Source organism: Kosakonia oryziphila (assembly GCF_900094795.1).
Taxonomy (GTDB): domain Bacteria; phylum Pseudomonadota; class Gammaproteobacteria; order Enterobacterales; family Enterobacteriaceae; genus Kosakonia; species Kosakonia oryziphila.
The window spans coordinates 1-57,671 of sequence record NZ_FMBC01000002.1 but is presented as its reverse complement, the minus strand read 5'-3'; the positions used below and the strand labels follow the sequence as shown (position 1 = coordinate 57,671).

Here is a 57,671-nt window from a genome sequence, read left to right as displayed (position 1 = left end):
TGGGCGGTCACCGGAATGGCGCTGTTCCGTTCTCACTCCATGAGTCAGCTCGTTTCCCATATGAATATCCTGTTGCCCGGTAACCGGCCTTTTGTCGCACCTGGTGCCGTTGTTCAGGCCCGCCAGCGGCTCGGGGAGGATGTTATCCGGCTGATGTTTGAAAAAACACGCCAGCTCTGGTTCGAAAAAACGCCCCTGTCTCGCTGGAACGGCCTCACGCTGATGGCTGTGGATGGCACCCGGTGGCGAACGCCTGACACACCAGAAAATGATGCTGCTTTCGGCCGCACAGCGAATGCGAATAAGCCATCCGACTGGCCGCAGTTACGTATGGTCTGCCAGATGGAAGTGACCAGCCACTTGTTGTCAGCCGTTGCCTTCGACAGCGTCTCAGAGACCGGTGAAACAGACCTTGCCGCAAAGCTTATCGACCAGACACCGGACCACTCACTGACGCTCATGGATAAAGGCTTCTATGCACTGGGCCTGCTGCATCGCTGGCAATCGACGGGGACAGAAAAGCACTGGATGATACCGCTGCGTAAAGGTGCCCGGTATGAGGTGAGCAGACACCAGGGAAGCGGGGATGAGCTGGTGAAACTACATCTGTCCCCCTCAGGCGAAAAAGAAATGGGCAGAGGCACCGGATACACTGACGGCAAGGCTGGTAAGTAAAGAAATAGACGGTAAAAAAGTGCAGATACTGACGTCGATGTGCGACCCGCTGAGATACCCAAAAGCGGATGTCGTCGATTTGTACAGTCACAGGTGGGAGACAGAGCATGGGTTCCGGGAGATGAAGCAGCACCTGTTGAATAATGAACTGACGCTTCGCAGTAAGAAACCGACGCTGGTACGGCAGGAACTGTGGGGTGTGGTACTGGCTTACAATCTTCTGCGGTTCATGATGGCGCAAATGGCGTACAGCCTGAAGGGAGTGGAGCCTTATCAGACAGGATTTAAACAGTCGGCGCTTTATCTGCGCAGCCATCTGCAGACACTGCCGGGTGTGGCGCCGGGGGAAATACCGAAAGTGATGGATGAGATAATGGCGATGGCATCAAGCTTCGTGCTGCCAGGACGACGACCACGGCACTACCCAAGAGCAGTAAAAAAAAGCCGCAACGCTATGCGTTACGGCTACCTTCAAAAGCTTAACTGACAAGCATTAAACCGCAAGGTCGGGCTTTATGCTTTCTTTCTGCATCCAGGAAGAAGCCTGGCGGTCGCTTCGCCTTACCGGCCTGGCGCGACCCTGTAGACCGGATAAGCGTAGCGACATCCGGCGAAATTATCGAAAATCTTCGTTATCCCCATTTCTCGCTGCCAGTCCACAATTTTGTACGATATTCCATTGTATTTTTTTATATATGGTTGGATCTTTTTTCGCGTTGCTTATGGATAATGCCAGCATTTTTCGCTGTGCGCTTTAGCGTTCACGGCATTAATCGCTCAGATAATCATCATTCTGCAAGAAATTTTTTATAATCTGCATGAAAGTTAATCACTGGATTTGAATGCTTAATAAGCGAATTATTCTACAATGGCAGTGGTAGCACAAATTTCCCTGCTGAAAATAGAGACTTGAACTTTTTTTAAACTTTGTTTACCGATTCTCACCGTCGTTGTAAATCCCGGTTACCTGTATTGACGTTTTGACATTCTGTTGACAGATTGTAGGGCATGAGGGGCATTTCAAGGAGAATCTGCACTGCAACTCAGTCAACCTTGTGAAAGGAATCCCCATCTCTCATAACGCCTCCGGGCACAACCGACCAGACCGGGTAAAAAACTAATAAAGGTCTGTCGGACATACCCATTGCATGGGTAACAACACATATCACATTGGAGCAGAATCAATGAGTATTTCCTTGAAGAAGTCAGGGATGCTGAAGCTCGGTCTTAGCCTGGTGGCCATGACCGTGGCGGCAAGCGTGCAGGCTAAAACCCTGGTTTATTGTTCTGAAGGCTCGCCTGAAGGCTTTAACCCACAGCTTTTCACCTCTGGCACCACCTATGATGCCAGCTCCGTACCGATTTATAACCGTCTGGTGGAATTCAAAACCGGTACCACGGAAGTGATCCCAGGCCTGGCTGAGAAGTGGGATATCAGCCCCGATGGTAAAACCTACACTTTCCACCTGCGTAAAGGCGTGAAGTGGCAGGACAACAAAGATTTCAAACCGACACGCGATTTCAACGCGGATGACGTGGTGTTCTCCTTCGACCGTCAGAAAAACGCTCAAAACCCGTACCATAAAGTTTCTGGCGGCAGCTACGAATACTTCGAAGGTATGGGTCTGCCTGACCTGATTAGCGAAGTGAAGAAAGTCGACGACAATACGGTTCAGTTCGTGCTGACCCGTCCGGAATCGCCGTTCCTGGCCGACCTGGCAATGGACTTCGCTTCTATTCTCTCCAAAGAGTACGCAGACAACATGCTGAAAGCCGGTACGCCGGAGAAAGTGGACCTCGACCCGATCGGTACCGGTCCGTTCCAGTTGCTGCAATACCAGAAAGATTCCCGCATCCTGTACAAAGCGTTTGACGGTTACTGGGGTACTAAGCCGAAAATCGATCGTCTGGTCTTCTCCATCACCCCGGATGCTTCCGTACGTTATGCCAAACTGCAGAAAAACGAGTGCCAGGTTATGCCATACCCGAACCCGGCAGATATCGCTCGTATGAAGCAGGACAAAAACATCACGCTGATGGAACAGGCTGGCCTGAACGTTGGCTACATGTCCTTCAACACCGAGAAGAAACCGTTTGATGACGTGAGAGTGCGTCAGGCGTTAACCTACGCGGTGAACAAAGAAGCGATCATCAAAGCGGTATACCAGGGCGCTGGCGTGGCGGCGAAAAACCTGATCCCGCCAACCATGTGGGGCTATAACGACGACGTTAAAGACTACACCTACGATCCGGAGAAGGCGAAACAGCTGCTGAAAGAAGCCGGTCAGGATAAAGGCTTTACCGTTGAGTTGTGGGCAATGCCGGTACAGCGTCCGTACAACCCGAATGCTCGCCGCATGGCTGAGATGATTCAGGCTGACTGGGCGAAAGTCGGTGTACAAGCCAAAATCGTGACCTACGAGTGGGGTGAATACCTGAAGCGCGCGAAAGCGGGCGAACACCAGGCGGTCATGATGGGCTGGACCGGCGATAACGGGGATCCGGATAACTTCTTCGCCACCCTGTTCAGTTGCGCAGCGGCGAAAGACGGTTCCAACTATTCTCGCTGGTGCTACAAACCGTTTGAAGATCTGATTCAACCGGCTCGCGCAACCGACGACCACAACAAGCGTGTTGAACTCTACAAGCAGGCTCAGGTAGTGATGCATGACCAGGCTCCGGCGCTGATTGTCGCTCACTCCACCGTGTATGAGCCGGTGCGTAAAGAAGTCAAAGGCTATGTTGTTGATCCGTTAGGCAAACACCACTTCGAAAACGTGTCTGTCGAATAATTAAGCACGATAGCTACCCTCTCTCCTCTCCGGGAGAGGGGGTAAAGCGTTTTCCCTCTGCGGAGGGAATTCCTGTTTGTGAGCAATACAGACGCGCCGCCGCCAGGCGCTGCGTCACTACTGAGAATCCGGGTTATGTTGCAGTTCATTCTCCGACGTCTGGGGCTGGTTATCCCAACGTTTATCGGTATCACCCTTCTCACCTTTGCCTTTGTCCATATGATCCCCGGAGACCCGGTAATGATCATGGCGGGTGAGCGTGGTATCTCTCCTGAGCGTCACGCTCAATTGCTGGCTGAGCTTGGTCTTGATAAGCCGCTTTGGGAACAATATGTCCACTATGTCTGGGGCGTATTACACGGTGACTTAGGCATCTCTCTGAAGAGCCGACTTCCGGTGTGGGACGAGTTTGTGCCGCGTTTTAAAGCGACGCTGGAACTCGGTATCTGCGCAATGATTTTTGCAGTCGCTGTGGGTATTCCAGTGGGTGTGCTGGCCGCCGTCAAACGTGGCTCTATTTTCGATCATACTGCGGTGAGCCTGGCACTGACTGGCTACTCCATGCCTATCTTCTGGTGGGGCATGATGTTGATCATGCTGGTTTCGGTGCAACTCAATTTGACGCCGGTTTCCGGACGCGTCAGCGATATGGTGTTCCTTGACGACAGCAATCCGTTAACCGGATTTATGCTGATAGATACCGCCATCTGGGGCGAGCAGGGCAATTTTATTGATGCCCTTGCGCATATGATCCTGCCTGCCATCGTGCTCGGTACCATTCCGCTGGCGGTGATCGTGCGTATGACCCGCTCCTCTATGCTGGAAGTGCTGGGTGAAGATTACATCCGTACCGCGCGCGCAAAAGGGCTGACCCGCATGCGCGTGATCATCGTGCATGCGCTGCGCAACGCCATGCTGCCGGTGGTGACGGTTATCGGCTTGCAGGTCGGCACGCTGTTGGCGGGCGCGATCCTGACGGAAACCATCTTCTCCTGGCCGGGTCTGGGGCGTTGGCTGATTGATGCGCTGCAACGCCGTGACTATCCGGTGGTACAGGGCGGGGTATTGCTGGTCGCGACGATGATTATCCTCGTCAACCTGCTGGTCGACCTGCTCTACGGCGTGGTGAACCCGCGTATTCGGCATAAGAAGTAAGGGGCCATCATGTCACAATTTACTGAAAATAAAGTTATTACTGCACCGGTGCCGATGACGCCGTTGCAGGAGTTTTGGCACTATTTCAAACGCAACAAAGGTGCGGTTGTTGGCCTGGCCTACGTGTTGATCATGCTGATTATCGCCGTGTTTGCTAACTTCCTTGCGCCGCACAACCCGGCCGATCAGTTCCGCGATGCGCTGTTGGCACCGCCAGTCTGGCAGGACGGCGGCACCTGGGCGCACATTCTGGGTACCGATGATGTGGGCCGCGACACACTGTCGCGCCTGATGTTTGGCGCCCGTCTGTCGCTGCTGGTGGGCTGTCTGGTGGTCGTACTGTCGCTAATTGCGGGTATCGTGCTCGGCCTGGTTGCCGGTTACTTTGGCGGCGTTATTGACAACATCATTATGCGTGTCGTCGACATTATGCTGGCGTTGCCGAGCTTGCTGTTGGCGCTGGTGTTGGTGGCTATCTTTGGCCCGTCGATCATCAACGCCTCGCTGGCGCTGACGTTCGTCGCTCTGCCGCACTATGTGCGACTCACGCGCGCCGCCGTGCTGGTGGAGGTGAATCGCGACTACGTGACCGCTTCCCGTGTTGCCGGTGCGGGCGCGATGCGCCAGATGTTTGTCAATATTTTCCCCAACTGCCTCGCGCCGCTGATCGTTCAGGCGTCGCTGGGCTTCTCGAACGCCATTCTCGACATGGCCGCCCTTGGCTTCCTTGGCATGGGTGCGCAGCCGCCAACACCGGAGTGGGGCACTATGCTCTCCGACGTGTTGCAGTTCGCGCAGAGTGCCTGGTGGGTCGTGACCTTCCCGGGCCTCGCGATCTTGCTGACGGTGCTGGCATTTAACCTGATGGGTGACGGTCTGCGTGACGCGCTCGATCCCAAACTGAAGCAGTAAGAGGTTCGAGATGGCGTTATTAAATGTAGATAAATTATCGGTGCACTTCGGCGACGTTGGCTCCGAGTTCCGCGCCGTAGACCGCGTAAGTTACAGCGTGAACCAGGGCGAAGTGGTTGGTATCGTTGGTGAGTCCGGCTCCGGTAAATCCGTCAGTTCACTGGCGATTATGGGATTGATTGATTTCCCCGGCCGCGTAATGGCCGACAACCTGAAGTTCAACGGCCAGGATCTGAAACGTATTTCGGAAAAAGAGCGCCGTAGTCTGGTGGGCTCCGAAGTGGCGATGATTTTCCAGGATCCGATGACCAGCCTGAACCCGTGCTACACGGTCGGTTTCCAGATAATGGAAGCGATTAAGGTGCATCAGGGCGGGAATAAAAAAACCCGTCGTCAGCGCGCAATTGACCTGCTGACGCAGGTCGGTATTCCCGATCCGGCCTCGCGTCTGGATGTATACCCGCACCAGCTCTCCGGCGGTATGAGCCAGCGCGTGATGATTGCCATGGCGATTGCCTGCCAGCCAAAACTGCTGATTGCCGATGAACCCACCACCGCGCTGGATGTGACCATCCAGGCGCAGATCATTGAGCTTTTGCTGGAGTTGCAGCAAAAAGAGAATATGGCGCTGATCCTGATCACTCACGATCTGGCGCTGGTGGCGGAAGCGGCGCACAAAATCATTGTGATGTACGCCGGCCAGGTGGTAGAAAGCGGCGAAGCGAAAGATATCTTCCGCGCGCCGCGCCATCCTTACACCCAGGCGCTACTGCGCGCACTGCCGGAGTTTGCGCAGGACAAAGCGCGTCTGGCTTCGCTGCCTGGTGTTGTTCCGGGCAAATATGATCGCCCCAATGGCTGCCTGCTGAATCCGCGCTGCCCGTATGCAACGGATAAATGCCGCGAGCAGGAACCGGCCCTGAACACCGTTGATGGCGGCCGTCAGTCCAAATGTCACTACCCACTCGATGACGCCGGGAGGCCAACACTATGAGTATGCACGAGGCCACCCCGCAACAGCCGCTGTTGCAGGCTATCGACCTGAAAAAATACTACCCGGTGAAGAAGGGGATGTTTGCCCCGGAACGCCTGGTGAAGGCGCTGGATGGCGTGTCGTTCACCCTGGAGCGTGGTAAAACGCTGGCAGTGGTGGGTGAATCTGGCTGTGGTAAATCCACGCTCGGTCGTCTGCTGACGATGATTGAAACCCCGACTGGCGGCGAGCTGTATTACCAGGGTCAGGATCTGCTGAAACACGATCCCCATGCGCAGAAGCTGCGTCGGCAGAAGATTCAGATCGTCTTCCAGAACCCGTATGGCTCGCTGAACCCACGTAAAAAAGTGGGGCAGATCCTCGAAGAACCTCTGCTGATTAACACTTCCCTCAGCAAAGAGGCGCGTCGGGAAAAAGCGCTGGCGATGATGGCGAAAGTCGGTCTGAAAACCGAGCATTACGATCGCTATCCGCATATGTTCTCCGGCGGTCAGCGTCAGCGTATTGCTATCGCCCGCGGCCTGATGCTCGATCCGGACGTCGTGATTGCCGACGAACCGGTTTCCGCGCTGGACGTCTCCGTGCGTGCGCAGGTGCTCAACCTGATGATGGATTTGCAGCAGGACTTGGGGCTTTCGTACGTCTTTATCTCCCACGATCTGTCTGTGGTTGAGCATATTGCCGATGAAGTGATGGTGATGTATCTCGGCCGCTGTGTGGAGAAAGGCACGAAAGACCAGATCTTCTCTAATCCGCGTCACCCGTACACTCAGGCGCTGCTCTCTGCAACGCCGCGCCTGAATCCGGATGAGCGCCGCGAGCGCATTAAACTGATCGGCGAGCTGCCAAGCCCGCTGAATCCACCGCCGGGCTGCGCCTTTAACGCCCGCTGCTCCCGTCGTTTCGGCCCCTGCACGCAGTTGCAGCCGCAACTGAAAGATTACGGTGGTCAATTGGTCGCCTGCTTTGCCGTCGACCAGGAAGAAAACGGCGAGAAACCACACGCGTAATCCACTGTGCCCGGCAGCATTCAGGTTGCCGGGCCTGCCATCTTAGAACCTATCTCATTAGGCTATTTTATTTGCTGGTTTGGCCCTGGGCAGTGCTCAAAATCCTCACGTACTACGTGTACGCTCCGGTTTTTCCGCGCTGTCCGTGTCCAAACCACCGGCAACAATTACGCCTACTGGGATAGGCTCTTACTCTGAACCCGCTTAGCCGATATTTTCCGTTGCTGACAATTCTTATAAACATTCCGGATTCATTTTGGAACTTCCAATAAATTTCCCTTAAAAAAACGGACGCAGAGATAATTCCAGCAGGAATAATGGGTTAGCGGAATAAAACAGTTTTGTGACTCCTGCTGATTATTTCTAAATATTTCAATATGTAATTGAAAATTAAAAATATTATTTCTTTGTCTGGATTAATACTCTTTTAATAAATTATTAAGCGTTATTAATTAATAATAATTTGGTTTAAATTGGTTTTTATACCTATGATGTCGCTGAATTTTTGGACGTTAATACTTTAATGGATACCGCGACAAAAAAAGATGGCACATGTATGGGGATTGTTTATATATTTACCGGAAATAAACATCGTGTTAGCAATCCTGAAATGCAACACGTAAAAACAGGCGGAAGGTCATCGCCGAAACATTATCTCGTACCCACGCAACACAGCACAGCCAAAATAAAAAGCCACAACTCGACCAATATCCGGGCGCTGAGATCTTTAGCGGTGGTGGGGACAATATTATTTTGTAAATCATGAGATTAACAATGAATCATTATGATGATTTGCAGAGGTTTAAGGATAAAACCCGCAACCAGAAACACAATTTTAAGGATCTCTCCGCGCAAAACCCTGGCAGCGACCAGGGAAACTGGACGCTGATCCAGCAACTCTCTCCGGCAACGGATGAATCGATGCTGACCATGGGCGGCCATGTTTCTGTCCCCGTCCCGCAATCCGTTGAACCGGATCTTTTTGCCAGCACAGAGAACACATCCGCTGCCGACGTCAACGAGCCTGCGTCAACACCGGCTCCTTCCATTTTTCAAGCGGTTGCCAGCCAGCTTGCGACGGTCATCCCGCCCTCGGTGCCTGAGCCCGCTTCGGTGCCCGAGCCCGCTTCGGTTCCCGAGTCCGCCCCGGTGAGAGCGCTGACTGCCGGAGGGGTAAAATCTGCCGCCGTCAATTACGCGCAACTCTTCGCCGCCAAAACGCCGGAAGCAAAGCCGAAAACGGAAAAAAACCAGCCATTGCACTCGTTGTTAGAAAGGATCGCGTCATGCCGTTGATTTGTGTTTGTTCGCCGAAAGGCGGTGTCGGAAAAACGACCCTGACGGCGAATCTGGCGTATGCGCTGGCCCGTTCAGGCAGTAAAGTGCTGGCGCTCGATTTTGACGTGCAGAATGCGCTGCGCCTGCATTTCGGTGTACCGCTCACCGACGGGCGCGGCTACGTTACCAAAGCGGCGGAATCATCGGACTGGAGCCAGTTTGTCCTGACCGCAGGCGGCAATATCTTCGTTCTGCCTTATGGCGATGCCACGGAAAAGCAGCGCCTCACATTTGAAGAGCGGCTGGCGAATGACGAGCACTTTTTAACGCGTGGGCTGAATGCGCTGTTGAACTATCCTGGGCTGATTATCGTCGCGGATTTTCCTCCAGGGCCGTCGGCTGCGTTAAAGGCCATGTCGCGGCTGGCTGATGTGCATCTGGTGACGTTGCTGGCGGATACCGCATCGCTCTCCCTGCTGCCACAAATCGAAAACAACCGCCTGACGGGAGAGGTGCTCAACCGTAAAGCTGGCCACTATTTTGTGGTCAACCAGAGCGACAATCGCCGCCAGATCAGCCGTGATGTCACCACGTTTCTTGAGCAGCGCCTGGGTAACCAGCTTCTGGGTGTGCTGCACCGCGATGAAAGTGTTGCTGAAGCGAATGCCTCACAGCAGTCGGTGTTCGATTTTAGCCCGGCTTCCGCAGCCGCTTTCGATATTGAACTTATTGCAAAACGCGTCGCCGGCATCTTAGGCGTCCAAATCGGTGACGGGACGGTTCACAACTCGCCGCGCATGTCTGGTTTCTAACGCTCACGGGCAACCTATGAAAAAGCTTATTTCTGTTTTGCTGGTGCTGGCAATGGTTCCTGTCGCCCTGCTGGTGGTCATTACGCCGATGGACAGCCAAAAGCAGTATATTTTTGGCCTGATCAGCATAGGCATTTTATTCCTGCTTGGCTTTTGCAAAAAGCGCAGCGTTTCAGTGATTATGGTCGTGATGTCGGCGCTGTTGTCGACACGCTATATCTATTTCCGCCTGACGCAAACCCTGCATTTTAACTCAGAGATTGAAACTCTGCTTGGCATGGGGCTATTCCTGGCGGAAGTCTATGTATGGGTGATGCTGCTGCTGAGCTACCTGCAAACTGTGTGGCCGCTGAAGCGTGAACTCGTACAACTGCCGGATGATATGAGCCTGTGGCCGACGGTGGATGTCTACATTCCGACCTACAACGAACCGCTGGATGTAGTGCGTGATACGGTGCTCGCCGCGCAGTGTATTGACTACCCGCGCGATAAGATGAACATCTACCTGCTTGATGACGGCAAACGCCGGGAGTTTGCGGTGTTCGCCGCCGATGTCGGCGTCGGGTATATCACCCGTAATGACAACGCGCACGCCAAAGCGGGCAACCTGAACCACGCGATGAAGCTTACCCACGGTGAGCTGATCTGTGTCTTCGACTGCGACCATGTCGCCACGCGAATTTTCCTGCAAGCCACGGTCGGCGGTTTCCTGAAAGATCCGAAACTGGCGCTGGTGCAGACGCCACACTACTTCTATTCACCGGATCCATTTGAACGCAACCTGTCGGTAGGCCGTAACATTCCCAATGAAGGCTCGCTGTTCTACGGCCCGATCCAGCAAGGCAACGACAACTGGAATGCCACCTTTTTCTGTGGCTCGTGCGCAGTGATCCGTCGCAGCGCGCTGGAGGAGATTGGTGGTTTTGCCGTGGAAACGGTGACTGAAGATGCGCATACCGCGCTGAAATTGCAGCGTCTGGGCTGGGGCACGGCGTTTGTCGATATCCCGTTGGCGGCAGGTCTGGCGACCGAACGTCTGGTACTGCATGTGATCCAGCGTACCCGCTGGGCGCGTGGCATGACCCAGATTTTCCGCCTCGACAATCCGCTGCTGGGACGCGGGCTGACCCTTCCGCAGCGTCTGTGCTACCTGAGCGCGATGCTTTATTACCAGTTCGCGCTGCCGCGAATCGCCTTTTTGACCGCGCCGCTGGCTTATTTGCTATTTAACCTGAACATTATTCACTCCTCGGCCAGTCTGGTCTTTGCCTATGCGCTGCCGCATTTGTTCCTTGCGGTGTACGTTAATTCGCGTCTGAACGGACGCTTCCGTTACAGCTTCTGGGGCGAGATTTATGACATCGTGCTGGCGTTCCATATTGTCCTGCCGACAATGGTCACTATGTTGTTCCCGAAACGCGGGAAATTTAACGTCACCGATAAAGGCGGCCTGCTGAACGTTGGCTATTTTGATTTCAGTGTGGTGCGCCCGCATTTGATTATTGCGGTTTTGCTGGCAGCCGGCGTGGTTGCCGGGATTGTCCGCGCTTGCGCCCATGATTACTTTGGCGTCGATCCGCGCGTTATCGCCCTCAATGTTGGCTGGGGTCTGTACAGCCTGATCTTCTTGCTGGCGGCGATTGCCGTGGCGCGGGAAACCCGCCAGACCCGCAAAACAATCCGTATTGATGTCGATATTCCGGTGTTGATCCACTATGCCAGCGGTATTACCTCACGCAGCAAGACCGCCGATTTATCGATGGGCGGCTGCCGTATCGTGGTGCCGGACGATCGCCATCAGAGCGATGAAATCGAAGAGATTGAACTGCTGCTGCAATCGGGTGCGATTGCCATTCCGGTTCGCATCATCGCCAGCGATGCAGAGTATATCCGCCTGATGTTCGACGATATTCCGCCATCGCGCCGCCGTGAACTGGTGCGCGTGGTGCTTTCCCGCGCGGACGCCTGGATCCATCCGCCGAAACCGCAGGACAACCCATTCCGCTCGATGGTGACCATTGTGCGCAGCGTTTTTGATCTCTTCTGGCTGACCTGGAAATCGCGTCGGGAAAACCGCCGCCTGCGGGCAGAACTGGCGGCGAAAGCGGAGGAGGGCAGCGTATGAAACATCTGACAACGCTGGCTATGCTGATCGGTACACTGTTTATGGCGCCGCTGCACAGTGAGGAAACAACGGTTTCGTCGCTGCTGCCGGTCAATTTACCCCCGCCGACAACGGCGCAAAGCGCATCGGCCTTTGTGCCGTCTGTGATCAATAGCGTTAGTCTGGCGCAGATGGGGCAACCGCAGGGGTTAACCCTGAGCGGCGGCCAGTTCCAGGGCGGCGTCGATTTTACCCTGCCGATGGATCAGGTGATTACCAACGCCCGGCTGGCGCTGAATCTGAAGGTCTCCCCGGCAATGGCGGCGCGTAATGCGACCTTGCAATTGATGCTTAACGGCCAGCCGCTGGGCACCGTACCGCTGACCGCGACCGATAGCGATTTGTCGCGCTACCAGCTAGATATTCCGGCAGCGCTGATGGTTTCCAGTAACAACCTGAGCTTCAAAATCAATGATGGCGATGCGATGCAGTGCCAGCGCGATCTGAACGATAAGTATCGTGTCACTGTCCTGCCGGATTCGCGTTTTGAGCTGGAAGGTCAGCAACTGGATGTCGGCGCCGATCTGAGCCACTTCCCGCGCCCGTTCTTTGACAGCATGCAGATGTCGCCAACGACCATTGCGATGGCGTTCGGCGCGACGCTGAGCGCCGATGCCATTAGCGCGGGTGCATTGATCTCCTCGTGGATGGGGATTGAGGCCGATTATCGCGGCATCTCGTTTGCGGCGTATCACGATCGCCTGCCGGAACAGAACGGTATCCTGATCGGCCATCCTGGCGAGCAGATCGGCGGCCTGACGTTGCCGCAAACCACGCAGCCGTTGCTGAAAATTATCGATAACCCGGCGAACCCGGTGTACAAACTGCTGCTGGTTGTCGGCAAAGATGAACATGAACTGCGTGCGGCGGCATGGCGGCTGACGCGGGGCAATTTCAAGCCGCAAACACCTGCAATCGATGTTACGGCGCAGACCATTCCATCGAGCAAACCCTATGATGCGCCGCGCTGGATCCCAACCGATCGTCCCATCAAGCTTCATGAGTTGATCCGCAAAGATCAAAACCTGACCTCCACCGGGATCTGGCACTCGCCGTTGCAGGTGGCATTTCGCGCTGCGCCGGATCTGTTTTTGTGGGATGGCGAAACCATCCCACTGCATATTGGTTACCGCTTCCCGTCGGAAAACTGGATCGACGAGCAGCGCTCCTGGCTGAGCATGACCATGAACGACACTTTCCTGCACAACCTGCCGGTCAATAAACAGGGTGCGCTGGAAACGCTGTGGCACAAACTGGGCGGCGATGCACGCCAGGAGTCGTTCGATATGCCGCTAGAACCGTACATGATCTACGGTGATAACCAGCTCTCGCTCTACTTCAACATCGTGCCGAAAGAGAATGCGCCGTGCAGCACCTTGCTCAACAACAACATTAAGAGCCGTATTGACGATGATTCATGGATTGATTTAAGCCACACGCGTCACTTTGCGTTGCTGCCGAACCTCTCCTATTTCGTTGGCGCGTCGTTCCCGTTTACTCGCATGGCGGACTATGCGGAAACAGTGCTGATGCTGCCGCAGAACCCGTCAGAAACGCAGCTCGCTACGCTGCTGGATATGGCTGCGCGCTCCGGTAATGCCACCGGAACGGCGCTGGGACATAACCGCGTGGTGCTCGGCGTTCCCACTGGCGGCGGCCTGCAAGAACTGGTGCGCGATCGCGACGTGCTTGCGGTCACGGGCATGGATCAACACGACTTCAACCACGCGCTGCTGGCGGACTCACCGTTTATCACCCGTGACAACACGTTGGGCGTGCGTGCGCCTTCCCTGTGGCAGAAAGTGCAGCGCTGGATAGCGGGGGACTGGGCGGCCGAAGGCCTGGAAGCCGACCGCTACTTCTCCTCTAACGAAGCGTGGCGCGGCTTTATCAGTTTCCGCTCGCCGTGGAACGATGAGCGCCTGGTGGTACTGGCGCTGGGCAGCAGCGATGAACAGCTTTCGCATCTGCATAACGATCTGGCCTCGTCGCGCATTAACGCCGGTATTCGCGGCGATGTCGCCATCATCACCAATGAAAACGGTGTGCGCAGCTTCCGCGTCGGCGAACAGTTCCCGAGCGGTCAAATGCCACCGCAGATGATGGTGGTCTGGTATGCCAACCAACACTCAGCTCTGCTGGCCATTTTGGGACTGCTGGTTGGTTCACTGGCGGGCTGGTTGCTCTATCTGGCGCTGAAACAGCGCGAGCGTAAACGTCTGGATCCGGAGAACAGCAAGTGAAAAGGGTGACCACAATGCGAAACAAAACCGCCCGACGGTGGACGACCGTTTGCCTCTCCGGCGCACTTGCGCTTAGCGTTGCCGGGCAGGCACAGGCTGCGCCGAATGAAGCGGCCTTAAAAGCCCTGTTCGATCAGGCCAACTACTGGCATGAAAAATCCCATGACGACCTGGCGATAGAGTCACTGAAAAAGGTGTTAATGGTTGATGCTAATAACACCCAGGCGATGTACCTGATGGCACTGTGGGCACAGCAAAATGGTGATTTGCAGACCGCCGCGCAGTGGCGTGCGCGGCTGGCACAAACCGCGCCCGGCGATAGCGAATTACAGGCGCTGGATAACGCCAGACAGATGGCGCAGGTGCCGCAAGGCCAGCTCACGCTGGCGCGTCAGCAGGCGCGGAGCGGCAATATTCCGGCTGCGCTGGAGACCTGGCGTAGCCTGTTTAACGGCAATACGCCGCCGCCGGGTCTGGCGCCGGAATACTACCTGACGATGGCGAGTGACAAAGCGCTCTATCCGCAAGCGCTGGCGCAGATGCAGCACATTGTGGCGCAGAATCCGCAGGACAATGCTGCGCGCGTGGCGCTGGGCAAGATGCTCACCTGGCGTGAAGAGACGCGTCGCGACGGAATTTTACTGCTCGAACCGATGGCCAGTGGCAGCAAAGATGCCGATGCCGGTTTACGTCAGGCACTGCTGTGGCTTGGGCCGCAGTCCGGCGATGAGCGCTTCTACGACACCTGGCTACAGCGCCATCCGCAGGACAGCGAAGTTCAGGATTATTACCGTAAAAACATCGGCGGTGCGGCTAAAGGCGCGGGCTTTAGCGCACTGAACAGCGGCGACAGCAGTACAGCGAAGCGGCAGTTTGAACAGGTATTGCAAACCAACCCGCAGGATGCTGATGCACTGGCGGGCATGGGGTATATCGCCCAGCGCAATGGTGACTATCAGGCGGCGGCGCAATACCTGAACCGGGCAGCGAGCCAGGGCGGCGATGCCTCCGCCGAGCGCAAAACACAGGCGGAAGATGCGGCATTTTACGGCCAACTGGCGCAGGCGCAACAGGCGCTGAAAGAGGGCAATGTTAGCCAGGCGTTGGCCTTATCTGCACCGCTGGCGCAGCAGAGCGGCGAGCAGGGAACGGCGGCAAAACTGTTTCGCGCTGATGTGTTACGCCAGAACAAAGATTACGCACAGGCGGAACAGGCGCTGCGCGCTATTCTGACCGACCAGCCACAGAATGCCCCGGCGCGCGAAAACCTCTATTACGTTCTGCGCGATCAAAATAAGACGGCAGAAGCCCAGAGCATACTGCGAACCTTACCGGCCAGCTTGCAGGCGAAGCTACAACCGCGCGTGGTAACTGGTGCGCCGGGCGATCCGCTACGTCGCCAGGCGCAACAACTTGCCGCCAGCGGCAATACACCGCAGGCGATTGTCCTGTTGCGTCAGGGCGTTGAGCGCTTGCCGGACGATCCGTGGTTGCGTCTCGATCTGGCGCGGTTATTACAGCAATCCGGCCAGCAGAGTGAAGCGGCTAATGTCATGCTTCCGGCGCAAAGCAGCGGCGCGGGTGCCAGCTCCCTGTATGCCGCTGCGTTGTTCGCCAGTGAAAATGGCGGCTGGCAGCAGGCCAGCTCGTTGTTGTCGCGGATCTCGCCTGCGGGGCAAAACAGCCAGACGCGCGATCTCGCCCGCCGGGTGAACTACAACCTGCAAATGGCGGCCGCCGATCGTTACCTGGCGCAGGGCAATACTGTTGCCGCGTCGAATACCCTGAAAGCGCTTGCCAGCACGCCGCCGGAAAGCCCGGCTGATGCCGGAAAACTGGCGCGAATGCTGGCGCAAACCGGCGATCTGACAACAGCGGTTTCGCTGGTGCGGGCGAATATGCAGCAGGGTGTGCAGGGCAATGCCGGGGATTACGCCGATCAAATTGCCGTGCTGAATCAGGCCGGGCTGAACCAGGAAGCGCAGACGTTTGTTTCCAGCCCGGAGATGCAGGCGCGCAGCACCCCGGCGCAGCTGGCGGGCGTGCGTAACGGTTATGTGATTAATGAAGCCGATCGTCTGCGCGAGCAGGGCAACTATGCCGCCGCCTATGACAAGCTGATTCGCGCGTTGCAAAGCGATCCGCAGAATACCGATTTGATGTTCGCCATGGGCCGTCTCTACCAGAGCGGCAAAATGAACAAAGAAGCGGGCGTGCTGTATGACTACCTGATGACGCGTGACAGCGACGATCAGGCCGCGCGTGTCGGCGCGATTGATGTGGCGCTGGCGGAAAATAACGTTGATAAAGCACAGACGCTGGCGAATGGCCTGCACAGTAACAGTTCCCCGGAACGCCTGCTGTTGCTGGCGCGGCTGGAAGAGGCGAAGGGCAACCATCAGCAGGCGATGACTTTGTTGCGTAGCGCACGCGGCAAGCTGGTTGGGCTGGAGTCAACCAACAGCGAGGCCACGCCGACAATTGGTGGTGTTTTGTTGGCTGATAATCCGTTTATGACCACCAGTAAAACCACGGCTGACACGGCTGCGCCACAGTCGCTGTATGGGCAGACGTTACCGTGGCAAGTGGCGCAGGTCGCCCGAGAGCCGGGCAGTAATCTGCCGGGCACCATGCGTACCGATCTGCCAGTGGAAACGGCGCAAAGCCGTACGCTGCGCCAGGTGGATGACATGATGCAGCAGATGAACGAAAAAACCGGAATGTGGCTGCAAGGTGAAGTGGATATTCGCGGTCGCGATGGGGAAAGCGGCACCAGCAAGTTAACGGAAGCGAAAGCGCCGCTGACCTGGTCCAGCTCGCCGTTCGGCGATGCACGCTTTGAATTTACTGCCACGCCAGTCAGCCTCAGTTCCGGTAGCGCTTCAGGAGACGCCTGGCGTCGTTATGGTTCAAACCCGCTGGCGGATGCGGCGAGCAATATTGCCACTTCTATCAGCAATGCCAACAGCTCTACGGCAACGGACGGCAGCGATAAATTTACCGATCTGGCACGTTATGCCGATGCCAGCAAACTAACGCCGTTTACCGATGAGGGTTACAATAACCTGACCTCTTTATTGAGTTCGAGCCGCCTGAAAAGCCTGAGTGCATCGAACTACAAGAAGAATTACAACGACGCGATTAACGCCTCTACCGATTCGCAAAATGCCAGCGGTGTGGAGTTGAATATGGCGCTCAGCGGCGATAGCTACAAGCTGGATATCGGCAGTACGCCGCTCGGGCAGGATCTTACTTCGCTGGTGGGCGGCGTGAAGTGGTCGCCGAAACTGACCAACTACCTGACGCTGATCTTTACCGGCGAGCGCCGCGCGATCACCGACAGCCTGCTATCGTATGTCGGGCTACAGGATAAATACTCCGGTCAGCGCTGGGGGCAGGTCACCAAAAACGGCGGATCGGTACAGTTAAGTTACGATGATGGCGATGCCGGGTTTTACATCGGCGGTGGGGGTTACAGCTATCTCGGAACGGACGTTGCCAGTAACACCAGCATGAACGCCAACGCCGGGGTCTATTTACGCCCTTGGCACGACGATTTCCGCCAGTTGCAGACCGGTTTGAGCGTGAGCTGGATGGATTTCTCGAAAAACCTCAGCTATTTCACCTACGGCCAGGGCGGTTACTTCAGCCCGCAGAACTATGTCAGCGTCTCTTTACCGGTCGATCTTTCGCAGAAAATCGATAACTGGAAGCTAAGTATTGGCGGCGCTGTGGGTTATCAGTCTTATACCCAGGATAAAAGCGACTATTTCCCGACCGAGCCTGAGGCACAGAAGATGCTCCAGCAACTGGCGAATCTGGGTTTTATTAAAGAGGCGCAGTACCGGGGTACTTCGCAAAACGGTATCGGCTACAATTTCCATGCGGGGCTGGATTACAACGTGAATAAAAATATGACGGTGGGTGGCAGAGTCGGCTACGACACCTTCGGCAATTATAACGAAAGCACCGCCGGGATTTGGCTCCGGTACATGTTAGGAGACAAATGATGACACACACTTCTGATACGCCGTTGCTCTCGTGGTTTCAGCAGCAGCAAACGGCGCCGGGCTGGTTCGATCTGCTGAGCGTAATGATTGACGGCATGGTAAGCAACGTCGGTGAAGCAGAAAGTCTGCCGTTCCTGCGACAGATGGGCGATGCAATGGCGGAACGCACGCCGCTTCCGCCGTCGGAAACCGTGGGCGAACTGGAAGCCAATATCAATGCGCAACTGGCGCTATTTAACTGGGGTTTTATCGATATCGACACCCGTGATGATGGGCTGGCATTTCATCATCAGGGTTTGCCGGTCGCGCGGGAAGAAGCGCACCGGACCCGCTGGTGCTTTGCTTTTTGCGCCGTGCTTGAGGGACTATATACCCGCTGGATGCGGGAGCAGGGCGGCGCGACAAGTCTCGTTTTTACCCATGAAAGGCTCTATTCTGTGTCGGATGTTCTCTTCCGTTACGCTAACCCAAGTGAGTAATTCCATGTTGAAGCGCGTATTCGCCGCACTGGTGGTGATGGTGAGTCTGTTATTTACGTCATTTTCCCAGGCTTCTGCGGCCTGGGATAGTTATAAAGCTCGTTTTTTGATGCCGGATGGGCGCGTCGTCGATACTGGCAATAAAAACGTTTCCCATACTGAAGGCCAGGGTTACGCCATGTTGATGGCGGTGGCCAGTGATGACAGAGCGGCCTTTGACAGCATATGGAACTGGACGAATAAGACCCTGAGGAATAAAGATAACGGCCTGTTTTTCTGGCGTTATAACCCGGTGGAAGCCGACCCTGTTGCCGATAAAAACGATGCGACAGATGGCGATGTTCTGCTGGCCTGGGCGCTACTGAAAGCGGGGCAGCGCTGGAATGTTCCGGCTTATACCAGCGCGTCAGACGCTATCACACAGGCCGTGCTGAAACATACTGTGGTGAGTTATGCCGGTTACCGCGTGATGCTGCCGGGCGCGAACGGCTTCAATCTCAACACCTATGTGAACCTGAACCCCGCCTATTTCATCTTCCCTGCGTGGCAGGATTTCGCGAAACGGAGCCACCAGGTGGTGTGGCGCGATTTGATCACCGACGGGCAAAAACTGCTGGGAAAAATGCGCTTTGGTAAAGCGCAGCTCCCGACAGACTGGGTTTCGCTGGCGGCGGATGGCAGGCTTTCCCCGGCAAAAGAGTGGCCGCCGCGCATGAGTTATGACGCTATCCGTATTCCGCTGTATGTCAGTTGGCAGGATCCGCAAAGCGCGCTGTTGACGCCGTGGCGTAACTGGTGGCAAGGCTTTAACCGCAATCAGACGCCTGCCTGGGTGAATGTGACGACCAACGAAACAGCGCCTTATATGATGAACGACGGGCTGCTGGCGGTACGTGATTTAACGCTGGGAGAACGACTGGCCGAGCCGCAAATCACCGCGCAGGATGATTACTACTCTGCCAGCCTGAAGATGCTGGTGTGGCTGGCGCAACAGCGCTAACCAATTGGCCCTCTCCCTGGCGGGAGAGGGCGCAGGACGCTACTGCGGATACGGTACCCAGTCGCCACCGTTCAGGCGAACATATGGCTTGTTCTGGTACTGCAATACAATGGCGTTGGCGTTTTCAGAAACCGGCGCCGTTTGCGGCAGATTACTGGTGAGTTGCTGCCAGTTGACGCTGTCCTCGGCGAAGATTTTGCCATCCAGCACGCGCGTCACCAGTTCTGATATCGCCAGGAAGCTGCTTGGTTGGTTAATCTCAATCGGCGCGCCCTGATGCGGCGCTTTCATGCCGAAGAATTTAATCGCTGTCGGTACGTTGGTAATTGACGGGCTTGGAATATCACGCAGGCCGGAAACCTGCATTTTGTCGCCCCTCAGCGCCGCCCCGTGTTCCGGCACCAGCACCACCATCACTTTACGCCCGGATTTTTCCAGCTGCGTGAAGAAGGTATCCAGCTCATCAAACAGTTTCTGCGCGCGTAGCTTGTAATCCGCCGTTTTACGATCCCCCGGATAGTGGTTCCCGTCGTGCAGCGTCAGCAAATTATAGAAGGTTGCAGTGCGCTGCCCCTGTTTGAAACTATCCGACTCCATCCAGCGGTTCAGCACGGCGGTATCGTCATAGACCGGTGAACCATCAAAAGAGAGCAGCACAGGCGTCAGGCCAGACTGAGCCATCAACGGTACCTGCACGCCACCGTTATCGCGGATCTCTTTCAGGAAGCCGCCAAACTCGCCGTTATGATCCATCATCAACTGCTGGGAAAAACCAAGTTTCGACAGATTATCAAACAGATAGCATTGGTTATTAGCCTGCTGATAGAGGTTTTTGTGCGACGACTGGCCGCAACTGGCGCGCAGCAAACGAATCGCCGCCGGGCCGCTGTAAGCAGTAGCAGAATTGAAGTGTTTAAATACAATGTCGAAATGCGACCACAGTGGGTGCGACATTAACCCTGCCGCTTCGACATCGTCCCAGGAGAGAGAACAGATATTGATGATCAGCAGGTCAAACGGCTGGGCGTCAGCGGGAAGCTGAGCCGGGAAAGTGCTCTGGCGCTTCTCTTCCGAGGCGTAAAAACTGGCAAGATAAGCATTCAGGTTGTCCGAGGTCGGCGGCGCGGTTTGCGCCGGCATATCGCCCACTACCGGGGTACCGCTTGCCGCCGCGACGGTTGCAGCCGCAGCGCCGCCGGTCGTTGCGACTGTGGTGGTTGGCTGGCCGCCAGGCCATAAGTTAAATGCCGGCCCGGTCAGGGTCAGCACATTCAGCCAGATCATAATGGCGACGACAAACACGGTAACGCGGATCCACTGCGACAAAAACAGCCACGCCACCAGCAGGACAAACACCCCGCCGATCATTTGCCAGTTGATAAAACGGGTCACCAGATCAAGCAGATAGTCGGCGCTGAAACCCGCAACCTGCGAGCCCTGACTCATAATACTTTCTGGGCCGGGCAGCCAGGTGTCATGCCAGAAGAGAGCAAAACCAATTGGCAGTGCGACCCAGTGACGCAGACGATGTAACTTCACGCGCGGCAACGGCATCAGCAGGAATGCCATAAATACCAGGTTCAGCAGTGGATGAAAGTTAAGGTAGCCCGCCCATAACAAACCGAATTTCAGCAGAAAATAGAAATTCCAGCCGGAGAGCCCGCGCCAGTATTGCCACAGCGGCAAAGGCGTTTCAGTGGTCGTAGATGAATTAGTCATGTTTGCGGTCTGCCTTGACGAACGATTCCCGGCGCAACATTCCTGCCGGTTTTACATAGCGAGGTCTGGTAAATAAGATCCGAAACGCGGACCGGATAGGGCGTATCCAGTGGCGCGCAAGGTAGCCCAGTGGGAAAAAGATTAGCGCACAGAAGACGATAAGCTGAACGATATCGCTAACTGACATCATGATGTGCGCTCCGTGGTGTCACTGAATAAGCGGTAAGGCTCCGGAATACGACGCCAGCCAGTACCGTCATGTTCGACATTAATGACTCTCTTCGTTTTGGCAGTATCAGGCAGCGGTTCAGGCAGTTTTTCCGCCGTCAGCGTCCGCATTTGCATCAGCTCTGCGGCGATCTGATTATCTTCAAACCACACCATTCGGTTTGAGAAGATGTCGGTCGTCGGCAACGGGAAAATATGGTTCAGGGCAGTATCAAGGTCGTTGACCCGGCAAAAGGACAAAAAGAGCACCAGTCGGTTATCGCTCATGCTGACGATATCCCCCATGCGGTTAGGGCGACAGAGGGTAAGTGCCTGCTCGACGCGAATACCCGGTACCGGGCGCAGCGCAACCATCACCCCTTTGCCATCCGGCGGCAGCAGTTGGTTATTGACCATATTGCTTATCGCATCGCAGAAGATATCCCACGGCTGGTAACCACGCAGCTTCAGAGGCTGGGTCATGGAAAGCAGGGAGGTTATATCTTCCGGCACCAGCCGGTTGAATTGTTGTCCCTGCACGCTTTCAATCAGCGTCAGGCAGCGCGACAGCGGTGCGTTCCAGGGAACAACCATGTTCGCGCCGCAGCCAAGCAACAATCGCTCATCAGTTGCGCGCAGGCTGGCCTGACTTTCACGGACGATAATTTTTAAACCGCTGCCGCGCTGACGACGCAGGGTATGTACCTGGCGGGCTATGCTGTCTATCTGGTTGTTTTGCGCCAGGGAGAAAATCAGCGTTGCCGCCTGGCTTGAGCGGGCTTCTTCAAACAGGGCTTCGTTTGTTTTAAATAAAGACCAGTATTCGGAAAGCGGTGGTGCACCTTCCAGAACCGCCACATTACTTAATATTCTTTTTTCATCGCTGCGCGGTTGTACGGCGGTTTCTTCCTGCTTCGCTAATTGCCACTGGTCGTCATGGTGATGGAGAACCAGTTGCTGCCTGGCGCTTATCCCTTTTTCATTACACCACCAGGCGATATCGTAAAGATGCATACCATTTTGATAGCGTAAACTTGCCAGACCAAATAGTGAGCGATATTCACTCATTAAAATCGAGGCTTGTTTGTCATTGTTGCTGCCAGGATTAATAACAAGCAAGGTGCAGTTATGATATTTCGCCCACGCATGAGTTTTTTCTAACCATTGATGTATACGGTGACCAGGAACATTCTGCCAGGCATTATTAGCACAGAGCAGTAGAAGTAAATAATTCTCAGGTTCAATAGTGCAAAGTAAATCTCGGGAGAAAAAGTATAGACTTTTGCTCTGGTTTGGCATGGAAAATAGATGGATTATTTTGGGGCCGTGATGTTTATTCAGTTTAAGAATGTTCTGTAGATCGTGATCCATACCGATGACCGCGACGTTTGCATCGGCATCTTGCTGTGCAATAGTTTGATTCAGAAGGCTAAATGCGTCATTTTCGCGATCGGTATTTAGCCACCAGACACCGCCCGTAGGCATATGACGCAGTTCGTCCCATAAAGACCGAATGCCAATAGAAAATATGGGGTTCACGATGTCCCTCTTGAAACAAATTTGTTTGTATCTCAGTTTACTAGCGAAAACTAAAAAATAAACATAAGATTGAAATTAAAGAATATCAGTTTTAGCATGTAAATGCGTTTTATCGGCCATGATGCCTTGCTACAATCTTTCTATTCAAATAGATTGGGCCACAATACAATGCATAATGATGAACCCAAAACGCAAGCAGACCCAACCCTGGGTTATACATTCCAAAATGATTTTTTGGCGCTGAGTAAGGCCTTTTCACTACCCGAAATAGATTACGCCGATATTTCCCAGCGAGAACAGTTGGCAGCAGCTATTAAACGCTGGCCACTGCTGGCTGAATTATCCCGTCAACAATAAGAAGGCAACTGTAGATGACCATTCTGGGGTTACAAGGGATCCGTGGCGGTGTGGGAACAACATCGATTACAGCGGCTCTGGCCTGGTCATTGCAATTATTAGGCGAGTCGGTGCTGGTTATTGATGCCTGTCCCGACAATCTTCTGCGGCTGTCATTTAATGTCGATTTTGCCAGCCGTGGCGGCTGGGCGCGCTCAGTACTTGATGGCCAGGACTGGCGCGATGCCGGTATGCGCTACACCTCGCAACTGGATATATTGCCGTTCGGTCAACTCACAGCGAGCGAGTGGGATTCTATTGATCAACTTGACGCGTTAAACCAGCCTGCTTCTCTTTTACAGGCGTTAAAAACGCAGCAACAGTATCACTGGGTGCTCATCGATCTACCGTACGGTTTTTCACCGTTGACGCGGCAATTCGTCGCCGTGTGCGATCATATTTTCACCATTATCAAACCCGATATTAATTGCCATATCCGTCTGCATCAGCAGCGGTTACCTGCGGGGTCGCATATTCTGATTAACGACCTGCGGATCGGCAGCCAGTTACAAGACGATCTTTGGCAGGTCTGGCTGCAAAGCCAGACGCGTATCCTACCGACTACTATCCATCGTGATGAAGCGCTGGCGGAGTGTCTGGCATCGAAACAACCCCTGGGTGAATACCGCAGCGATTCGCTGGCCGCAGAAGAGATGGTAACGCTGGCGAACTGGTGCCTGCTGCATTGCGCGCAGCCACGCGAAGGTGACAAGCGAGAGAGGAACCTGACATGAGCGGCCCGGCTACCTGGCTGCTGATCCCGCCGGTCAGCGCACGCTTACGCGCGCGCTATCAGCACTATCGCCAGCATGGCGCGTCGTAGTTCAGCGCGGCCTCTGGCTGCTTCTGGGTTATCCTGGGCTGGCTGTTTATCCCGCTTGAGCATCCGCGCTGGCAGCAGTTGCGGGCGCAGCAGCAGTACTGGTTTCCGCATATCGATCCTGACAGACCACGCCCGCTTGATCCTGCGCGCTATCTGCTGCAAAGCCTGTGGTTGCTGGTGACATTACCCTGGGGGCCACCGAAATCGGCGCGGCGTCAACGCTTGGCCCATATCCGCGCGTTGCGTGGGCGCTGGAATCACTGGCTTGATACCTTGCCGGAGCGCGTGACGCATCGCTCGGGTTATCTCGATCACAAAAAAGAGCTTGGTCATCTCAGCCCGCATCTGCGGCGCTTGATTTTAGGCGTCATTGTGGTGTTTTCGCTGATCCTCGCCCTGTTGTGTATTACACAGCCGTTTAACCCGCTGTCGCAGTTCGTTTTCCTGCTGCTGCTGTGGGGCGTTGCGCTGCTGGTGCGGCGCATTCCGGGACGCTTTTCAGCGCTGATGCTGATTGTGCTGTCGCTGACTGTCTCTTGTCGCTATATCTGGTGGCGCTATACCTCCACCCTCAACTGGGACGATCCGGTCAGCCTGGTGTGTGGCCTGGTGTTGCTGTTCGCCGAAACTTACGCCTGGATAGTGCTGGTGCTGGGCTATTTCCAGGTTGCCTGGCCGCTGAACCGCCAGCCGGTGCCATTACCGAAAGATATGTCGTTGTGGCCGTCGGTGGATATCTTCGTACCGACCTATAACGAAGATCTCAACGTGGTGAAAAACACCATTTACGCGTCGCTCGGTATCGACTGGCCGAAAGACAAACTCAAAATCTGGATCCTTGATGATGGCGGCCGCGAAGAGTTTCGCCAGTTCGCCAGTATGGTGGGCGTGGAGTATATCGCCCGCACGACGCATGAGCATGCGAAAGCCGGGAACATTAATAACGCGCTGAAATATGCGAAGAGCGAGTTTGTCTCGATTTTCGACTGCGACCACGTTCCGACGCGCTCTTTCCTGCAAATGACAATGGGCTGGTTCCTGAAAGAGAAAAAGCTGGCAATGATGCAGACGCCACACCACTTTTTCTCGCCGGATCCGTTTGAACGTAACCTCGGACGCTTTCGTAAAACGCCTAACGAAGGCACGTTGTTCTATGGTCTGGTACAAGATGGCAACGACATGTGGGATGCCACTTTCTTTTGCGGCTCCTGCGCGGTTATTCGTCGTGGGCCACTGGACCAGATTGGTGGGATTGCGGTGGAAACCGTCACCGAAGATGCTCATACCTCGCTGCGTTTACACCGCCTGGGGCATACCTCTGCGTATATGCGTATTCCGCAGGCGGCAGGGCTGGCAACCGAGAGCCTTTCGGCGCACATTGGTCAGCGTATTCGCTGGGCGCGTGGCATGGTGCAGATTTTTCGCCTCGACAACCCGCTGCTTGGTAAAGGGCTGAAACTGCCGCAGCGTTTGTGTTACGCCAACGCCATGCTCCACTTCTTATCGGGTATCCCGCGGTTGATCTTTCTGACTGCGCCACTGGCGTTTCTGCTGTTGCATGCCTACATCATTTACGCTCCGGCGCTGATGATCGCCCTGTTCGTGCTGCCGCACATGATTCACGCCAGCCTGACTAACTCGAAGATTCAGGGGAAATATCGCCACTCTTTCTGGAGCGAGATCTACGAAACGGTGCTGGCATGGTATATCGCGCCGCCTACACTGGTGGCGCTGTTCAACCCGCACAAAGGTAAGTTTAACGTCACCGCCAAAGGCGGGCTGGTGAAAGAGGAGTATGTGGATTGGGTGATCTCTCGCCCTTACATCTTCCTGGTACTGCTTAACCTGGCGGGCGTGCTGGTGGGGATCTGGCGCTATTTCTACGGCCCGGAGAACGAAGTACTCACTGTGTTCGTCAGCATGGTCTGGGTGTTCTACAACATGGTTGTTCTTGGTGGCGCGGTAGCGGTATCGGTCGAAAGCAAACAGGTGCGCCGCGCGCACCGTGTCGAAATCTCCATGCCAGCGGCCATTGCTCGTGAAGATGGGCATCTTTTCTCCTGTACCGTCCATGACTTCTCCGACGGCGGCCTGGGCATCAAGATTAATGGCCAGGCGCAGGTGCTGGAAGGGCAGAAAGTAAACCTGCTATTGAAGCGCGGCCAGCATGAGTATGCATTTCCGACTATGGTAGCGCGCGTCATTGGCAATGAGGTCGGCCTGCAACTGATGCCGCTCACCACCAAACAACATATCGATTTTGTGCAGTGTACCTTTGCCCGTGCAGATACGTGGGCGCTGTGGCAGGACAGCTTCCCGGAAGATAAGCCTCTGGAAAGTCTGTTTGATATTTTGAAACTGGGTTTCCGTGGCTATCGCCATCTCGCGGAATTTGCTCCGCCGTCCGTCAAAGTGATTTTCCGCTCATTCACCGATCTGGTGGCCTGGGTGGTGTCATTTATTCCGCGTCGTCCGGCGCGGAATATGGCCGTGCAGCAACCAACGACGTGACTGGCTTAACAATGATGAAAACGCGATGAAAAGAAAACTTTCCTGGATTTGTGCTGTGGTGGTAGGGGTGAGCACCCTGACCCCGATGATGACTTCTGCCGCGCCCTCGCTTCCGGCGCCTAATGCTCCGGCTGTCGCACCGGCTATGGAGCCGGTCGCAACGCCTGCGCCGCAGCAAGCTGAATCGCTGACGCCAACCGCAGGGAATACTGTGGGCCAGGCGATGTCAGGCGTTAATGCGCCAGTGGTGGCGATAGATTCGCCATCCCGTGATGTCAAACTCACCTTCGCGCAGATCGCACCACCGCCGGGCAGCATGGTGCTACGCGGCATTAACCCGGACGGTGGTGTTGAATTTGGCGTTCGCAGCGACGAAGTGGTGTCAAAAGCGGTACTTAATCTTGAGTACACGCCATCACCGTCACTGTTGCCGGTACAATCTCAGTTAAAGGTTTATCTGAATGATGAGTTGATGGGTGTTTTGCCGGTCACCAAAGAGCAGCTCGGTAAGAAAACGCTGGCGCAGGTGCCGATCAACCCGCTGTTTATTACCGATTTCAACCGTGTGCGGCTGGAGTTTGTCGGCCACTATCGCGATGTTTGTGAAAACCCGGCCAGCAGCACGCTGTGGATGGATATCGGTCGTAGCAGTTCGCTTGATATGACCTACCAAAGTCTGCCACTGAAAAACGATCTCTCCCACTTCCCTGTGCCGTTCTTCGACTCGCGTGATAATAGGGCTTTAACCCTGCCGATGGTCTTTGCCGGTGTGCCGGACATCGCGCAGCAGCAGGCTGCGGCGATCATCGCTTCGTGGTTCGGTTCCCGTGCTGGCTGGCGCGGCCAGACTTTTCCGGTCTCTTACAACAGCCTGCCGGATCGTAATGCCATTGTGTTCGCCACTAACGATAAACGCCCGGATTTCCTGCGTGATGCGCCCGCAGTAAAAGGGCCAACCATCAGCATGATCAACCATCCGAATAACCCGTATGTGAAGCTGCTGATCGTGATGGGGCGTGACGATAAAGATCTGTTGCAGGCGGCAAAAGGTATCGCTCAGGGGAACGTGCTGTTCCGTGGCGATAGCGTCACGGTGGACGAAGTGAAACCGCTACTGGCTCGCCAGCCCTATGACGCGCCGAATTGGGTGCGTACTGACCGTCCGGTGAGCTTCGGCGAGCTGAAAACTTATGAGGAACAGTTGCAGTCCACCGGGCTGGAGCCTTCATCCATCAACGTGTCGCTGAATTTGCCACCGGATCTCTATCTGCTGCGCAGCACCGGTATCGATATGAATCTCAGCTATCGTTACACCGCGCCGTTGACCAAAGATAGCTCGCGCATGGATATCAGCCTGAATAACCAGTTCCTGCAATACTTCAACCTGACCAGCAACCAGGACACTAACCGTCTGTTGCTGCATCTGCCGGTACTGCAAGGTCTTCTGGATAGCAAAACGGATGTGTCGATTCCGGCGCTGAAACTCGGGGCGGTCAATCAGTTACGCTTCGACTTCCAGTATATGAATCCAATGCCGGGCGGCAGTATCGATAACTGCATGACGTTCCAGCAAGTACCGAACCGTGTGGTGATTGGCGACGAGTCAACCATCGATTTCTCAAAGTATTACCACTTTATCGCCATGCCGGATCTACGCGCCTTTGCTAACGCAGGCTTTCCGTTTAGCCGGATGGCGGATCTGTCGCAAACCATCATTGTTACCCCGGCGCAGGCGACGCCTGCACAGGTTGGTACGCTGCTGGACACGCTTGGCACCATTGGCGCGCAAACCGGCTTCCCGGCCATTAATATGCAACTGACCAATGATGCTACCCAGTTGCAGGGCAAAGATGCCGACATCATGATCATCGGCTCGATCCCGCAACCGTTAAAGAATGACGAGAAGATCGACCTGCTGGTGAATGCGACGCAAAGCTGGGTGAAAACGCCGCTGCGCCAGTCGCCATTCATGACAAGTGAACCGGATTCTGCCGACCGCAAAGCCGATGCGCAAACGGCAGTCAGCTCCGATGGCCCAATGGCGGCAGTGATTAGCTTTCAGTCGCCGTTCAACGATCAGCGCAGCGTTGTGGCGTTACTGGCGGACAGCCCGCGTGGCTACGAACTGCTGAACAATGCCATGAACGACAGTGGTAAGCGTGCGGCGATTTTCGGCTCAGTGACGGTGATCCGTGAATCCGGTGTTAACGGTCTGCGCGTAGGTGATGTTTACTATGTCGGCCATTTGCCGTGGTTTGAGCGTATCTGGTATGCGCTGGCGAACCATCCGGTACTGCTTGCCATTCTGGCGGCGGTCAGCGTTGTATTGCTGGCATGGGTACTGTGGCGCTTGCTGCGGATTATCAGCCGCCGCCGTCTTGATTCGGATCATGAGTAATCAGTAATGAAGGCGCTACGTTGGGTGGTGATGATGGCGCTGATGCTGGCGGCGATGAGTACGCGCGCCGCCTGCACCTGGCCTGCCTGGGAGCATTTTAAACAGGCCTATATCAGCGATGGTGGACGGGTGGTGGATCCTGGCGATGCGCGCAAAATCACCACCTCGGAAGGGCAAAGCTATGCGCTGTTCTTTGCGCTGGCTGCTAACGATCGCAAGGCATTCGAGAGCTTGTTGCAATGGACGCAAAACAACCTGGCGCAAGGCTCGCTCAGCGACCATCTTCCCGCCTGGCTGTGGGGGAAAAAAGATGTAGAAAACTGGACGGTGCTGGATACCAATTCGGCTTCCGATGCCGATCTCTGGATCGCCTGGTCACTGCTGGAAGCCGGGCGCTTGTGGAAAAACGAGGCTTACACCCGCCTGGGGAAAGCGCTGTTAGACCGCATCGCCAAAGAAGAGGTAGTGAAGGTGACTGGGCTTGGGTCGATGTTGCTACCGGGAAAAATCGGCTTTGCCGATAACAGCGCATGGCGCTTTAACCCCAGCTATTTGCCGCCGCAACTGGCGAGCTATTTCACCCGTTTCGGCGCGCCCTGGACAACACTGCGCGAAACCAATCTGCGGCTGCTGCTGGAGACCGCGCCAAAAGGTTTTTCGCCGGACTGGGTGCGGTATCAACAGGGACAGGGCTGGCAACTCAAAAGCGAAAACGAAAAGATGCTGATCGGAAGCTATGATGCGATTCGCGTCTATTTGTGGGCTGGCATGCTGCATGACAGCGACACGCAGAAAGCGCGGTTGCTGGCGAAGTTTAAACCGATGGCGACGGTCACAAAGGAAAATAACCTGGCTCCGGAAAAAGTGGATGTAGCAACCGGCAAGATCCACGGTAACGGGCCGGTTGGTTTTGCTGCTGCGCTGTTGCCATTTTTACAGGATCGCGATGCTCAGGCCCGGCAGCGGCAGAACGTCGCAGACCATTTTCCCGGTGACGATGCCTACTACAGCTATGTTCTTACCCTGTTTGGACAAGGGTGGGATGAGCACCGTTTTCGTTTCACCCCTCGTGGTGAGTTACAACCTGACTGGGGCCACGAATGCGCAAGTTCACAGTAAGTCTTCTTTGTTTCTCACTTGGCCTCGCGCTGGCACCCGCCGCGCGCTCGGCGGATACAGCCGCACAGCAACAGTTGCTGGAACAGGTGCGTCTGGGGGAAGCAACCAGGCGCGAAGATTTAGTCCGTCAGTCGCTCTATCGCCTTGAACTGATCGATCCGAACAACCCGGACGTGATTGCCGCCCGTTTCCGCTATTTGCTGCGCCAGGGCGACAATGCCGGCGCGCAACAGCAACTCGATCGGATGAAGCTACTTGCGCCAGAATCCGGGGCCTACCACTCCTCACTGCTGGCGATGTCGCTCTCTACGGCGGAGGGGCGCCAGGCGTTGCAGCAGGCGCGTTTACAGGCCACGACCGGGCATACACAGGAAGCGATTGCCGCCTACGATGCGCTGTTTAAAGGTAATGCGCCGGATGGCGATTTAGCGGTCGAGTACTGGGTGCTGGTGTCGAAAGTCCCGGCGCGCCGTGCGGAAGCCGTGAATCAGCTAAAAAGGCTGAACGCCCGTTATCCCGGCAACGATCAGTTGCAAAACTCACTGGCGCAGTTGCTGTTTGCCGATGGTCATGACGCGGAAGGTTATGCTGTGCTGGAGCAGATGGCGAAATCGAGCAGTGGACGCGATGCGGCTGCCACACTCTGGTATCAGCAACTTCAGAACATGCCGGTCAGTGATGCCAGCGTGAAAGCGTTACAGCATTTTCTGACGATATTCAGTGCAGGTGATGCTGTTGACAGCGCCCGTACACTGCTTGCTGCGCAGCAAAAACAGATGGCCGATCCGGCGTTTCGCGCTCGCGCCACGGGCCTTGCGGCAGTGGACGCGGGTAAAGGTGCGCAGGCGGTGGGGGAATTGCAGCAGACGGTCAATGCTAACCATAACGATAGCGAAGCTGTGGGCGCGCTGGGGCAGGCGTATTCCCAACAAGGCGATCGCGCCCGTGCGGTAACGCAGTTTGAGAAAGCCATCGCTATGGATCCGACGAGCGGCAGCCGTAGCAAATGGGACAGTCTGCTGAAAGTGAACCGCTACTGGCTGTTGATCCAGCAGGGTGATGCGGCGCTGAAAGCCAATAATCCAGCGCAGGCCGAGCGTCTTTACCAGCAAGCACGTAGCATTGATAACACCGACAGCTATGCGGTGCTGGGCCTCGGCGATGCGGCGATGGCGCGCAAGGATAATGCGGCGGCAGAGGGTTTCTATCGTCAGGCACTGCGCATGGACAGCGGCAACAGCAATGCGGTGCGCGGTCTGGCGAACATTTATCGCGCCCAGTCGCCGGAAAAAGCAGAACGTTTTATTCAGTCGCTCTCCGCCAGTCAGCGGCGCAGCATTGACGATATTGAACGCAGCATGACTAACGAGCGTTTATCGCAACAGGCCGCGGCTCTGGAGAACCAGGGGCAATGGGCGCAGGCCGCGGAGTTGCAACGTAAACGGCTGGTGCTCTCGCCCGGCGACGTCTGGATAACTTATCGACTGGCCAGCGATTTACGTCAGTCCGCAAGGCGTGGCGAGGCCGATTCGCTGATGAGTCAGTTGGCCGTGCAAAAGCCGGATGATCCAGAACAGGTCTTTGCCTTTGGGCTTTATTTGTCGGGCAATAATCAGGAAATGGCGGCACTGAATCATCTCAACTGGCTGCCGAAAGCTAAATGGAACAGCAATATTCAGGAGCTGGCCGACCGGTTGCAAGCCAACCAGTTACTGGATAAAGCGAACAGGCTACGGGATAGCGGCGACGAAGCACAAGCGATTGCCTTCTTAAACCAGCAACCAGCTTCCACGCGTATTGATTCAACGCTGGCTGACTGGGCGCAGCAGCGCGGCGACTTCAGCGCGGCCCGGCAATATTACCAGCGCGTACTTGACCGTGAACCGGCCAATGAGGATGCATTACTCGGCCTTGCGGAAGTGTATACCACAGAAGGCAATAAGATGGCGGCGCGCCAGCAACTGGCGAAACTGGCCGGGCCGACGGCGACACAGCCACGTTCCATCAATACTCAACGGCGTATTGCGCTGGTGCAGGCGTCGCTCGGTGATAGCGCCAGCGCGCAGCAGGCTTTCAGTGTGCTGGTACCGCAGGCTAAATCTCTACCGCCATCAATGGCAAGTGCGCTGGTACTACGCGATGCTGCCCGTTTCGAAGCGCAAAATGGCGAACCGCAGCAAGCGCTGGAAACCTGGAAAGATGCGATGGTCGCTTCCAGTATTACTACTACGCGCCCGGCGGATAATGACAGCTTTACCCGACTGACGCGCAACGATGAAAAAGATGACTGGCTGAAGCGCGGCATACGCAGCGATGCGGCGGATCTTTACCGTCAGCAAGATGTTAACGCCACCCTGCAACATGATTACTGGGGTTCCAGCGGTACGGGTGGTTATTCTGACCTGAAAGCGCATACCACCATGTTGCAGGTTGATGCGCCGCTATCGGACGGGCGCATGTTCTTTCGCACCGACGTTGTCAATATGGATGCCGGGAGTTTTGCCACCACCAACGGCACTTATGATCCGAGGTGGGGGACATGTTCCGCTACGCCGTGTAGCGGCAGCACCAGCCAGACCGCGAACGGTGCAAGCGTTGCCGTCGGCTGGCAAAACCGTAGCTGGGCGGCGGATATCGGCACCACGCCGATGGGATTTGATGTTGTCGATGTGGTTGGCGGCGTGAGTTACAGTAGCGATCTCGGCCCCATTGGTTATACGGTTAACGCGCATCGGCGTCCGATCTCCAGCTCACTTCTGGCCTTTGCCGGGCAGAAAGACCCGAATACCGGCACTACCTGGGGCGGCGTGCGTGCGACCGGCGGTGGGGTCAGCATCAGTTACGATAAAGGTGAAGCTAACGGCGTCTGGTCGAGCCTGAACGCCGACACTCTCACCGGTAAAAACGTCGAAGATAACTGGCGCGTCCGCTGGATGACCGGCTACTACTACAAGCTGATCAACAAAAACAACGAGCGGTTGACCGTTGGCGTCAACAATATGTTGTGGCACTACGATAAAGATCTGAGCGGTTATTCGCTCGGCCAGGGTGGTTACTACAGCCCGCAGCAATATATCTCTTTTGCTTTGCCGGTCAACTGGCGCAAACGCACGGAAAACTGGTCGTGGGAGCTGGGTGGTTCGGTTTCGTGGTCGCACTCGAAGACGGACTCGATTCTACGTTATCCGTTGCAGAACCTGATCCCGGATAACCAGTTTTTCCCGGACGGTACGGCAATGTATGCGGATAAAAATAATTTAGGCGCAGGCAGCAGTTCGAACGGGTTCGGTTATACCGCAAGGTTGCTGGTGGAACGGCGTGTCACATCGCACTGGTCGATTGGCGCTGGTATCGATATTCAGCAGGCGAAGGATTACACTCCGAGCCACGGCATTCTGTTCGTGCGGTATTCAATGGCGGGCTGGCAGGGCGACATGGATATGCCTCCGCAGCCGTTGACGCCGTACGCTGACTGGTAATACAGGAACATTCCTGGCGGGAGACCCGGTAAAGACAGGCTGTCGATACTGCGGTTAATCGCCAGATATTCAAAGAGTTATCTTCCTTTTCTGCCGTTGTTCCGCCTGCGAAAACGATCTATCAGCCCGTTTATCTAACAGCATTGCGATCGAGTATACTCTGGCGTCAGAGTTTGCTGTATTAGCTCTGAACTCATGGCGTTGTGTCTCTGGAGAAGTAATTTTGCGTGTCAGCCGTTCTTTAACTATTAAACAGATGGCCATGGTTGCCTGTGTTTCCATGGTGTTTGTTTTTATTTTCTGCGTTATTTTGCTGTTTCACTTCTTACAGCAGAATCGCTATAACACGGCTACGCAACTGGAAAGTATTGCCCGCTCTGTACGCGAGCCGCTCTCGGCGGCTATTTTGAAAGCCGATATCCCCGAAGCGGAAACCATCCTGAAACAGATCAAACCAGCGGGCGTGGTCAGCCGGGCGGATGTGGTATTGCCGAATCAATTCCAGGCGCTGCGTGTACGTTTTATCGCGGAGCATCCGGTGCCAGTCACCGTTACCCGCTTTTTCGAATTACCGATCCAGATTACGTTGCCGATTTACTCGCTAGAGCGTCCGGCGAACCCGCAACCGTTGGCGTATCTGGTGTTGCAGGCAGATTCCTGGCACACCTACAAATTTATCCTCAGCACGCTCTCTTTGTTAGTAACGACTTACTTACTGTTGTCGCTGATGATTACCGTGGCGATTACCTGGTGCATTAACCGGTTGATCGTCCATCCGCTGCGCAAGCTCTCTGCCGAACTGGACGCACTGTCCGCGCAGGAAAGCATTGGACATCAGTTGACGCTGCCCGGTCACCATGCTGATGATGAAATTGGCGTTCTGGTGCGCAACTACAACCGCAACCAGCAAATGCTGCTGCGCCAGATTGAAGAGATGAATACCCAGTCTACTCGCTTCCCGGTTTCGGATTTGCCCAATAAGGCATTCCTGATGGCGATGCTGGAACAAACTGTGGCCCGGCAAAAGCCAATGGCACTGATGATTGTCTCCTGCGAAACGCTGCATGACACCGCCAGTGTTTTGCAGGAGTCCCAACGCGAAGTGCTGCTGGTCACGCTGGTTGAGAAGCTGAAATCGGTGCTTTCTCCGCGCATGGTGCTGGCACAGGTCAGCGGCTATGACTTTGCCATTATCGCTAACGGTGTGCAGGAACCGTGGCATGCGATGACGTTATGTAAGCAAGCACTCACTGTCATTCATGAACGTGTTCCGCTGAACGGTATTCAACTGCGCCCCAACGCCAATATCGGTGTGGCAATGTGTTATGGCGATCTGAGCGCCGGGCAGCTTTATCATCGCGGCATGTCAGCGTTGGCCAGCGCGCAGCGTAAAGGGAAAAACCAGATCCATTTCTTCGATCCGGAGCAGATGGAGCTGGCGCAGCAGCGGTTAACGCAGGAGAGCGCTATTCTCACCGCCCTTGAACAGGGGGAATTTGCGCTCTGGCTTCAGCCGCAGGTGGCGATCAACAGCGGTGAACTGCTCAGCGCGAAAGCGTTGTTGCGGGTTCGCCAGCCCGATGGGAGCTGGGATTTACCGCAGGGAATGATTGAACGCATCGAATCTTGCGGCCTGATGGCGACAGTCGGTTACTGGATGCTGGAAGAGTCCTGCCGTCTGCTGGCCGCCTGGCAATCGCGCGGCATTATGTTGCCGCTGTCGGTCAATTTCCCGGCATTGCAGTTGCTGCAACACGATAAAGTGTCGGACATGTTGGCGCTGCTGAACCGCTACCGAATCGCCCCGCAGACGATGATGCTGGAAGTGACGGAAAGCCGCTATCTTGATGATCCGCAAGCCGCTGTGGAGGTTCTGCTCCCGCTGCGTAATGCCGGGGTGCGCATTGCGCTGGATGATTTCGGCATGGGCTATGCCGGTCTGCATCAGCTTCATCATATGAAATCGCTGCCGGTGGATATGCTGAAGATTGAAAAAATGTTTGTTGAAGGTTTGCCGGAGGACGACAACATGGTGTCGTCCATCATTCATCTGGCGCGTAGCCTGGAACTGCCCATTATCGCCGAAGGCGTAGAAACGCAGGCTCAGCGGGAGTGGCTGGCGGCGGCTGGTGTGGAAATGGCGCAGGGACTTTTATTTGATCGCGCAACATCGGCGGATCAGTTTGAACATCGCTACTTTGCCGCTTCGGAAAAGGGGTGAAAAATTCTAAATTGTTACGAGGTTGTGCGAGCCAGCTCAAACTTTTAACATTGTTGTTTCTGATTTGATGCAAGTTCATTTCTGTCATGTTTGTCGGGTGTTATTTTTAAACCGCAGGCTTAATGAAAGCCCTATAAAGCCTGAGGTTTTAATTTCAAGGACACCTTATGAAAACCTCCCTGTTTAAAAGTCTCTACTTTCAAGTTCTGACGGCAATCGCCATCGGTATTTTACTTGGCCATTTCTACCCTGACATCGGGGCGCAGATGAAACCTCTTGGTGACGGCTTCGTGAAGCTCATCAAGATGATCATCGCCCCCGTGATCTTCTGTACGGTTGTTACCGGTATTGCCGGTATGGAGAGCATGAAGGCTGTGGGGCGCACCGGTGCGGTTGCGCTGCTTTACTTTGAAGTCGTCAGTACGCTGGCGCTGATCATCGGCCTGATTATTGTTAACGTAGTGCAACCCGGCGCAGGAATGAACGTTGATCCGGCGACGCTGGATGCAAAAGCTGTGGTCGTTTATGCCGAACAGGCAAAACAGCAGGGCATTGTCGGCTTTCTTCTGGATGTGATCCCGTCCAGCGTTATCGGTGCATTCGCCAGCGGTAATATCCTGCAAGTGCTGCTGTTTGCCGTGCTGTTTGGTTTTGCACTGCACCGTCTGGGCCACAAAGGTCAACTAATTTTTAACGTTATTGAAAGCTTCGCACAGGTCATTTTTGGCATCATCAATATGATCATGCGTCTGGCTCCGATTGGCGCTTTCGGCGCGATGGCCTTCACCATCGGTAAATATGGCGTCGGTACGCTGGTGCAACTGGGGCAGCTCATTATCTGCTTCTATATCACCTGCATTCTGTTCGTGGTGGTGGTACTGGGATCGATTGCCCGCGTTACCGGGTTCAGTATTTTCAAATTTATCCGTTACATCCGTGAAGAGTTGCTGATTGTGTTGGGCACCTCTTCGTCTGAGTCTGCGCTACCGCGCATGCTGGAGAAGATGGAGCGGCTGGGCTGCCGTAAATCGGTAGTAGGGCTGGTGATCCCAACGGGTTACTCGTTCAACCTTGATGGAACTTCCATTTACCTGACGATGGCGGCGGTATTTATCGCGCAGGCCACCAACAGTCATATGGATATTTTCCACCAGATTACGCTACTGATAGTGTTGCTGCTCTCTTCCAAAGGTGCAGCAGGAGTGACGGGCAGCGGGTTTATTGTGCTGGCGGCGACGCTTTCTGCGGTCGGCCATCTGCCAGTGGCCGGGCTGGCGTTGATTCTGGGTATTGACCGTTTTATGTCCGAAGCGCGTGCGTTGACCAACCTGGTCGGTAACGGTGTGGCGACGATCGTGGTGGCTAAATGGGTAAAAGAGCTTGATCAAAAACAGCTCGTCGATACGCTGGATAATCGTACAAGCACCGTGAAAACGCACGAAATCTCCTCGTAATTTCGGTACTTAGAGCCTAATGGGATAGGCTTTTAAGCCAGCAGCCCTTGTCGGACTGCTGGCTCCTGCGCATAATTAACCCCTGTCTTCGTTACCATTCATGATGAGTTTTCGGGAAAATTCGCTTCGTGTTGTGACGTTTTGCGTTTCCTGCGGTCTAAAAGCGAAGTGTTTTTATCTCTCTTTTGCCTCCTTTTGGCGGGCATACTTTTTAACCAGGAATGTTGATTAGGGGTTCACATGCAGGGCACAAAAATTCGACTGTTAACGGGCGGTTTGCTGATGCTGGCAGCCGTCGGTTATGTGCAGGCAGATGCGCTCCAGCCCGACCCGGCCTGGCAACAAGGGACACTGACGAACGGTTTCCAGTGGCAGATATTAGCCACGCCGCAGCGTCCCGGCGATCGCATTGAAATTCGCCTGTCTATTGATACCGGTTCGCTCGCTGAAAGTACGCAACAGCGCGGCTATACCCATTTTATTCCCCGCGTCGTGCTGACCCACAGCGGTCGTCTTGAACCGGCGCAGGTTCGTTCGCTGTGGCAACAAGGGATCGACCCTAAACGCCCGCTCCCGCCAGCGTTGGTTTCCTATGAATACACGCAGTACAACCTGAGCCTGCCGAATAACCGAATGGACCAGCCAAATAACCGCATGGACTTGCTGAAAGAAGCGCTGGTCTACCTGGCGGATGCGGCGGGCAAACTCACCATTACGCCTGCCACCATCAGTCACGCGCTCGCCAGTAACGATATGGTGGCAACCTGGCCTGCTGATACCAAAGATAGCTGGTGGCGCTACCGCCTGAAGGGTTCATCTCTGTTGGGACACGATCCAGCGGAAATGCTGAAAGAGCCAATTGATGCGGCACAGCTGAAAGCGTACTACGCAAAGTGGTACACGCCGGACGCCATGACGTTGGTGGTGGTCGGCAATGTGGATAGCCGCGCAGTAGCCGAGCAAATTAGCAAAACCTTCGGCGAACTGAAAGGTAAACGCCAGACGCCCGCGCCGATGGCCATGCTTTCTCCGCTGCCGCACCAGGCGGTCAGCCTGATGAGCGAGTCGGTCACCCAGGATAGGTTGTCGATTATGTGGGATTCTGCATGGCAGCCGATCCGCGAATCCGCAGCGCTGGAACGCTACTGGCGTGCGGATTTGGCGCGTGAAGCGCTGTTCTGGCATATTCAGCAGAACCTGACGAAAAATAACGTCAAAGATATCGGTCTGGGCTTTGATTGCCGCGTGCTGTTCCAGCGCGCGCAGTGCGCCATCAACGTTGATACGCCAAACGACAAGCTCAACGCCAATGTCGGCGTGATCGCGCGCGAACTGGCGAAAGTTCGTGAAAAAGGTCTGCCGGAAGAGGAATTTAAGGCGCTGATTGCGCAGAAAGACCTTGAACTGCAAAAGCTTTTCGCGACCTACGCCCGTGCCAATACCGATATTTTGATCGGCCAGCGGCTGCGCTCATGGCAGAACCAGGTGGTGGATATTGCGCCGGAGCAGTACCAAAAGCTGCGCCAGAAATTCTTAAGTGGCCTTACGCCGGAGATGCTGAATCAGGATCTGCATCAGCAGTTGTCGCAGGATATGGCATTGATTCTGATGCAGCCGAAAGGCGAGCCGGAATATAACATGAAAGCGTTGCAGGCAACGTGGGATGAAGTAATGCGTCCGGCGGGCTCCGCCTCGCTCGCAACGCCCGCAGCGGCTGACGACGGGCATACCGATGTGTCGGATATCCCGCCGCAGCAGTAATTAAATGTTTGCCCCTCTCTACCGTCAGGTTGAGAGGGGGAAGAAGCTTTACGCTGGCATTGCATCGCGCGGAATAATCGCCCCGCGATACTGAATGACTGTACTTGCCGTTAAGTGGCCACGTTTTGCCGCTGCCGTGGCATCGCCGCCGGTCAGACGCACGGCCAGGTAGCCCGCACTGAAGGAGTCGCCCGCTGCCGTTGTATCGATCACTTTCTCTTTCGGCAGTTTCACGGCCGGCACTTCAACCAGCGCTTCACCAGCAATCGCCACCAGACAAGAGTCTGCGCCACGCTTAATTACTACTTCTTTAACGCCCGCACGCTGCGTGCGTTCGATAACCTCTTCGACCGGTTTTTCGCCCCACAGCAGATCTTCATCGTCCAGCGTCAGGAACGCGATATCGGTGCAGGCCAGCATTTGCTGATACACCATGCGTGTCTCTTCTTTGCTGGCCCACAGGCGCGGACGGTAGTTGTTATCAAAAATGACTTTGCCGCCGTTGGCGCGGCAGGTTTGTAGCAGCGACAGCAGCTTGTTGCGGCTGGCCGGGCTTAAAATCGCCAGGCTGATACCGCTCAGGTAGAGATAGTCGAATGATGCCAGTTCTTCGCAGATTGCCGCAGATTGCTCACTCTCCAGCCAGAATTTTGCCGCCGCTTCGTTGCGCCAGTAATAGAACGTGCGCTCGCCGGTGCTGTCAGTTTCGATGTAATACAGGCCCGGCAGGCGGTTTTCCATGCGCTGCGTCAGACGGGTATCGACATTTTCGCTCTGCCAGGTGTCGAGCATCTGCTGGCTGAAATTGTCGGTGCCAAGTGCCGTAACGTAGTGGACCGAAAGCGCTGACGGATTGACCTGGCGCGCGATATAAACGGAGGTGTTAAGGGTATCGCCACCAAAGCCACGATTAACTTCTGCGCCTTTTTGTGACAATTCGATCATGCATTCGCCGATAACGGCAATTTTCCTGGACATAGTTGTGAACCTGGATCAGATAAATTAACGGTAGTGTGCGTTTTGCGTGAAGCGCGGTCAATCATATTAAAACAACGTTCCAGTATTTTTTTGAGCTAAACCCTGTTATGCGCAGATTCTTGCGTCTGGTTTTTAAATTTGCCTAAAACCAGGACATAAAGTTCTTAGTCGTAGCGCCGATAACCCCTTGACGAGTTGTTCCAGCTCATCCCATCGACAGGACACCAGACATGAAGTTAAAGCAGAGCACCCAGTGGCTAAACATTCCTGAAGCGAGCATTGAAAGCCTTGAGGAGCGTCGTTATTGGCTGCAATGCGAACGTGCTTATACTTATCAACCCATCTATAAAACTGATGGTCGTCTGATGGCTGTTGAAGTATTGACCATTGTGACGCATCCGTCACAGCCGGAACAGCGAATTGCCCCCGATCGTTATTTCAGCCAGATCCCCGTGCGCCTGCGCGTGGAGGTGGTACATGAGCAGATCGAATTGCTGGCAGAACAGCGGATTTTCTTCGCTGATAACGATGTGCTGGCTTCGGTCAATGTCGATGGCCCGACGCTGCTGGCGATGCGCGAAAATACGCGACTGATGGCACTTGTCGAGTCGCTGCCGTGGATCCGCTTTGAACTGGTGGAGCATATTCGTTTACCGCAGGATTCTACCTTCGCTTCAATCAGCGAAATTGGCCCGCTGTGGCTGGATGATTTTGGCACCGGGATGGCGAACTTTTCAGCGCTGAGCGAAGTGCGTTACGACTACATCAAAGTGGCGCGCGACCTGTTTATTATGCTGCGCCAAACCCCGGAAGGGCAGAACCTGTTCACCATGTTGTTGCAGTTGATGAACCGCTACTGCCAGGGCGTTATCGTTGAAGGGATTGAAACTCTCGATGAGTGGCGCGACGTGCAGAAGTCCCCGGCCTTTGCGGCGCAGGGCTATTTTTTGTCGCGTCCGGTTCCTCTGGCCCGGCTTGAACACGTGATACTCGATTTGTAATTCCGCCCTTTCAGCGAGCCTAAACTATCTTTATGAGAGGTAAGGCTTAAAAGGAAAGGGAAACAATGACAAAACGCATAAAGCGATCATCGCTGTTATAGCCACCGTCCTGTTATTGATTGTGGTTGCTGTCGTTATCATCGCCACCTTCGACTGGAACCGCCTGAAACCCACCATCAATGAAAAAGTCTCTGCGGAACTGAATCGTCAGTTTGTCATTCGTGGCGATCTGGGCGTGGTCTGGGAGCGGCAAAAAGAGGAGACTGGCTGGCGCAGTTGGGTGCCGTGGCCGCATGTTCACGCTGACGATATTATTCTGGGCAATCCGTCGGGTATTGATGAGGTCACCATGGTGCATTTGCCGCGCGTAGAAGCCACGCTTGCGCCGCTGGCACTGCTCAGCAAAACGGTCTATCTGCCGTGGATCAAACTGCAACAGCCGGATGCCCGCCTTATTCGCCGCACAGAAAAACTCAATAACTGGACGTTCACCCTCGCCAGTGATACCAACAAAGAGGCGAATGTGCCGCCCTCTTCGTGGTCATTTCGGCTTGATAATATTCTCTTCGATCGCGGGCGTATTGCCATTGATGATGCAGTGACACGCGCCGATATCGAGATCCTCGTCGATCCGCTCGGTAAGCCGTTGCCATTTAGCGAAGTGACCGGCAAAAACGATGGCAAAGCGAAGGTCGGCGATTATGTTTTTGGCCTGACGGCAAAAGGGCGCTACAACGGGCAGCCGCTCTCCGGAACGGGGAAAATCGGCGGCATGCTGGCGCTGCGCAGTGAAGGAACGCCTTTCCCGGTGCAGGCGGATTTTCGCTCCGGCAATACCCGCGTCGCGTTTGTCGGTACGGTCAACGATCCGATGAATATCGACGGTGTCGATCTACAACTGAAGTTCGGCGGCGATTCGCTGGGCGATCTATATGACTTAACTGGCGTGCTGTTGCCGGATACGCCGCCGTTTGAGACCGACGGTCATCTGATGGCGAAGATAGACAGTGAAAAAGGCTCAGTATTTGATTACCGCGATTTCAACGGCCATATCGGCGACAGCGATATTCACGGCTCGCTCAAGTACACCACCGGTAAACCGCGCCCGAAACTGGAAGGCGATGTGGAGTCACGCCAGTTGCGGCTGGTGGATTTGGGGCCGCTCATCGGCGTTGATTCCGGCAAAGGGGCGCAGCAACCCGGAGGCACTGAACAGCAAAAAGGGGAGAAATCGGTGCAACCGGCAGGAAAAGTGCTGCCGTATGATCGCTTTGAAACCAATAAATGGGATGTGATGGATGCCGATGTTCGCTTCAAAGGCCGCCGTATCGAGCATGGTTCAACGTTGCCCATCAGCGACCTCTCCACGCACATCATCCTCAACAACGCTGACCTGCGCCTGCAACCGCTGAAATTTGGCCTTGCTGGCGGCGCTATCTCATCGAACCTCCATTTTGAAGGGGATAAAAAACCGATGCAGGGCTATGCGCAGATCCAGGCGCGGCGGCTGAAGCTGAAACAATTGATGCCGAACGTCGAGCTGATGCAAAAAACACTCGGCGAGATGAATGGCGATGCAGACATTCGTGGCGTGGGGAACTCGGTCGCCGCGCTGCTTGGCACCAGTAACGGTAATCTCAAGCTGCTGATGAACGACGGGCTGGTGAGCCGCAATTTAATGGAGATCCTCGGCCTGAACGTTGGCAACTATGTTATCGGCCAGCTTTTTGGCGATGACGAAGTGCGGGTCAACTGCGCAGCGGCCAATCTGGATCTGACGAACGGCGTGGCGCGTCCGCAAATCTTCGCTTTCGACACCGAAAATGCGCTGATTAATGTCACCGGTACTGCCAGCTTTGCCTCTGAGCAACTGGATTTAACCATCGACCCGGAGAGTAAAGGCATTCGTATCGTGACGTTGCGTTCACCGTTATATGTGCGCGGCAGCTTCAAAAACCCGCAGGCCGGGGTTAAGGCCGGGCCGCTGATTGTGCGCGGAGCCGTGGCGGCGGCGCTGGCGACGTTAGCGACGCCTGCGGCCGCGTTACTGGCGCTGATCTCGCCCTCAGAAGGGGAGCAGAATCAGTGTCAGACGATTTTGTCGCAGATGAAGCACTAACGCTGGAAACACTAAGAAGTGGCCCTCTCGCTGGCGGCGAGAGGGGAAAGGATTACAGCGTCTGGTGTTTAGTTTCGTGAGTCAGCAGCAGCGCAATCAGTGTTAACCCCGCCATTGCTGCCAGGTAGAACCCGACATACATCAGGCCATAATTCGCCTGCAACCAGGCGGCGATATACGGTGCCACAGACGCGCCGAGAATAGACGACACGTTATAGGAGAATGAAGCACCGGTATAACGCACTTCAGTCGGGAACAATTCCGGCAGCAGTGCGCCCATCGGGCCGAAAGTCAGGCCCATCAGGCTTAAGCCAATCAGCAGGTAAATCATCACCAGCACCGGATTACCGGAGCCCAGCAGCGGCGGGAAGACAAACAGCGCGAACAGAATGATAAGCGTGGTGATGATAACCATGCTTTTACGACGGCCAAACGCATCGGCCAGCAGGCCTGCCACCGGCACCATCACGCCGAAGCCAATCACTGCCATCATCAGCATCCACAGTACTTCATTGCGCGGCATGCCAAGCCCCTGCGGCGAGGTGCTGAAAGTCATTGAATAGACCGTCATGATGTAGAACAGCGTGTAGGTTGCCAGCATGATAAAGGTACCCAGCACCGTCACGCGGACGTGTTTGGTCAGCAGTGTACCCAGCGGGATTTTCACCTGTTTTTTCGCTGCAGCGACTTTGGCGAACACCGGCGTTTCATGCAGCGAAACGCGCACATACAGGCCGATCAGCACCAGTACCGCAGAGAAGATAAACGGTACGCGCCAGCCCCAGTGCATAAACTGTTCGTCGGTCAGCAACCAGGAGAGCAGCAGGAATGTACCGTTCGCGAAGAAGAAGCCGATTGGTGCGCCCAACTGCGGGAAAGAACCGTACAGCGCGCGTTTGCGCGGCGGGGCGTTTTCCGTGGCCAGCAGCGCTGCGCCACCCCACTCGCCGCCAAGCCCCAGACCCTGGCCAAAACGGGCCAGCGCCAGCAGCAACGGTGCCATTACGCCGATCGTTTCGTAACCTGGCAGCAGGCCGATCACCACGGTAGAGATACCCATGGTCAGCAGCGAGGCCACCAGCGTCACTTTGCGGCCAATACGGTCGCCAAAGTGGCCGAACAGTGCGGAGCCGATCGGGCGTGCAATAAAGGCAATGGCGAAGGTCGCCAGCGATTGCAGCGTGGCTGCCGTTGGGTCGCCCTGCGGGAAGAAGATATGCGGGAACACAATCACCGCAGCGGTCGCATAAATGTAGAAATCGAAGAACTCGATGGCGGTGCCGATCAATGAAGCAACGACGACTTTATTGCGTGAGTTTACCGGTGGGTTTTCCTGCTCGTTGTCGAAAGTGGTAGCTGTAGCTTGCATAGTATTTTCTTATTTTTGGGCGAACGAACAACCATATTAGTCACAGCAAAAGCGGCATTTCAATCTGTAACAAAACGACAATCTGCATGAAAAATGCGCAAAGAGTGGATAATTTTCACACGTGCGATTTCCCTTCCATGAAATGCTTCACATATTTTATAAATTAGTTGATAAGACTGGATTAAGGTTAAATAAAAGTTACGGCCTGGATTTTCATGCTGAAAAGCGAGATCGGGCTGATATTTTACGTTTTCACTCAGCCCGGGCGTGAATTTAGTGGTGGGTTACATCCGGCATGCGTGGGTCATTTTTGTATCGCGCGGTGGCAATCCATGCGGCGCAAAACAGTGTCAGACGGGCGAAGAAGTAGAAGAACGCCATCAGTCCGAGTACCGAACCAAATGCCGCGCCGGAGGGTGATTTTACCAGCGATGGCAGCGTCCAGGTCATTACGATTTTGATCACCTCAAAGCCTATAGCGGCGATAAAGGTGCCGCGGATCAGCGCTTTTTTGTGCGGGCGGTGACGCGGCAAGCGCCAGAAAATCCAGAAAAAGAGCAGATAGTTGGCGAATATTGAGATCCCAAGGCCAATCAGCCGCCAGGCCGGTTTAAGCCACTCAATATTATCGAGATAGAGCGCCGAGATAATTATCTGCTGCGCCGAACCGGAAATCGAGGTGATCGACAGCGTGATAATCAGGGCTATCAGCAGACCAATTAGTGAAATAAAGTCGCGGAAATATTTTACCCAGATTTTCTCCGCGTCCCGGGCATTGCGCTCCCAGACATCGCGCGACTGGGCGCGGATTGCCTCGCGCAGGTTGCCCATCCAGTTCACACCGGAGTAGAGAGCGATGGCCAGTCCGGCAATCCCTACCGTGGTGCGCTGCTGTACGGCGATATTGATAGTGTTCTTCAGCATTGTCGCCATGGTCGGATCGCTGACACTCAATACAATTTTGTCGAAGATGTCCTGCAACAGCGTTGGATGCGAGGCCAGCACAAACCCGGCGGCGGCAAACGAGACCATCAGAATCGGGATCATCGACAGAAAAGAGAAGTAGGTGATGGCCGCGCCAAACTGGTTTCCCATACGATCATTAAAGCGTTCTGCGGCGCGGATAAGGTGCGCGATGACGGGAAGGCGCTGTAGTTTTTGCGCCGTACCGGCCACGGTCGCCAGCGTACTGCTGACTTTTCCTTCCCTGGCGTTCTTCTGCCGTGCAGTCTGTCCCGTCATCTTCCTTACGGGTTTATAGTCGAGGTTTTGCGTCGGGCGTTTTTCATGATTTTCCGGCGTCATCAGCGCTTTTTTCCTTCTCCTGAATGTGTCTGTAACGAAAATTATAGCCTGGCGCTAATCGACATAATCTTTCAGCGCCGTCACCAGCCACTCCATAAATAGATGTACGCGGCGGGAGAGATTGCGGCGGTGCGGGTAAATCAGCGAGACCGGCATCGGCTCAGCGCGATATTGTGGCAGGATCTCCACCAGCTTTCCGGCGCGCAGCGCTTCACGCACGCCGATGCGCGGAACCTGAATAATCCCCAGCCCGGCAAGGCAGGCGGCCTGATAGGTTTCTGTGCTGTTGACTGTCAGAATGCCGCCAGTTTTTACCCACCGCATCTGTTTATCCTGCCAGACTTCAAAACCTTGCGGACGCGTACCGAGGTTCACCGCATAATGCACCAGTGCATGAGAGGACAAATCATCCAGACTCTCCGGGTAACCGAATCGCGCTAGGTAATCGGGGCTGGCACAATTAATAACCGATAACCGCCCAAGCTGGCGGGCAATTAAGCCGGAATCTTTCAGCGTGCCAACGCGTACCACGCAGTCGAAACCTTCGCGGATAATATCCACCAGCCGATCGCTGCTGCTCAGCTCCAGTTCAATGCCGGGATACTGTTGCACGAAAGCGGGCAAGCGCGGGATCACCAGATTCTTCGCCACGCCGACCGGCATATCCACGCGCAATCGTCCGCTGATGCTGGAAGGATCGTGCAAAAACAGGCCGTCCAGCTCATCCATATTTGCCAGCAGATCTTTTGCTCGCTCGTAATAGACCATCCCATCCTGCGTGAGCTGCACCCGGCGGGTGGTGCGGTGCAACAACTGCGTGCCGAGATGGGTTTCCAGCGCCTGAATCTGGCGAGATACACTACCTTTAGGTAATCCCATTGAATCCGCCGCCCGGGAAAAACTCTCCAGCTCCGCGACGCGGATGAACAGTTGCATTGCGTGAATTTTATCCATACCGACACTCTATTGTTGTCATGAGTGAAACAGTGAAGCGTAATTTAACACCTTTATTGTTTTTGTGTCAGTTAATAAGCTTTTCTCACTCTCCACATCAGCGAAAACGAGGTTTCTTATGACACAACCTATTGCATTAGTGACAGGCGGCAGCCGCGGGCTGGGTAAAAACGCGGCCCTGAAGCTGGCAGCGAAGGGAACGGGCATTATCCTGACCTACAACAGCAACGCCGAAGAAGCACAGAAAGTCGTCGGCGAAATTGAACAAAAAGGCGTGAAGGCCGTGGCATTGCAGTTGAACGTCGGCGATATTTCGGGTTTTGCTGCCTTTACCCGTGAAGTCCATGAACAGCTAAAACAGGTCTGGCAGCGTGAGACGTTCGATTATTTATTGAACAATGCTGGCATCGGCATTCACGCAGCGTTTGCTGAAACCACGGAAGCGCAGTTTGACCAACTGGTGAATATCCACGTTAAAGGGCCGTTCTTCCTGACGCAGAATCTGCTGCCGTTGCTGAAAAATGGCGGTCGCATTCTTAATGTTTCCAGCGGCCTGGCGCGTTTTTGCCAGCCAGGATATGCCGCTTATGCGTCAATGAAAGGGGCGATGGAGGTGTTGACCCGTTATCAGGCGAAAGAGCTGGGCGCGCGTGGAATTGCGGTGAATATCATTGCGCCGGGCGCTATCGAAACTGATTTTGGCGGCGGCCAGGTGCGCGACAACGAGCAGATTAATCAGTATCTCGCTACGCAAACCGCACTGGGGCGCGTGGGGCTACCGGACGATATTGGCGATGCGATGGCGGCGTTGTTGAGCGATGAACTGGGCTGGATGAACGCGCAACGTGTGGAAGTCTCTGGCGGTATGTTCCTGTAAAAAATGACGCCCGGCGGGCTTCTGGCTGCCGGGCACGCATTGGCTACTGTTTCTGAAAATGTGTTACCCGGATAAACGCAGGCTGCTGTTTTTTATCCAGCGAGCCGCTTATACCAACGAGTTCATCCGGTGATACGGATTTGCCATCGAACAGCATCATCGGGATCACCACGTTTATCTCGCCTGTTTTATCGCGAAGCAGGTAGCGATCGTCGCTCTCCTTTTTCACCAGGTTGCCGTGCAGCGAGACGGATGCACCGTCATGCATGGATTTTGCGGCTTTGATGGTGGAGCTTCGCGCATCCTCCATTCCTCGGTAGCCATCCTCCATTTTGTGCGGCGGCGGCGGGGCTTTATCAGTTTTCAGACCGGGTGAATCTTCGGCGAATGCCGTCATGGAGAACAGTGTTGCTACACAGAGGATGAGCACATTTTTCTTCATAACTTCTCCTGTCAGTTGCCGGAACACGTCTTTAAGCCTGGCAGAAGGGCGTGTGATGTGCTGATAAATTAGCCTTTTTCTGTATATTCATGGCGCAGTAAGCCAAACAGCCAGTCGTTATGCCACGCTCCCGCCAGCCACCAGGTCTCCCGCAGTTCGCCTTCCAGTACAAATCCTGTTTTTTCCAGTAAACGGCGTGAGGCCAGATTCCCGGCGGTTACTGTGGCGACCAGCCGACGAATACCGCCCTGGTTAAACGCGTAATTACACAGGGCGGTAAGGGATTCCTGGCCGTAACCTCTGCCCTGTGCCTGCGGCGCAAACAGGAATCCCACTTCGGCACAATCGTCCTCACGGTGGATATAGCCGGTTACCCCAAGTGGCGCGTTTGTGGCGTTATCGCGTACCAACAAACAAAGCCAGTGCGGGCTGCCAGGCTGCCATTCAGGCAGACGGGCGTCAAACGCCGCGCGGATCTCCTGTTCACTGCGGGTATCCGAAACGTAACGCATCACATCGGGGTGCTGTTGCAGCGCAAGAAAAAAGGGCCAGTCCTGTTCAGACAGCGGCGAACAGGTCAGTCTGGGCGTATGAAATATAAGCATCATGAATGTCTCCGGCCATTTTTTTAGGCGTTGAAAGCTGTATAACTGATAATAATCCTTAATTGGTCTATCCTTTAACTACCCGTAATTAAAGAAAAAATTCCGTGCTGACATTGGCCAGATAATTATTTCTTAAGTTGTACTTAAAGGAAAATAATGACAAGCAACGCTCCTGTTAATACGGGTGAACAGTTTGAAAAATGCATTGCTGTGATCCGCCAGGCGTCCGTCGAAATTCTGTTATTACTGAATGTCCGTTTCGACGAGGGCAAAGATCCGCGCTGGTTTTTAGAACAACTTGATATTGCGCGTCTGAGCATGGGTGGCTGGGGCGCGGTGGCTAAACGACTAAAACTCAACGATGCGGAATTAACACAGTTCACTTTGCAACTCCGTCACTTGCAGCAGCTTGTCCCACGTTATGAGAGCGGGCAAATCGTGACGGAAAATCAACTGATTGCCGCGCTTCGCTTTGTTAGCGCGCTGGAATATTTGCGAACCCGGCAACCGCTACTCAGCTATAGCACATCGCTAAAAGTGGAGGAGAGCCAGCAGCAGCACGGTCAGCAGCAACTGCGCGCGCTGGAGATGATGATCACCTCGCTGGTAACGCAGGCGTGGCCGGATACGGAACGCCTGCGTAACCATTTGAAAACGCAGTTTGGCGCCGATCATGTGCGGCGCTGGCTGCGGTTGGGCGATCGCAATGATATTTTGAGCGGGATGCGCTTTAGCGAGCTGGCGTTACTGTTGGTGGATAAAAAAGAGTTCAGCCAGCATTACGCGCACTTGTTTAACGATAGTGCGGTATTAAACCTGTATCTGGAAACGCGTAAAACTCTGCACACGTTCTTAGAGGATGTGCGGCAGATGCGCGCTGTGGTCGTGGCGGGAGAGCCGCTGACCTCCAATCAACTCAGTTTACTGGATAGTTACTATTCGCAGATCTCGGGACCGGTACAACGCGCATGGGAAGAGGGGCGCACCACAACTAATCCCGCCGAAATATTGCGCGAGGCGGGTAATAACTTAGACGCTTTCTGGGAGCAGGCGCGGAAAAAAGACCGTGCCGCAGGAGGTGATACGATGCCAATGCGTGACAATATTGACAGACCGGCTAAGCACCAGGCTCGTAGCCGGGAAGAGCGGGAGCAGTTATTTGTCAGAGCGTTATGGGGCTCGGTAGGCGTAGTGGCGCTTATCGTGGCGATTGGCGGGGTGTGGCTATTCTTCGGTGATGCTCAGGCACCGATGGCGCGCGTAAACAGCATTACAGTGCCAATTTCGCAGGGCAAGGAAAAAATTTCGCCGAAAGAGGAGCTGAGCCGCATGGGGTTGCCGCGTGACGAGAATAACTTCCGCGCGGCAATTGATCGTAACGATACGCGCGTGGTGTCGCTATTTTTGCGTACCGGAATGAACTGGAAACTGTCGTGGACAGAGCAGGCGGTGGCGGCCAATCATACCGAGGTGCTGGATATGCTGCTGCGTTACCGGATACAAATGGATGAGAATCGCCCCTGCCGTCGCTTTATCAGCATGTTGAGCCATGAAATGGCGGTGAATAACAAGGGGTTATCATCGATCGGCAAAAGCTATTTGCAGGCGTTTTGCACTGTAAAACCGGTGGTTGAGCGTCAGCGTTATGAGATGGAACAGGCGCAGTTGCGTAACCAGGCAGAGCCGGATGACGAAAACCGTAAATGGGCGGATATTCAGACCGCCATTTATAACGCCATTGATTAGGGTGGCCTGATAAACGAAGCGTTATCAGGCGTTTATCCCGATGGCGTAGTTGACGAAGGGTGGCGAGCGTTACGGCTCGCCGTACAACCCGATTAACCGGCGTACCACGCCGTTTGTCCAGCCGAAACCGTCTTGCAACGGGTATTCCCCGCCGCCGCCTTCGCGCGGCGTGCTGCTGGCAATGTGGTACTTCTCGATCAGCTTGCGGTGATTCCGGTAATAGTGATTCACCGTTTGCAGCCAACTGCGGGCGATCTCGTCACCCAGTGCGTCGTTGCCGTAAAGCTTAAAGCCCTGTACTGCCATCCACTGTAACGGTGCCCAGCCGTTGGGTTTATCCCATTGTTCGCCGGTTTCATATTCCGTCGCCAGAATGCCACCAGGCGTGAGCAGTCGATTTTTCACCGATTCCGCCAGCCGCTCTGCCTGTTCATGCGTCGCCATACCGACATACAGCGGCACGATACTGGCGGCGGAAAACAGCGCCATCTCTTCACGACGCCAGTCGTAATCTCGGTAGCAGCCATTCTCCTCATCCCATAGATAGCGGTTAACCGCCGCCCGGCGATCGCTCGCTTTCTGGCGGAATTCCGCTTCACGCTCGCGATCACCTTTCAGCCCGGAAATATTGGCAATCGCGCTTTCCAGTTTGAACAAAAAGGCGTTCAAATCGATGGGAATAAACTGCGTGGTACGAATGCTCGCCAGCCGGTGTGCATCACGCAGCCAGCGGGAGGAGTAATCCCAGCCGGACGCGGCTCCTGCGCGCAAGTCGCGATAAACTTCATTCGCCGGGCGACCGGAGTGGCGGGCGGTTTCCACATCCTCCAGCCAGGATTCGTCTCGCGGCGTATCGCGATCGTCCCAGTAACGGTTAAGCAGCGAACCATCTGGCATCCGCACAACATGGCGGTAAGCCTGGTTCAGTACCAGCGATTCTGCGCCATCCATCCAGAAGGCGTACTCCATCAGCAGGTGTTCAAGGTAGCGCCGCGCACCGCGCACGCCATCCTCTTCAAACAGCTCCACCATCAGAGCAAAAACGGGCGGCTGCGAACGGCTCAGATAGTAAGTCCGGTTGCCGTTCGGAATATGGCCGTAGCGTTCGATCATCCACGCGAAATTATCGGCCATACAGCGCAGCAGGTCGTCGCGGCCGCTTTCTGCCAGCCCCAGCATGGTGAAGTAAGAGTCCCAGTAATAGGTTTCTCTGAATCGACCGCCTGGCACGATGTACGCCTGCGGCAGCGCCAGCAGCGACGACCACGGAATATGATCCTGCGGCTCGCGGGTCAGCACCGGCCACAGATTGTCGATATGCTCTTTCAGCGAATGCTCCGGATTCGAAACATACTCTTTGCTCGTGTTTTCCGGCATCCAGAAATGCGCTTTCACGAACTGTTTCAGGTCGAACTCGGGTTTGCGTTTGATTTTGCGATAGCGAATCAGAATATCGAGCGGATCCCTTTTCGGCGCACAGTCGGGGAAGGTTTTACTGTCGGCAAACAGTCGTGACGACTGCACGTGTTCAAACAACTCCAGGTAACGATCGGCAGGCGTCAGCGCATCGGACGCCGGTAGCCCTTCGATCATTTCGGGTTCCGGCTCCGCGTCGATCATTTCATCCAGTTTTAACTCGCACGGATCGGTTTCATAGAGAAGCTCTTCTTCGATGATAAACTCGACGTTTTCTGCGCTTTGTAGTTTCTGGTTGAACATAGTGGCTCTGGCCTCCGGATGTCGTCGTAAAAATGACGGGTGTGTCCCGGCTATCTATAAAGCGTAGACATTCGCTTCGATCTCTGGGGAATTAAATGTGCGTTAGATCACGTTTTGTTCCCCGTTGTGCGAAAGCAGAAATTAAACAACTTATTGATTAATATTATGAAATCCGCAAAACGGAGCAGATAACGCAGCGGCAGCTTTCAGAGTAATCAATTTGCAACGATTTATGAATCATCGGCCTTGCGCGCTTGCCTGGCCAGGAAGCACCATTACGATGGAGAGAGAACCCGTGAATTTCGCCACTATTACGTTAGAGCAATGTCTGGATATTCGCCAGGCGGTGCTGTGGCCGCATCTGGAACGCGATGCCTCACGCGTGGAGGGCGAGGGGTTTGAAGCACAATGCAACGGAAACGTACGTTAAGAACGTAACCCTATGGTTTTAAGTCTATAACCTCATGAGGTTGTTGGACGGATTTACATTGATTTCATTACCGGATCTATGAACAGTGAGAATGCTGCACGTCGCATGTTTACTGGCGTCAACGAAAAGAGTAAATAAAATCCCATTTTTTTACTCACCTGTTCTGCTCAAAAATGCACTTAGCGTATGATCTCGTACGGTTGGACTTCAAACCCCATCACCGGCGGGTTTTGCTTTTGTACAAACTGTCCGGGGTCGCCTATTTTTCTCGTAGCGCCCCGCGCAACGGAAGGCTTTAGTATATACACAAACAACATGATTCTGGACAAGATCCAGGCCGACAAATACCTGGCCCTGCGCCTTGAGGAGGCGCTGGCTGGCGTTCGCGACGAAATGCTAGAGCAGGGTAAAAACCTCCAGGCTGGCGCAACGCGCGCCATCTACTATACGAGCTGCTTCACGCAGAATTATCAAGACGTCTGTGCGAAGCAGAAGAAGGAGGATATCCGCTTCATGCTGGCTATAGTCAAGCTGGTACGCGAGCATGATGTAATTCAGCGGATGATACGGATCTACATCGACATGCTGCTGCAAAACCTTACCCCTGACCGTATCCGCCACATTCAGCAGGAACTCGTCAAACAGGGGGCCACTTTCGCCAGCGGTTCCGTAACTAACCAGTCGTTGAGCGCCGCGATAACCATGACGATCTGCTACTCTTTCAGCCTTAGCGTGACAGTAGAGCGCGCATTGCTGCGTCACGGAACAAAGGGCGTGATGATAGTCGGCATGTACGGCTACGTGCAGGACGCAGCAAAGGCGGCTGACAGGCTCAAGCAGGTTAACTGGATGTATTACCGGGCGCTGTACGCCGAGACGCTGGAAATGCTGTATTTTCTGGTAGAGCCGGTCATCAGCCGAAACCCGGCGTTAACCAGGCTGCTGTCGTCGGATGTGGATATCGCTAACGGAATAATGCGGATGATACGATGAGCTTTTTTAAACGATGGCTGCGCTGGCAGCTTAAAGTCTTCGGCAGCGTCGCGGTGGTTGTGGTGCTGACTGTCGGATTTGGGGCATTGGCCGGAACGTACTGGCCGGAATACGCCTGGGGCACCACCGCGTTATTCGCGGCGGTTGTCTTCGGCTTGACCTGCTGGCTGGGGTAGCAGTCAGACGGGCAGGGCGTCGCCGGTGGTCGTCAGGACTTTGTAGACCGTCGACCGGGCGATGCCCATCACCTTCGCGATCTCCGTCGCTCCCATACCTTCGTCGTGCAGCTCCCGCACACGCTTTCGGTCAACCGAACGCTTACGGCCAAAACGAACGCCCTTGCTCATAGCTTCCTGGCGGCCCTCGTTCGTTCTCTCCAGTATGCGCATACGTTCGGCCTGCGCGACTGCCGAGAGGATCGTGACGATCATCTTGCCCATCTCGCCCTCGGTGCTAATTCCGTCATCCATAAACCTGACGGCCACGCCCAGGCGGTCAAACTCTTTTATGAGCTGGATCATATCGCCGGTGTCACGCCCGAGGCGGTCCAGCTTCTTCACCAGGATAAGGTCGCCTTCTTCCACTTTGAGGCGCAGCAAGTCCAGCCCCGCGCGTATGGTATGGCTCCCGGATTCCTTGTCGGTAAAAATGCGGCTGGGTTTAACACCGGCCTCTTTGAGCGCTTTGATCTGAATATCGAGGGATTGCTGGCTGGTCGAAACGCGGGCGTAACCAAAAAGTCGCATAAGGGGGTTCTACGCCGGAACCGCCGAAATTTCCGTTACCCCAGTTTCAGCCCGGCAACCAGCGCATCCAGGTCAATAAGTTCATTGCTGCTCTGGAAGGTATAATGCCCGTTCAGCAAGATATGTTGCCAGGCCACCGGCGATATCCGGGTCAAAGCATCAATGTCCTTGTTGTTGCCTTCTGCTTCCAGCCGTTCCAGTAATCGCGACAGGATCGCTGAGTTGTAATAAACGATCGCGTTGCAGATCAACCGCCCGCACTGATTACTGATGTCTGTTTCAATGTCGTTTTTCCCGGTTAACTCTTTCTTTCCACCGACTTTGGCGACGGCGCCACGGAGCTGGTGATAAGATTCAATCCGGTTCTGTGAGCGGCGGATGTTTCGTTCCTGCTGGGGATCGCGCATATACTTCAGTGTGTAAATACTGCGAACCAGCCGGTCATATTCAAACACTGCCTTTCTTGTCGGATTAGCCGTTGTATATGTGCATAATTTGCGGATCAGCGTTCCCTGCGTCATTTCCTTCAGCCCCAGCGTGGCGACGATGCGCCCGAGATTGCTTTTTTCACGGGTAATAAGTTCCAGGTCAATCTGTCCGGCAGGCTGAATCAGGCACTTCTTATATGTCGAGGGCTCTCTGGTACAGTACAACTCCGACAACTGTCTGTTCAGGTCAGTAAAATGAGGTTCAAATCGAAGACCAAACCAGTGCAGGATCGCAAAGTTGGCCTTGTTGATGCTGTGCATGTCTCCGGTAATGGCCGTAGGCTTCACTGCTGAAGTGTTGCGGTACCAGATATCAAAGACATGGTGGCCTTCGTACTCGTTTGTGCCAATCAGGTATCCGTTGATTGGGATGTGGTTACACAGCAGTGTGTAAGCCACCATGCCTTTACCGCGACCAAAATATTTACGTGAATATCGGGCTTTCACTGTCGGACGCTCAACACCAAATTTCTGCCCGTCAACGGCTCCATAAAGAGTCTCCGGATCAAACGAATAGAGTGGGAAGACCGGCAGTGCTTCTATGGCATCGGTGATACAGTCATTGGCCTTCAGCAACGACGCCAGGCGAAGGTACTGTTCGTACGTAGTTTCCAGAACATGGAACGGTATATCGCTGGTTCTCGCCATGACATGATTACCATGGTTCATCGCCTGCGCAACGATGACCGCCATCAGGCTGTCTGCATCCGCTTCTTTTTTGGCATAACGGGGTTGTAGCGGCTTCATAGAATGAAGAAATCGGCACTGTTCGTTAACAAAGCGGAAAACATCGGTCACATCACAGAATGGAAGTTGCTCATAGAAACGCTTGTTCTGCTCCTTATTACGACTGACCACTGATTTATGCCAGGTTAGCTTCTGCGTTTCTTTGTCGTATTCCAGATGTTTTAGCTTCCCCTGCTTCAGCTCACGGTTGAAGGCTTTCCACTGCCGGTGCAGTTCGGACTCCAGCACCTTTAGCTGCGTTTTAATCGGCTTTTGCAAAAATGGGATGTTCATTTCAGCCAGCACGGCGGCCTGTTCCCCTTCCGGTACCAGCTCATCAGAAAGATGGCGGTGCCGGAGACTGTCATTGAGGTGGAATTCACCTGCCTGAAAACGCTTTCTTATCTGGCGATAGAGCCAGAATTCATAGCGTCCGGCATTCAGGCCTGTGGATTCACCATCCTCACCGTATTCCAGCAGATATGGACGCAGCCGTGCGGGTAACGTTTCAGGCGGGCATTCCTCAAGTGACCGCTGCGAAAGTGTCTGCTTTTTGCCGAACACCATTCGGAGCCAGTGCAACGCCTCAGCCCACTGACTGTGCCGGACCACGCTTGTGAGGTCGAGTGACAGGTATAATGGCCGCAGGTGACGCCGAATTAATGCTGTCATACCGTCCACGGCCTGCCACTGTAGCGCCAGTCTGCTGACGGGTTTTACACTCATGCGATGCGCGGTACTTTTCAGTGCCTCCCGTGGCATGATTTTCCAGGCACGGCGGCGGACTTCACCAAAGGTCGTAGGGTCAGGAACGCTGTCGTCAACATAAAGCGATAGCAGACGCCCGATTTTGGATGTTTCGCGTCGGTGTTTTTCCTGTACATCAGCCATAAGCTGTTTAGCCACGCTGCGGCTCTCATCCTCGAGCTGTTTCATATGGAAAAACATCGCATCCACCAGGTTGTCGCTGAACTGGCGATAACGAATCCAGGCATAGCACAACAGGTAAAGGCGGGTCTGCCCGGCTTTCAGGTTGCGGAGATCGTAAACGGTATAGAAATTTGCCAGGCTGGCATAGTACAACAGGTTTTGCTGGGAAATATTCAGTGCCGGTAAGATGTCACAGGCTTTGCGGTGTAGTGGCTCCAGGATGGCCCTTTTTTCCCGTTCGTGGACCATCTGGCGCCAGCCAAAGTCACGCGCATCCTGCCTGAGAACCGCGAGCCGGGAAAGCGTATCATCTCGCTCAATCAGCTTATCCAGCCCGGTAATTGTCGTGTCATCAAGCCGCTCAGCCAGAATACGCTCCAGTCGCAGCCTTTCATCAGAAAGAACCCGGCTCACTAGTTCCTGGAGCGTGGTATAACCGGGTCGGATGATTTTATGTTCGTTGAGCCATATGATCAGCTCCATGGCGACAAAGCCAGGAGTCACATCACGGCGAACAATGTGAATGGCCTGATGTTCGAGTTGTGAAGACAGTGCAGATGACCAGGGCCGGTAACCGTAAAGGGCGCAAATTTTTTCCCGCTGAGCATAGCGCTCATGCTTGGTGGGAGACTGCTCTGGAAGTGGCTCACCGTGAAAATAACGACTCAGGATAAAGTTGCAGTCATCCTTAACATCGCTCCACCCGAAGCGGAAAAACAGGTGTTTGGCTTTAAAGTAAGCGATCTGGAGGATGCAATAAATCTGAGCGTGAAGCCCCTGACGACTACAGGCCAGTGCCAGCTCAGATTCATCCAGAGCTAGATATTCCAGTCGCTGTGCATCATCGAAATCAGGGAGGCCATACAGCGCTTCCTGCTCGGCATTATTTAAAACAGCCAGTCGTTCACTTTTGCCTGTCGCTTTGCCACGAGTAGTCATCCTGACCCCGATTAATCATGTCCGTAAGAGGATCGTTCTGCGGACAGTAAAAATTTTAATTTACGCTTCAGAGAAAATCACTGCTGACGTTGTCTCATATCACTGGTACGATATCAATCTCTTTCACGGCCCCTTATACGTACATATTTATGA

General features: G+C 54.6%; 39 protein-coding genes and 2 pseudogenes (1 of these 41 running past the window's edge). 29 read left to right on the top strand and 12 right to left on the bottom strand.

Annotated elements, in window-relative coordinates:
* The 13 genes and pseudogenes from GA0061070_RS01545 to GA0061070_RS01475 all read left to right on the top strand — a co-directional run.
* Nucleotides 1-1,158: pseudogene (locus GA0061070_RS01545) on the top strand (IS4 family transposase); it begins 138 nt to the left of the window's first position.
* Nucleotides 1,159-1,859: 701 nt separating this feature from the next.
* Nucleotides 1,860-3,467, top strand: coding sequence for a dipeptide ABC transporter periplasmic-binding protein DppA (gene dppA / locus GA0061070_RS01535; protein WP_090133069.1), 1,608 nt, complete (start codon nt 1,860-1,862; stop codon nt 3,465-3,467).
* A gap of 135 nt (nt 3,468-3,602) precedes the next feature.
* Nucleotides 3,603-4,622 (top strand): dipeptide ABC transporter permease DppB, encoded by a 1,020-nt coding sequence (gene dppB / locus GA0061070_RS01530; RefSeq protein WP_007369570.1) that lies wholly within the window; start codon nt 3,603-3,605, stop codon nt 4,620-4,622.
* A gap of 9 nt (nt 4,623-4,631) precedes the next feature.
* Nucleotides 4,632-5,534, top strand: a complete 903-nt coding sequence (gene dppC, locus GA0061070_RS01525) for a dipeptide ABC transporter permease DppC (protein ID WP_090133067.1) — start codon at nt 4,632-4,634, stop codon at nt 5,532-5,534.
* A gap of 10 nt (nt 5,535-5,544) precedes the next feature.
* Entirely contained in the window at nt 5,545-6,528 is a 984-nt protein-coding gene (dppD, locus tag GA0061070_RS01520) for a dipeptide ABC transporter ATP-binding protein (RefSeq protein WP_090133065.1), read from the top strand.
* Nucleotides 6,525-7,538 carry a dipeptide ABC transporter ATP-binding subunit DppF gene (gene dppF / locus GA0061070_RS01515; protein WP_090133063.1) on the top strand — a complete coding sequence of 338 codons (1,014 nt, stop codon included), beginning with the start codon at nt 6,525-6,527 and terminating at the stop codon, nt 7,536-7,538. Before dppD ends, dppF begins: the two co-directional genes overlap by 4 nt.
* 774 nt (nt 7,539-8,312) lie before the next feature.
* Complete coding sequence (gene bcsO, locus GA0061070_RS01505; RefSeq protein WP_090133059.1) at nt 8,313-8,834, top strand: cellulose biosynthesis protein BcsO; 522 nt, start codon at nt 8,313-8,315, stop codon at nt 8,832-8,834.
* Entirely contained in the window at nt 8,825-9,628 is an 804-nt protein-coding gene (gene bcsQ, locus GA0061070_RS01500; RefSeq protein WP_090133057.1) for a cellulose biosynthesis protein BcsQ, read from the top strand. The genes bcsO and bcsQ (GA0061070_RS01500) overlap by 10 nt, the downstream gene beginning before the upstream one ends.
* Nucleotides 9,629-9,644: 16 nt before the next feature.
* Nucleotides 9,645-11,753: a UDP-forming cellulose synthase catalytic subunit gene (gene bcsA / locus GA0061070_RS01495; RefSeq protein ID WP_090133055.1), complete on the top strand. Its 2,109-nt coding sequence runs from the start codon at nt 9,645-9,647 to the stop codon at nt 11,751-11,753.
* Nucleotides 11,750-14,035 carry a cellulose biosynthesis cyclic di-GMP-binding regulatory protein BcsB gene (bcsB, locus tag GA0061070_RS01490; RefSeq protein ID WP_090133054.1) on the top strand — a complete coding sequence of 762 codons (2,286 nt, stop codon included), beginning with the start codon at nt 11,750-11,752 and terminating at the stop codon, nt 14,033-14,035. Before bcsA (GA0061070_RS01495) ends, bcsB (GA0061070_RS01490) begins: the two co-directional genes overlap by 4 nt.
* Before the next feature lie 14 nt (nt 14,036-14,049).
* Nucleotides 14,050-18,045 (top strand): cellulose biosynthesis protein BcsC, encoded by a 3,996-nt coding sequence (locus GA0061070_RS01485; protein WP_090133052.1) that lies wholly within the window; start codon nt 14,050-14,052, stop codon nt 18,043-18,045.
* Nucleotides 18,042-18,524, top strand: coding sequence for a cellulose biosynthesis protein BcsD (gene bcsD / locus GA0061070_RS01480; protein WP_090133050.1), 483 nt, complete (start codon nt 18,042-18,044; stop codon nt 18,522-18,524). Before GA0061070_RS01485 ends, bcsD begins: the two co-directional genes overlap by 4 nt.
* A 4-nt stretch (nt 18,525-18,528) precedes the next feature.
* Nucleotides 18,529-19,524, top strand: coding sequence for a family 8 glycosyl hydrolase (locus tag GA0061070_RS01475; protein WP_090133049.1), 996 nt, complete (start codon nt 18,529-18,531; stop codon nt 19,522-19,524).
* A gap of 39 nt (nt 19,525-19,563) precedes the next feature.
* On the opposite strand, the gene bcsG is transcribed toward GA0061070_RS01475, so the two are convergent.
* Genes bcsG through bcsE form a run of 3 tightly spaced genes read right to left on the bottom strand, consistent with a single transcriptional unit; the run spans nt 19,564 to nt 22,989 of the window.
* Nucleotides 19,564-21,243, bottom strand: a complete 1,680-nt coding sequence (bcsG, locus tag GA0061070_RS01470) for a cellulose biosynthesis protein BcsG (protein WP_090133048.1) — start codon at nt 21,241-21,243, stop codon at nt 19,564-19,566.
* A complete protein-coding gene (gene bcsF, locus GA0061070_RS01465; RefSeq protein WP_090133047.1) occupies nt 21,236-21,433 on the bottom strand; it encodes a cellulose biosynthesis protein BcsF in 198 nt (65 codons plus the stop codon). The genes bcsG and bcsF overlap by 8 nt, the downstream gene beginning before the upstream one ends.
* Nucleotides 21,430-22,989 (bottom strand): cellulose biosynthesis c-di-GMP-binding protein BcsE, encoded by a 1,560-nt coding sequence (gene bcsE / locus GA0061070_RS01460; RefSeq protein WP_090133045.1) that lies wholly within the window; start codon nt 22,987-22,989, stop codon nt 21,430-21,432. The genes bcsF and bcsE overlap by 4 nt, the downstream gene beginning before the upstream one ends.
* A gap of 168 nt (nt 22,990-23,157) precedes the next feature.
* On the opposite strand from bcsE, the gene bcsR reads away from it, so the two are divergent.
* The 9 genes and pseudogenes from bcsR (at nt 23,158) to GA0061070_RS01415 (ending at nt 39,151) form a co-directional block, all read left to right on the top strand.
* Nucleotides 23,158-23,346 (top strand): cellulose biosynthesis protein BcsR, encoded by a 189-nt coding sequence (gene bcsR, locus GA0061070_RS01455; RefSeq protein WP_090133043.1) that lies wholly within the window; start codon nt 23,158-23,160, stop codon nt 23,344-23,346.
* Between the two features lie 14 nt (nt 23,347-23,360).
* Nucleotides 23,361-24,119 (top strand): cellulose biosynthesis protein BcsQ, encoded by a 759-nt coding sequence (bcsQ, locus tag GA0061070_RS01450; protein ID WP_090133041.1) that lies wholly within the window; start codon nt 23,361-23,363, stop codon nt 24,117-24,119.
* Nucleotides 24,116-26,719, top strand: a pseudogene (gene bcsA, locus GA0061070_RS01445) (UDP-forming cellulose synthase catalytic subunit). Before bcsQ (GA0061070_RS01450) ends, bcsA (GA0061070_RS01445) begins: the two are co-directional and overlap by 4 nt.
* Before the next feature lie 25 nt (nt 26,720-26,744).
* On the top strand, nt 26,745-29,117 hold the full coding sequence (bcsB, locus tag GA0061070_RS01440; protein ID WP_090133039.1) for a cellulose biosynthesis cyclic di-GMP-binding regulatory protein BcsB: 2,373 nt from the start codon (nt 26,745-26,747) through the stop codon (nt 29,115-29,117).
* A gap of 6 nt (nt 29,118-29,123) precedes the next feature.
* Nucleotides 29,124-30,236: a cellulose synthase complex periplasmic endoglucanase BcsZ gene (bcsZ, locus tag GA0061070_RS01435; RefSeq protein ID WP_090133038.1), complete on the top strand. Its 1,113-nt coding sequence runs from the start codon at nt 29,124-29,126 to the stop codon at nt 30,234-30,236.
* Complete coding sequence (bcsC, locus tag GA0061070_RS01430; RefSeq protein ID WP_090133035.1) at nt 30,218-33,715, top strand: cellulose synthase complex outer membrane protein BcsC; 3,498 nt, start codon at nt 30,218-30,220, stop codon at nt 33,713-33,715. The genes bcsZ and bcsC overlap by 19 nt, the downstream gene beginning before the upstream one ends.
* A 223-nt stretch (nt 33,716-33,938) precedes the next feature.
* Nucleotides 33,939-35,936 (top strand): biofilm formation regulator HmsP, encoded by a 1,998-nt coding sequence (hmsP, locus tag GA0061070_RS01425; protein ID WP_208598143.1) that lies wholly within the window; start codon nt 33,939-33,941, stop codon nt 35,934-35,936.
* Between the two features lie 167 nt (nt 35,937-36,103).
* Nucleotides 36,104-37,390: a dicarboxylate/amino acid:cation symporter gene (locus tag GA0061070_RS01420; protein WP_090133031.1), complete on the top strand. Its 1,287-nt coding sequence runs from the start codon at nt 36,104-36,106 to the stop codon at nt 37,388-37,390.
* A gap of 240 nt (nt 37,391-37,630) precedes the next feature.
* Complete coding sequence (locus tag GA0061070_RS01415; protein WP_090133029.1) at nt 37,631-39,151, top strand: M16 family metallopeptidase; 1,521 nt, start codon at nt 37,631-37,633, stop codon at nt 39,149-39,151.
* 48 nt (nt 39,152-39,199) lie between these two features.
* On the opposite strand, the gene kdgK is transcribed toward GA0061070_RS01415, so the two are convergent.
* Complete coding sequence (gene kdgK, locus GA0061070_RS01410; RefSeq protein ID WP_090133027.1) at nt 39,200-40,129, bottom strand: 2-dehydro-3-deoxygluconokinase; 930 nt, start codon at nt 40,127-40,129, stop codon at nt 39,200-39,202.
* Nucleotides 40,130-40,359: 230 nt separating this feature from the next.
* Here kdgK and pdeH point away from each other — a divergent pair, with 230 nt between their 5' ends.
* Both pdeH and GA0061070_RS01400 read left to right on the top strand, forming a co-directional pair.
* On the top strand, nt 40,360-41,130 hold the full coding sequence (gene pdeH / locus GA0061070_RS01405; RefSeq protein WP_090133025.1) for a cyclic-guanylate-specific phosphodiesterase: 771 nt from the start codon (nt 40,360-40,362) through the stop codon (nt 41,128-41,130).
* A gap of 85 nt (nt 41,131-41,215) precedes the next feature.
* Nucleotides 41,216-43,249 (top strand): AsmA family protein, encoded by a 2,034-nt coding sequence (locus GA0061070_RS01400; protein ID WP_090133023.1) that lies wholly within the window; start codon nt 41,216-41,218, stop codon nt 43,247-43,249.
* Nucleotides 43,250-43,301: 52 nt separating this feature from the next.
* Here the strand turns inward: GA0061070_RS01400 and GA0061070_RS01395 are convergent, their stop codons facing one another.
* The 3 genes from GA0061070_RS01395 to GA0061070_RS01385 form a co-directional block, all read right to left on the bottom strand.
* A complete protein-coding gene (locus GA0061070_RS01395) occupies nt 43,302-44,618 on the bottom strand; it encodes an MFS transporter (RefSeq protein ID WP_090133021.1) in 1,317 nt (438 codons plus the stop codon).
* A gap of 273 nt (nt 44,619-44,891) precedes the next feature.
* A complete protein-coding gene (gene yhjD, locus GA0061070_RS01390) occupies nt 44,892-45,923 on the bottom strand; it encodes an inner membrane protein YhjD (RefSeq protein WP_090133019.1) in 1,032 nt (343 codons plus the stop codon).
* 54 nt (nt 45,924-45,977) lie between these two features.
* Nucleotides 45,978-46,877, bottom strand: coding sequence for a LysR family transcriptional regulator (locus GA0061070_RS01385; RefSeq protein ID WP_090133017.1), 900 nt, complete (start codon nt 46,875-46,877; stop codon nt 45,978-45,980).
* Between the two features lie 118 nt (nt 46,878-46,995).
* Here GA0061070_RS01385 and GA0061070_RS01380 point away from each other — a divergent pair, with 118 nt between their 5' ends.
* Nucleotides 46,996-47,754 (top strand): SDR family NAD(P)-dependent oxidoreductase, encoded by a 759-nt coding sequence (locus GA0061070_RS01380; protein ID WP_090133015.1) that lies wholly within the window; start codon nt 46,996-46,998, stop codon nt 47,752-47,754.
* Nucleotides 47,755-47,797: 43 nt separating this feature from the next.
* On the opposite strand, the gene GA0061070_RS01375 is transcribed toward GA0061070_RS01380, so the two are convergent.
* Nucleotides 47,798-48,196, bottom strand: a complete 399-nt coding sequence (locus GA0061070_RS01375) for a YdeI family stress tolerance OB fold protein (RefSeq protein ID WP_090133013.1) — start codon at nt 48,194-48,196, stop codon at nt 47,798-47,800.
* A 68-nt stretch (nt 48,197-48,264) separates the two neighbouring features.
* Complete coding sequence (locus GA0061070_RS01370) at nt 48,265-48,801, bottom strand: GNAT family N-acetyltransferase (RefSeq protein WP_208598145.1); 537 nt, start codon at nt 48,799-48,801, stop codon at nt 48,265-48,267.
* A gap of 156 nt (nt 48,802-48,957) precedes the next feature.
* On the opposite strand from GA0061070_RS01370, the gene GA0061070_RS01365 reads away from it, so the two are divergent.
* Nucleotides 48,958-50,547, top strand: a complete 1,590-nt coding sequence (locus tag GA0061070_RS01365) for an STY4199 family HEPN domain-containing protein (RefSeq protein ID WP_090133009.1) — start codon at nt 48,958-48,960, stop codon at nt 50,545-50,547.
* A gap of 69 nt (nt 50,548-50,616) precedes the next feature.
* Here the strand turns inward: GA0061070_RS01365 and GA0061070_RS01360 are convergent, their stop codons facing one another.
* Complete coding sequence (locus GA0061070_RS01360) at nt 50,617-52,266, bottom strand: alpha,alpha-trehalase (RefSeq protein WP_090133007.1); 1,650 nt, start codon at nt 52,264-52,266, stop codon at nt 50,617-50,619.
* 280 nt (nt 52,267-52,546) lie between these two features.
* Here GA0061070_RS01360 and GA0061070_RS01355 point away from each other — a divergent pair, with 280 nt between their 5' ends.
* The 3 genes from GA0061070_RS01355 to GA0061070_RS01345 all read left to right on the top strand — a co-directional run bounded on the left by GA0061070_RS01355 (nt 52,547) and on the right by GA0061070_RS01345 (nt 53,865).
* Entirely contained in the window at nt 52,547-52,696 is a 150-nt protein-coding gene (locus GA0061070_RS01355; RefSeq protein WP_244153022.1) for a hypothetical protein, read from the top strand.
* A gap of 315 nt (nt 52,697-53,011) precedes the next feature.
* A complete protein-coding gene (locus GA0061070_RS01350; RefSeq protein WP_244153021.1) occupies nt 53,012-53,689 on the top strand; it encodes a hypothetical protein in 678 nt (225 codons plus the stop codon).
* A complete protein-coding gene (locus tag GA0061070_RS01345; protein ID WP_090133006.1) occupies nt 53,686-53,865 on the top strand; it encodes a hypothetical protein in 180 nt (59 codons plus the stop codon). The genes GA0061070_RS01350 and GA0061070_RS01345 overlap by 4 nt, the downstream gene beginning before the upstream one ends.
* A gap of 3 nt (nt 53,866-53,868) precedes the next feature.
* On the opposite strand, the gene GA0061070_RS01340 is transcribed toward GA0061070_RS01345, so the two are convergent.
* Entirely contained in the window at nt 53,869-54,435 is a 567-nt protein-coding gene (locus GA0061070_RS01340; RefSeq protein WP_090133004.1) for a recombinase family protein, read from the bottom strand.
* A 35-nt stretch (nt 54,436-54,470) separates the two neighbouring features.
* Nucleotides 54,471-57,518 (bottom strand): Tn3 family transposase, encoded by a 3,048-nt coding sequence (locus tag GA0061070_RS01335; protein ID WP_090133002.1) that lies wholly within the window; start codon nt 57,516-57,518, stop codon nt 54,471-54,473.
* Nucleotides 57,519-57,671 lie beyond the last annotated feature (153 nt).

Excerpts from the sequence above, each read along its gene's own strand:
- dppA (WP_090133069.1), top strand. The coding sequence starts at position 1,860 with ATGAGTATTTCCTTGAAGAAGTCAGGGATGCTGAAGCTCGGTCTTAGC.
- dppB (WP_007369570.1), top strand. The coding sequence starts at position 3,603 with ATGTTGCAGTTCATTCTCCGACGTCTGGGGCTGGTTATCCCAACGTTT.
- dppC (WP_090133067.1), top strand. The coding sequence starts at position 4,632 with ATGTCACAATTTACTGAAAATAAAGTTATTACTGCACCGGTGCCGATG.
- dppD (WP_090133065.1), top strand. The coding sequence starts at position 5,545 with ATGGCGTTATTAAATGTAGATAAATTATCGGTGCACTTCGGCGACGTT.
- dppF (WP_090133063.1), top strand. The coding sequence starts at position 6,525 with ATGAGTATGCACGAGGCCACCCCGCAACAGCCGCTGTTGCAGGCTATC.
- bcsO (WP_090133059.1), top strand. The coding sequence starts at position 8,313 with ATGAATCATTATGATGATTTGCAGAGGTTTAAGGATAAAACCCGCAAC.
- bcsQ (WP_090133057.1), top strand. The coding sequence starts at position 8,825 with ATGCCGTTGATTTGTGTTTGTTCGCCGAAAGGCGGTGTCGGAAAAACG.
- bcsA (WP_090133055.1), top strand. The coding sequence starts at position 9,645 with ATGAAAAAGCTTATTTCTGTTTTGCTGGTGCTGGCAATGGTTCCTGTC.
- bcsB (WP_090133054.1), top strand. The coding sequence starts at position 11,750 with ATGAAACATCTGACAACGCTGGCTATGCTGATCGGTACACTGTTTATG.
- GA0061070_RS01485 (WP_090133052.1), top strand. The coding sequence starts at position 14,050 with ATGCGAAACAAAACCGCCCGACGGTGGACGACCGTTTGCCTCTCCGGC.
- bcsD (WP_090133050.1), top strand. The coding sequence starts at position 18,042 with ATGATGACACACACTTCTGATACGCCGTTGCTCTCGTGGTTTCAGCAG.
- GA0061070_RS01475 (WP_090133049.1), top strand. The coding sequence starts at position 18,529 with ATGTTGAAGCGCGTATTCGCCGCACTGGTGGTGATGGTGAGTCTGTTA.
- bcsG (WP_090133048.1), bottom strand. The coding sequence starts at position 21,243 with ATGACTAATTCATCTACGACCACTGAAACGCCTTTGCCGCTGTGGCAA.
- bcsF (WP_090133047.1), bottom strand. The coding sequence starts at position 21,433 with ATGATGTCAGTTAGCGATATCGTTCAGCTTATCGTCTTCTGTGCGCTA.
- bcsR (WP_090133043.1), top strand. The coding sequence starts at position 23,158 with ATGCATAATGATGAACCCAAAACGCAAGCAGACCCAACCCTGGGTTAT.
- bcsQ (WP_090133041.1), top strand. The coding sequence starts at position 23,361 with ATGACCATTCTGGGGTTACAAGGGATCCGTGGCGGTGTGGGAACAACA.
- bcsB (WP_090133039.1), top strand. The coding sequence starts at position 26,745 with ATGAAAAGAAAACTTTCCTGGATTTGTGCTGTGGTGGTAGGGGTGAGC.
- bcsZ (WP_090133038.1), top strand. The coding sequence starts at position 29,124 with ATGAAGGCGCTACGTTGGGTGGTGATGATGGCGCTGATGCTGGCGGCG.
- bcsC (WP_090133035.1), top strand. The coding sequence starts at position 30,218 with ATGCGCAAGTTCACAGTAAGTCTTCTTTGTTTCTCACTTGGCCTCGCG.
- GA0061070_RS01420 (WP_090133031.1), top strand. The coding sequence starts at position 36,104 with ATGAAAACCTCCCTGTTTAAAAGTCTCTACTTTCAAGTTCTGACGGCA.
- GA0061070_RS01415 (WP_090133029.1), top strand. The coding sequence starts at position 37,631 with ATGCAGGGCACAAAAATTCGACTGTTAACGGGCGGTTTGCTGATGCTG.
- kdgK (WP_090133027.1), bottom strand. The coding sequence starts at position 40,129 with ATGTCCAGGAAAATTGCCGTTATCGGCGAATGCATGATCGAATTGTCA.
- pdeH (WP_090133025.1), top strand. The coding sequence starts at position 40,360 with ATGAAGTTAAAGCAGAGCACCCAGTGGCTAAACATTCCTGAAGCGAGC.
- GA0061070_RS01395 (WP_090133021.1), bottom strand. The coding sequence starts at position 44,618 with ATGCAAGCTACAGCTACCACTTTCGACAACGAGCAGGAAAACCCACCG.
- yhjD (WP_090133019.1), bottom strand. The coding sequence starts at position 45,923 with ATGACGCCGGAAAATCATGAAAAACGCCCGACGCAAAACCTCGACTAT.
- GA0061070_RS01385 (WP_090133017.1), bottom strand. The coding sequence starts at position 46,877 with ATGGATAAAATTCACGCAATGCAACTGTTCATCCGCGTCGCGGAGCTG.
- GA0061070_RS01380 (WP_090133015.1), top strand. The coding sequence starts at position 46,996 with ATGACACAACCTATTGCATTAGTGACAGGCGGCAGCCGCGGGCTGGGT.
- GA0061070_RS01375 (WP_090133013.1), bottom strand. The coding sequence starts at position 48,196 with ATGAAGAAAAATGTGCTCATCCTCTGTGTAGCAACACTGTTCTCCATG.
- GA0061070_RS01370 (WP_208598145.1), bottom strand. The coding sequence starts at position 48,801 with ATGCTTATATTTCATACGCCCAGACTGACCTGTTCGCCGCTGTCTGAA.
- GA0061070_RS01365 (WP_090133009.1), top strand. The coding sequence starts at position 48,958 with ATGACAAGCAACGCTCCTGTTAATACGGGTGAACAGTTTGAAAAATGC.
- GA0061070_RS01360 (WP_090133007.1), bottom strand. The coding sequence starts at position 52,266 with ATGTTCAACCAGAAACTACAAAGCGCAGAAAACGTCGAGTTTATCATC.
- GA0061070_RS01355 (WP_244153022.1), top strand. The coding sequence starts at position 52,547 with ATGGAGAGAGAACCCGTGAATTTCGCCACTATTACGTTAGAGCAATGT.
- GA0061070_RS01350 (WP_244153021.1), top strand. The coding sequence starts at position 53,012 with ATGATTCTGGACAAGATCCAGGCCGACAAATACCTGGCCCTGCGCCTT.
- GA0061070_RS01345 (WP_090133006.1), top strand. The coding sequence starts at position 53,686 with ATGAGCTTTTTTAAACGATGGCTGCGCTGGCAGCTTAAAGTCTTCGGC.
- GA0061070_RS01340 (WP_090133004.1), bottom strand. The coding sequence starts at position 54,435 with ATGCGACTTTTTGGTTACGCCCGCGTTTCGACCAGCCAGCAATCCCTC.
- GA0061070_RS01335 (WP_090133002.1), bottom strand. The coding sequence starts at position 57,518 with ATGACTACTCGTGGCAAAGCGACAGGCAAAAGTGAACGACTGGCTGTT.